Origin of the sequence: uncultured Maribacter sp. (assembly GCF_963975365.1) — a bacterium.
Taxonomy (GTDB): Bacteria; Bacteroidota; Bacteroidia; order Flavobacteriales; family Flavobacteriaceae; genus Maribacter.
In genome coordinates this window covers 1-57,671 of record NZ_CAXBGF010000016.1, presented here as the reverse complement: position 1 = coordinate 57,671, position 57,671 = coordinate 1, and the positions used below count along the sequence as shown (strand labels likewise).

Genomic DNA, 57,671 nt, shown 5'->3' with positions numbered 1-57,671 from the left:
TTTTTAAAAAAAAAAGAAAGCTCAGGAACCACCCTGAGCTTTCAACTAAATCAAAAACCAACTTTAAACCAAAAGCCAAAAATTAAACACATTCAATTTCTTTTTCAAAACTCTTTATTATTTAACAACCAGTTCTGCTTTTACCCTACTTTTAAATCTTATTATTTTACCTTTATTTAAATTATAGGCATGATTGATTCGTTTTTTGAAGAATTAAACAGTGAAATTAAAAAGGGCATATCTGAAAGAGGACATCCATTCAGATTTATAACTATGGCAACAGTAGGTAAAGAATCGATAGCCCGTCTACGCACCGTAGTACTACGTGAGATTTCTGAAGATTTGATTTTAACCCTCTATACAGATAGTCGTACCCAAAAAATTGAACATATTGCTGTAAACAATCAAGTTAGCTTTCTCATGTATCATCCTGAGAAATTATTGCAGTTAAAGATAGAAGGTACTGCTGAAATAGTTAAGGATAACAACAGGCTTTTTAATACATGGGATAACATTCAACCGAACAGTAGAAAAGACTACATAACCCAAACTAGTCCGGGAAGCGCTATTAGTAATCCAGATTATGTGGAATACATTGAAGATAAGAACTACTTTACAATGATTGATATTGTTCCTACAAAAATTGAATACTTAAAATTACAAAGACCTAAACATATTAGGGCTTTATTCAAAAAAGTCAATAAAGAATGGAAAGGGAAATTTCTAGTTCCTTAATCTACATAAAGATTTTCTTTTTCTTTTCCAGATTATAAGGGTATCAACTGGTGTGATGTTTTTTTTACGTTGGGTGTATTTTATTCTTGATTTAAATAGGTGTTTACCTATTCTCTATTTTTGAGTAATTACTGTAAAATTTAAATTCAAAGGATTTAATGCTTCGAACAACATAGGCACTAAGTCATCACCATATTCCAGATAAAACTCAGAGAAATTAAGTTGACGCTCTTGCAATGACTGGTTAGGGAAAATTTCGTTCTGCAGTTCGGTCATTCGAACTACTTGATCTCTTAATTTTCTCTTTTGTGCCTGAAGCAAACGTTTCTCCAAGGTATCCAATCCTTTTTTCTGTTTTACTTCTTGAGCCCTTACAGCACCTAAGAATGACTTATCCGTCTTTTCGGCCAGGGCATACATATCTTTAAATTGCTCTTCCAGCAATTTTTTCTGTGGAGAAAAATCGATATCTATATTTGAAATTTCCCTAATCTTTTTATTGATCAAGCTATTCTGCTTTAAGAAGATATCTGATTTAGAAATATTCATTCGCTCTAGCTTATCAGCTTGTTTTTCAGTAATAATCAAAGCAGAATTTCTTACCAGTAAAATTGGAAATGGGACGTTCATAGCTTCAAACGTAGCTTTTAACTCTAACCAATATGCTATTTCACCCCCACCACCTATATAGCAAAGATTTGGCAAAATAACTTCTTGGTACAACGGCCTTGCTATAACATTAGGAGAAAAACGTTCTGGAAATGTATTTATCTCATCAATCAATTCTTCCTTGGTAAACGAAATGGTGGTATCATTTACTATGTACTTTTTATTACTTTCTATTATACGTTCGCGAATACCATTTTTCAAATAGAAATAATTGATTTCACGTGGATTCACTTGTACTGGGTAATCAGATGAAATTCGCTCCAACTCTTCGATAGTTTCCGATACTTTTTTAAAGGCCGTTTGCTCAAAAATATCCTTCTTTATGTAAGGAACCAATAACTTTTTTAAGTTGGCATCATCGCCATCAACAATTACCAAGCCGTAGTCCTTAAAAATTTCATTGGCTAAATACCTAGTTGCATCCGTGAGGTTATCATGTTTTAAATAGGCATTTTCAAATAAATTTTTTAGTTGATTGGCGTTTTTACTATAACCAATAGTTTGTGCATATAAATCAAAAACTTCATCTAACCCCTTTGTTTCTATATGGCCTACAGCACCTGATGCATTTTTGTTCCACTGAAACTTTAATCCTTTGAAATTAAAATAATTGATTTCTTCGAAATCATGATCTTCCGTAGCCATCCAATAAATAGGCACAAAATCACTATCTGGATACGCTGTTTTCAATTGCTTGGTTAAATTAATGGTAGATATAATCTTGTATAGAAAATACAAGGGTCCAGTAAATAGATTTAATTGGTGCCCTGTAACAATGGTAAATGTATTTTTTTCTTTTAAAAGCTCAATATTGGCAGCTGTTCCTTTAGAAGTATCTGTGTTATTATACTGTTTAAGCATTGAATTATGCAGAACATCTCTCTGGGCTTGAGTAAAATGCTTTCCTTTTTCTTCTAGCTGTCCCTTAAAACCTTCAACATCGGGAAACCGATTATATAATGGCTTAAGCTTAGTTTCTGCGGCAATGTAATCGCAAATCAATTTCGAAAAATAGCCCGTTTTTGCTATGGGCAGACAGTCAATATCCATATAAAATTTAAATACTTGGCAAATATAAAACCCTTTCGTTTTACATTTCCTAAATATAAGTTAATTACCACTAGGATCAATAAGCCAATTAATCGGTGAATTACAATATAAATCACTTTCATTTTGCATTTATTTTAATAGATTTGGCTGACTTAGTATACAAATAACAATATGAAAGCAATTCTACATTATATATTTCTATTCGTTCCACTTTTAAGTTTAGCACAATTAAAATCTCCTTCAGAGTTTTTAGGCTATGAACTAGGAACACAATTCACCAGACATCATGAGGTTGTTGATTACTATCAATATTTAGCAGAAGCTGAACCACAACGCATGAATCTAATTGAATATGGAAAAACCAATGAACGCAGACCTTTATTATTGGCTACCATTTCAACTAAAGAAAATATGCAAAATCTTGAAAAAATTCGAGAAGAGCATATTAAGGGATTGAGTGGTGAAGGCACGCCAGATAAAGCTATTGTATGGCTCAGCTATAATGTACATGGCAATGAAAGTGTTAGCACCGAAGCTTCCATGCAAACCATTTACGATCTATTTACTAGCAAAAGTAGTTTCCTTGAAAACATTGTAGTGTTAATTGACCCGTGCATAAACCCAGATGGTCGAGATCGTTATGCAAACTGGTACAACCAATTTAAAAATTCCCCAAACCAAGTAGACCCAAATAGCAAGGAACATCATGAGGGTTGGTGGAGTGGTCGCAGCAACCACTATATGTTCGATTTAAATAGAGATTGGGCATGGTTGACCCAGGTTGAAAGCCAGCAACGCTTAAAACAATTCAATAAATGGATCCCTCACATACATGTAGATTTTCACGAACAAGGTGTCGACAACCCATATTATTTCGCTCCTGCAGCCGAACCATTTCATGAAGTTATCACTGATTTTCAAAGAGAATTTCAAGTTACAATTGGTAAAAATCATGCAAAGTATTTCGATGAAAATGGATGGTTCTATTTCACCAAAGAAGTGTTTGACCTATTATACCCAAGTTATGGGGACACCTACCCAACCTACAATGGCGGTATTGGTATGACCTATGAACAAGGAGGTAGCGGTCGCGCTGGGCTAGGTATTATTACCAGTATTGGAGATACCCTAACCTTAAAAGATAGAATTGCGCATCACCACACCACAGGATTGTCCACTATAGAAGTGGCCTCAAAAAATGTATCTAAATTGAATGATGAGTTCAAAAAATTCTATCAAAATAAGAATTACAAATACAAAAGCTATGTATTGAATGGAAATCCTGATAAACTAGAAGCACTAACTAATTTATTGAGCAAACACGAAATAAAGTATAAAATTGGAGACAATAGCATTGTTAAAGGCTATAATTATGCAACCGGAAAATCTGGAACCATAAAAAGTAATGATAAGAGTATTATAGTTTCTACGGATCAAGCGAAGAGCACATTAGTTAAAGTTTTGTTCGAACCAATGGCAAAGCTTAGCGACTCTGTTACTTATGATATTACGGCATGGTCATTACCTTACGCATATGGTCTCGATGCAATTGCGAGTGAGAGCAATGTTCCTGGCACTCTTTCAAATTCACTAAACATCACTTCTAAAATTGTAAAAGCTGATAGTTATGCATATTTAGCCGACTGGAACAGCATGAAAGATGCAAGGTTCTTGGCTGAACTGCTACGAAATAAAATTCGTGTTCGTTATGCCCACAAACCCTTTACTTTAGATGGTATTTCACATGAAAGAGGAACTCTTATTATTACTAAAAGTGATAACAAACAAGTAAAAAATTTCAATGATATATTAACAAAAGCCTCTGAAAATCATAATAAAAATATTACCCCAACCAACACCGGTTTTGTAGAAAGTGGTAAGGATTTTGGTTCTGGCTATGTTGATGTAATCCAGAATTTAAATATTGCCGTACTTTCTGGAGAACCAACATCGACCTTGCGTTTTGGTGAAATATGGAACTTTTTTGAGCAGCAATTAAATTACCCAATTTCTGTATTAGATGAGGATTATTTTAGTAAGATTGATTTAACTACATATGATATTCTTATTTTACCTGATGGATGGGGTTATAATAGCTTCTTATCTAATCATATCAAAGAAAAAATCAAGGATTGGGTAAAACTTGGAGGAAAACTTATTGTAATGGGAGGCGCCATTGATGCCCTTACCTCATCAGATAAAGATTTTGCTATTAAGGAAAAAGAAACCGAGAAAGATTCAACGAACACCATTTCGTCTTTTGAAATATCTGAACGAGAACAGATTAAATCTGCCATTACTGGCGCAATTTTCAAAGCTAATGTAGACAATACGAATCCGTTAGCTTATGGCTACGATGACACTTATTTCACATTAAAATTAGGAGATAGGGCATATAAATATTTAGAAAATGGAAGTGCTGTTTACCTTAGTGAAGGTGCCTACGAACCTGTATCTGGTTTTGCTGGCAGTGAAGCAAAAAAGAAAATTGCAGAAACATTAATTTTCGGAACTGAAGAAATGGGTAGAGGTCAAATAATATATATGGTTGACAATCCCCTTTTTAGAGGTTTTTGGGAAAATGGAAAGCTATTTTTTGCCAATGCACTTTTTATGGTTAAATAAAAATATCTATGAAAGAATACAAAGTTGAAACCCTTATTTATTATTCTAAAATAACTTTTGACAAATATCATATTGTTAATTCGTCGAACAAGGAAATTCAAGAAAAATTAAATGAATATGCAAAAGACGGCTGGCGTTTGGTCTCTACTGATGCCTCAAACTTTGGTGCGGCTATGTACATCTATTTATATTTTGAAAAATAGCCTTTAAGCATAGATTTTCATTGCCAATTAATTATAACTAAATGTCCCTGAAACACCTTAACCGGTTTCAGGGATATTTAATTTAAGAGAAGACATACACATTGGCCAACATATTAAAATCTTTTACGTTTATCTTGAGACAACTTTCTGTGAAAGCTGCAATAAACCAAACCCAATGGCTAACGACCAAGACCAAATTAATGAGCTAGTACAAAAACTTGAACTTCTTCTTAAGAAACAACAAGATTTTAATATCGAGGTTAATGAGATCCGTAGAGATATTCAAATACTAAGAAATACTCAAACAATAAAGTTTAACGAGGCACAAGAAAAATTAGTCATTGAACCTGTAAAGGAATACGTTAATGAGCCTATTGTTTTTAATGAAGCTGAATTAATCAAAACCCAGAAGGAGGCCATTGAAACCTCGGTTACGACTCAAGAACAACCTATTAATATTCCCGTTAAGAAAATTGCAACTCCAAAAGGAAAATCAAACCTTGAAAAATTTATAGGTGAAAACCTCATCAATAAAATTGGAATTTTAATTACTGTAATCGGTGTTGTCATTGGCGCAAAATATTCTATTGAAAATAATTTAATAAGCCCACTTACCCGAATAATTCTTGGTTATTTAATGGGGTTAGGTTTATTAGGTTTTGCCTTTAAATTAAAAGCAAAATATGAAAATTATAGTGCCGTTTTAGTAAGTGGAGCATTGGCTATTATATATTTTATAACATTCGCTGCTTATGACTTATATGGACTATTCCCTCAACTATTGGCATATGGTATTATGCTATTATGCACTGTTTTTGGAGTCGTAGCGTCTCTTAATTATAATAAACAGGTAATAGCGCATATTGGTTTAGTTGGCGCATATGGTGTACCATTTTTACTAAGTAATAATTCTGGAAACACCGCTGTATTATTTAGCTACATGGCGCTCATAAATATTGGGATATTAATCATCTCATTAAAAAAATATTGGAAAGCTCTTTATTACATCTCCTTTGCTTTTACTTGGTTAACATATGGTGCTTGGCATGCGTTCAATAGTATAGAAGAAAGTTTTTACATGGGCTTTACCTTTCTCACAGCCTTCTTTCTCATCTTTTATGCAACATTTTTAGCCTTTAAATTATTAAAAACTGAACATTTCAAGGTTGGTGATATCATCTTGATTTTATTGAATTCATTCATTTTTTATGGCTTTGGAATTGCTTGGTTGTACGATTATGAAAATGGTGAGTCATATTTAGGACTCTTTACCTTAGCAAATGCGTCAATACATTTTTCGGTAACCTTATTCATATTTAAGAAAAAATTAGCAGATCGAAAATTATTCTTTTTAACCTCTGGCTTTGTACTCACATTTATAACTATTGCCATACCAGTGCAATTAGACGGCAACTGGGTAACCCTAATTTGGGCATTTGAAGCTGCGTTACTTTTTTGGATAGGGCGAAGTAAAAAAGTTTCTTTCTACGAACATTTATCTTACATAATGGTAGCATTTGCCATTTTAAGCTTGATTATGGACTGGACATATACCTATCAAAAAATTGGTGTATATGATAGTTTAGCAACCTCTAAGCCATTTTTCAACAGCACCTTATTAACTTCCTTACTTTGCGTTTCCGCTTTTAGCTTTATGACTTGGATTCAAACGAAATTCAATCTTGAAAAGAAAACTATAGCGAATAGATTTATGGTGTTTGGATTGCCAGTTATATTGATTCTATCGCTCTATTTATCCTTTTATTTAGAAGTTGACTTTTACTGGAACAATGCCTTAGAAGCATCTGAAATAGAATTTTCAGAAACCGACAGTTATTATTTTTACCATAATTACAACTTAAGAGATTTAGGCACTGTGTGGAAACTCTTCTACACCATGCTATTTGTTAGCATACTTAGCATTCTCAATTCCTATAAAATTAAAAATAAAGCTTTAGGTATAGTTACAGTTTGTTTTGGCTTATTAATGGCTATTACATTTCTTGGTATAGGCCTTTATACCCTTAGTGAACTTAGAGAAAATTTTCTGTCGCAAGAGCTTTCTAAATATTTTGAAATAGGTAATTACAACATATATATACGATATATTGGTTTCACTTTTTTTGCATTATTATTATTCGCAATACGAATATTAGTTCGACAAGACTTTATGAAAATTAACTATAGAGTACCTTTCGAGATTGTAATGCACATTTCTATTATCTGGATCTTAAGTAGTGAACTATTAAATTGGATGGACTTATCTGGTTCGGAACAGTCATATAAACTAGGCTTAAGTATCTTATGGGGACTTTATGCTCTTTTACTAATTGCCATAGGCATCTGGAAAAAGAAAAAATACCTTCGTATTGGTGCGATAATTCTTTTCTCTTTCACTTTGATTAAGTTGTTTTTCTATGACATTTCATCATTGAATACTATCTCTAAAACTATTGTATTTGTCTCGCTCGGAGTTTTATTACTGATCATTTCTTTTCTTTACAATAAATACAAACACATCATAGCAGATGAATCAAAATAATAATCTATTCTTATTATTTATCATTCTAACCACGTCATATTGTTTGGGCCAGATGAAATCCTATTCAAAAAAAATAGAATTAAAAGGAATAGAGAACCAATGGCATACCATTCAATTACCCAACGAAGTTTTTCAAAACATGAATTCGAATTTAACCGATATTCGAGTTTATGGAGTAACAACTAAAGACACCATTGAGGCACCTTATATTCATAATGTTTCAAAAGCGGTTGATGCAAATTCATTTATTTCTTTTAATTTATTGAATAGCGTCAATAATGCCAAAGGATTTTTCTATACCTATGAATTACAAGAAAAGGAAATTATTAATGAGATTAAATTAAGTTTTAAAGACCCTAATTTTAATTGGCTTGTTACACTTGAAGGAAGTCAAAACCAACAGGAATGGTTTACACTATTAGATGATTACCGCATTCTTTCTATAATGAACGATCAAACAGATTATTCATTTACTACTTTGAAATTTTCGGATGCTAATTTTAAATATTTCAGATTATTGATTAAAAGTCCTGAAAAGCCAAAATTAGAATCTGTAAAAATCTTAAAGAAAGCAAAAAAGGCCCCTCAATACCACGATTACATCGTAAGCTCGTTCAATGTTTTCCAAGAAGAAAAAAACACAATAATAAATGTCGACTTAAAAAACAGGGCTCCACTAAATCTATTAGAGCTTTCTGTAGATGATAAAATTGATTATTACAGACCTATTACCATACAATACCTTGTAGACAGCGTTAAGACAGAGAAAGGATATCATTATAATTATCGAACAATGGCAACAAGAACTCTTTCTTCTATCGAGAAAAATAGTTTTCAATTACCAGGCACCATGGCGCAAAAACTTCGCATTATTGTTTCTAACAATGATAATCAGCCTTTAATATTTTCTAATATCAAACCTAAAGGATATATACATTGTCTAACTACCCGCTTTACAATGCCGGCAACATATTTTCTTGTTTACGGCAAAACAAATGATAAAGCTCCAAATTATGATATAACAAAAACTTCTATTTCTATTCCAGATAATATTTCAAGTCTTCAATTCGGAGATGCAATAGACATTCTTAAACCAAAAATCGAAACCAAAAAACCCCTTTTCGAAAATCAATGGTGGCTATGGTCAATTCTTGGTGTCATTATACTACTATTAGGTTTTTTCACCATCAGTATGATGAAAAAAGAGATTTAGAAAATTACACTTCTCATTTTTTGACACCAAAAAAAGCCTTTTGTTTTTAACTTGTAAGTTAATTAAACTGGCTCGCCATAAAGATCAAAATCTGCAGCTTCGGTAATTTTCACATTCACGAACTCGCCTTGTTTCACATAATGCTTTGCAGCATCTATTAATACTTCGTTATCAACATCTGGGGAATCAAATTCAGTTCTACCTATAAAATAGTTTCCTTCTTTTCGGTCTATAATACAACGAAAAGTTTCTCCTACTTTCTTTTGGTTGAGCTCCCAAGATATTTGAGATTGAATTTCCATAATAATATTGGCACGCTCTTGCTTAACATCTTCTGGCACATCATCTACCAATGAGTATGCATGTGTATTTTCTTCATGGCTATACGTAAAACATCCTAATCGTTCAAAACGCATGGCTACAACCCAATTCTTCAAGATCTCAAAGTCTTCTTTGGTCTCACCTGGGTAACCAACAATTAAAGTGGTTCTTATTGTCATTTCTGGAACCGCTGCCCTAAACTCTTGTAATAACTTCGTAGTCTTAGCCTCTGTAGTTCCACGACGCATACTTTTCAGAATACGGTCAGATATATGTTGTAATGGTATATCCAAATAGTTACAAACTTTTGGTTCCCTATTCATAACATCCAAAACATCCATAGGAAAACCTGCCGGAAAAGCATAATGTAAACGTATCCACTCAATTCCATCAATCTTCACCAATGCTTCCAAAAGCTGAGCAAGATTTCTTTTTTTATAAAGATCCAAGCCGTAGTATGTAAGATCTTGTGCTATAAGAATTAATTCTTTTACTCCTTTAGCGGCCAACTTTTCAGATTCGGTCACTAAATCTTCAATAGATTTACTTTTATGCTTACCACGCATTATAGGTATTGCACAAAATGAACAAGGTCTATCACAACCTTCGGCTATTTTAAGATACGCATAATTCTTTGGTGTAGTCGTTAAGCGTTCTCCTATCAATTCATGCTTATAATCAGCACCCAAGGCTTTTAACAAACCTGGCAATTCACTAGTGCCGAAGTACTCATCAACATTTGGTATTTCTTTTTGTAAATCTGGCTTGTAACGTTCACTAAGGCATCCGGTAACAAAAACCTTATCCACAACTCCATCTTCTTTCTTTTGAACATACTCCAAAATGGTATTAACACTCTCTTCTTTAGCGTTGGCAATGAAGCCACAGGTATTAATAACTACTATGTTTCCTTCCTCCTCATGCACAACTTCTTTGTTATTGGCCTTTAATTGACCCATGAGTACTTCAGAATCATAAACATTCTTCGAACAACCTAATGTTACTACGTTGATTTTGTTCTTCTTAAGGGTTTTTGTCCTCATAATTTAAATTGGGGTGCAAAAATACGATTTGGGTCTTTAAAAACGTTAGATATGGATAAATTTACTAGTATTCTTTAGTCGATTATTTAAAATAACCTTCCAAACCACAACTTGGCCATGAAATTTCCCTATTATTTCATCCTACTTATCGTGTTATCATTTTTTTTTGTCTGTTCTAGCGAATCTGATTCTGAAGCCGAAAAAAGTGAAACACTAGCTGTTATTGCTCCAGTACCTCTTGATACCTATTTTCCACCTATAACAAAAACAGACAAATGGGAAACCCTTTCAATAAAAACTCTTGGATGGAATAAAAACCTAGTCTACAATTTATATACTTATTTAGAAGATAACGATACCGATGCCTTCATAATCTTGAAAGATGGTAGAATTGTCATTGAAAAAGGCTCCACCTGGTACTATCATAATGCACCGTACACTTTGCTAGATGATGTAATTGCAAATGCTACCGATACAGATATTAATTCATATTTCTCAGAAAAATTAAAGACCTATTGGTATGCAAGTCTTATTTATAAAAGTTGGATATAATAATGTTTTATTTAGCTCAGCTAGAAGCATGGCTCTATTCGGAATTTTAAATTTAAACCAAGATATCTGGAATGGTACGCCTATTCTAACTGACACAACGTATTTTAATTCAATGACCAATTCTTCTCAAGATTTAAACCTTTCATACGGTTACTTGTATTGGTTGAATGGAAAAAGTAGTTATAGAGCACCAGGTTCTGAAGTTGAATTTTCAGGTAGCTTAATACCTAATGCACCTTCAAATCTCTATGCCGGCTTAGGAAAAAACGACCAAAAAATATATATGGTGCCAAGTTTAGATTTAGTTGTGGTTAGAATGGGTGGTGCGAGTAGTGAAATTCTATTAGGGCCATCTATTTTTGACAATGAACTGTAGGGACTGATAAATGAAATAATTAACTAATTTAAAGCGTTTTAACATACCATTCACACCCCTTTGGTTATAATTTACAATTAAAAAAATACAATATGAGATTATCGACCTTAATTTTGTTCATTTCTCTTTTAGCACTTTTCGGATGTTCTTCTGATGATTCAAATGAACCTACCCTAGTTGAAAAGGAAATGTATTTTCCACCTATAACAGGTTCTGAATGGGAAATCATATCAATTGAAGAATTAAAATGGAATGCAAGTGCAAAACCAGCCCTAATTTCATTTCTAGAACAAACTAAAACAGATGCGTTTATAATTCTTCAAAATGGAAGAATTGTAATTGAGGAATATTTTGGGGATTTTGACGAAGCCAAACCGCACTCCTGGAATTCAGCAGCTAAAACGCTAACTAGTATGACGGTTGGTATTGCCCAACAAGAAGGGTATATAGATATTAACATGCCTTCATCAACCTATATGGGTACAGGTTGGTCGTCTTTAACCAGCGCGCAAGAATTGAACATTACGGTTCGCAACCATCTTACAATGACTACAGGTTTAGATTATACTGTACCTGAAAATTTCAGTACCGAAAAGGAATACTTTCTATATAAAAATGAACCCGACACCTATTGGTATTATCATCAAGGAGCATATACTGTATTAGACCATATTATCGCTGGTGCAGTTAATCAAGATTTTACAGATTATTTCAATTCTAAAATCAGAAATAAAATTGGAATGAAAGGCTCATGGGTACAGCTGAATCAACTTAACCTATATTTCAGTCCCGCTAGAAGTATGGCTCGTTTTGGTTTATTAAATCTCAATAGAGGTGTATGGGATAAAACTCCCATATTAGATGATATTGCTTACTTTACAGATGCTACAACCACTTCACAAAATCTTAATCCTTCGTACGGATATTTATATTGGTTGAATGGAAAATCAGCTTATAAAGTCCCAGGTTCTGAGGAACTGTTTGAAGGCAAATTGATTCCTAATGCTCCAAATGATTTAATCTCAGGGTTGGGAGCCTTAGACCAGAAAATGTATATAGTACCTAGCAAAGGCCTCGTAATTGTGCGTATGGGAGATTCTGGTGGCGAGGATGAATTAGGCCCTACCACCTACGACAATGAACTTTGGAAACATATCAACAACATTATATTAGAATAACATGTATTCATAAAAACCTTTATTTTACAATTATCTTTATATAGCTCAAGCTAATAACAATGCTTATTTTTGTCTAAAAAATTGATGGATTTTAGAAAAATAGCCGAGAAAAGATATACCACAAAAAAATATGATGCTTCTAAGAAAATTTCGGAAGCTCACATCCAAGATTTGAAGCATATTTTAATGCTTAGCCCATCTTCTATTAACAGTCAACCATGGTTATTTACTTTTGTTTCTCATAAGGAAACAAAAGATGCTTTAGCTGAAGCATCTTTCTTTAACGCTCCTAAAATAACCAAAGCAAGTCATCTCGTAGTGTTTAGTGTTCAGGATAATCTTGAACAATTCGAACGCCATGTAGAAGAAAATTTAGCAGAAGGTTCTGTAAATTACTACAAGCAATTTCTGAAAGACCAACCATCTGAAAAAACCATTAATTGGCTAACTCAACAAGTTTATTTATCTCTAGGTTTTTTCTTAGCCGCCTGTGCTGCTATGGAAATAGATTCTACACCAATGGAAGGTATCGAGCCTGAAAAATATAAGGAAATTCTGAACATAAAAAATCACAAGGTACTATTTTCTGTTGCCATAGGTTATCGTGATCCTGAAGATGGCAATCAACCTAGTATAAACGGTAAATCTAGATTATCCATTGATAAGATAATAACTTCAATTGAATAGGATATCAATTATCTATTCTTCCCTCATTAATTCAAACAAGGTAATTTCTGGTCTAACATTAAACCGGACTTGAAGTAGGCATCCTAAAGCACTATTAATATAAAGTGTTCTACCGTCTTCCAAATCAATTTCTCCCGCATCATATTTTTTATTTCTAACAGGAAGCATTGGCGGAGGCAAAAATGGTGGCTTTACTTGCCCACCATGCGTATGCCCAGAAAGAATCCAACCCTTAAAATTATTCCAAACAGGTAGGTCACAAACATCCGGATTATGACATAGGGTAATATTTGCCTTTGAAGCATCATACCTCTTTGTCGCTTTTTCAGGATGAAAATTAATTCCCCAAAGGTCATCTATGCCTATGAAATTAATACCATTTAACTCTATGGCATCATTCCTTAACACAGTTATACCAGCTTTATCTAAACTTTTCGTTATACTGCTTGCCACAGATTCTTGAGCGTAATCGATACCATAATCATGATTACCAAGAATTCCAATAGTTCCTAAACTTCCTGTAACTGCATATTTAAGCACTTCCTGCAATTGTAAAATTTGCTCAGCATCATCATAATTTACATAGTCACCAGTATACACTACAAAATCTGGCTTTAGGGCTTGAGCTTCTTTAAACGAATCTATGATGTATTGATAATCGAAACTTTCACCAATATGTATATCGCTAATCTGCATTAAAATTTTACCTTCAAGATCTTTTGGTAAATTTTTTAATGGCATTTTAACATGAACAAACTCCATCCAAAAAGGCTCAATCTGCCAACTATACAATCCGGTTAAAATACTTAAACCAGCTCCCCACTTTAAAGTTTTCTTTATAAACTTTCTCCTTTTCATTAATTCTAAATTTTTTTATCCTTTAGACATTATTAGATAAGAAATTTCACTTTTCAGGAACTCCTATCCGAAATAAAACTGCCTTTTAAACCTACTAACTTATTTAAGATTAACATGATATTTCATATCCCAAAGGTTCCGATAAAACAAGATATTTGAAATATAATTGTCTTCATAATTACTAAGAAAGAAGAACTTATCTTCTCTAATTATTTTTAATAAGTTCACTTTTCCAATCTTTAATATCGTTAGCATTCAATCGAACAAACTCATCTTTATTTTCTTTATCAGCTAATTTCGATGATATTTCTGCCGCTTTAATAGCCTCCGAGTACTTCTCTAAATCGGATAAAATCAAAGACTTAACTCGATAAAAATAATAAGTATCACCCCCCAAATTTAAAGCCATATTAATATAACCAAGTGATTTAACCTTAAGAATTCCCTGCTCTTGACAATACCTTGCAATCTCGTAGTAAGTTTGCGCGGTAGGTGAGTTCAATAATTTTTCGTTAATCTGAGCTTGCATAAGTGACTCCGTATCAATTTGAATAGGAATAGATACTTTCGTATTACCCCACTTCCAAATCATAGTAATTTCGTTGTGATTTATTTCATCAAACGAAATCAAAAAATTTCCTTGAAACTCTAATGTTTTCAGTGGGATGACCTTTACCCTTAAAGCATCGTCTTGAGAATTATAATCCAATCGACCATCACCCCAATATGTAGTGTTATTGTGAAATACAATTTGCCATTCATCCTCTTCGGGAAAAGCATATAAAGCATAGCTACCTTTTGGTAGGGCTTGTCCATCAATTACAACATCACTAAGAAATGTTATTTTGGTAGATTCATTGGCGCCAACTCGCCAAATTCGGCCGTAAGGTACGAGTGCGGACTTTCCATTTACTTGATCACCAAATAATACACGCCCTTTCGCAGATGGTCTAGAATATTCTACCTTGATTTTTGAAAGTCCGAATTCTTGTTCTATTGTTGTAAAAGGGCTTGCCTTTGGATGATTGATCTGTGCCCAGCAAAAACTAGATGCAAAAAAACAAATAATGAAACCAACCTGCCTCAATTTTAAATTTTAAAGAAAGAATCTACAAACTCATATTTATTAAACACTTGTAAATCTTCGATACCCTCACCTACACCAATATACTTAACCGGTATTTTAAACTGATCGGAAATACCGATAACCACACCACCTTTTGCTGTGCCGTCTAGTTTAGTAATAGCCAAGGCGGTTACCTCAGTAGCCTTGGTAAATTGTTTCGCCTGTTCAAAAGCATTCTGACCTGTAGAACCATCTAGAACCAGTAATACTTCATGTGGTGTGTTTTCTACTACCTTTTGCATCACGCGCTTTACCTTTGTCAACTCATTCATTAAATTGACCTTATTATGTAATCGACCAGCTGTATCAATAATCACAACATCGGCATCTTGAGTTACGGCAGAACTTAAAGTATCAAAAGCCACTGAAGCAGGATCACTTCCCATTTGTTGCTTAACAATTGGCACATCTACCCTATCGGCCCAAACCTGCAGTTGGTCTATCGCTGCAGCTCTAAAAGTATCGGCAGCACCTAATACAACTTTTAAACCTTGTTTTTTATATTGATAAGCAAGCTTACCGATTGTTGTTGTCTTACCCACACCATTAACACCTACCACCATAATCACGTAGGGTTTCTTAATATTTGATATATTTAAACCTGTATTTTCACTTTGGTTCGTTTCGGATAATAAACCAGCAATCTCTTCACGTAAAATTCCGTTGAGCTCATCTGTACCTACATACTTATCTTTCGCAACCCTAGCTTCAATTCTAGTAATTATTTTCAAAGTAGTATCGACTCCAACATCAGAAGAAACTAAAACTTCTTCTAAATCATCAAGCACATCGTCATCTACTTTAGACTTGCCAGCAACCGCCTTTCCCAACTTTGAAAAAAAGTTAGTTTTAGTCTTTTCCAAACCTTTATCTAAGGTTTCCTTTTTCTCTGAAGAAAATATTTTTTTAAATAAGCTCATTGTTAAAACTATGGTTATTCAAATATAAAAATTAAAAAGCCCCTTTCGTAGGAAAGGGGCTTAATAACTACTGAAAGTTAATTTTCTTATTTCTTGGCAATCCAAGCATCTACCAATTCTGGTGGCATTACTTGTTCAACAAAAACGTAAGCACCTGATTTTTGTGACTTAACCATTTTTATTGCCTTTGTCAATCTTTTAGAACTTGTCTGTAAACTTGCTACGGTCTTCTTAGCCATGACTTATATTTTTTATGATTTTCTTAAATCGAAAATCTATTTAATTTCTTTATGAACGGTCATTCTCTTAAGAATAGGATTGAATTTTTTAATTTCCAATCTCTCAGGAGTGTTCTTTTTATTCTTCGTAGTGATATATCTTGAAGTACCTGGTTGACCAGATTCTTTATGCTCTGTGCATTCTAATATAACTTGTATTCTATTACCTTTCTTTGCCATCTTACGCTCTATTTTCCAGATTACTTAATAACTAATCCTTTTGCTTTTGCTTCTTTCAAAACAGCAGATATACCTTTCTTATTGATACTCTTTAAAGCTCTTGTTGATACTTTAAGAGTTATCCAACGGTCTTCTTCCGGAATGTAAAAACGTTTTTTTGAAAGATTTACATCAAATCTTCTTCTCGTCTTATTAATCGAAAACGAAACATTGTTTCCGAACATCGCTTTCTTTCCCGTAATCTCACAAACTTTTGACATCGTGCTGGTTTTTTCTTTTAAACAGGGTGCAAATTTATATCATTTTTATCGTTCAGACAACTATAAACATCACATTTTTAAAATTTCTTTTTGAAGCAGCTCAAATGCCTTATTCACAGCCTTTTCCACAATACGTTCTCGAGTGCTTCCCATTTGAAATTCTTGAACTAAATGCATCTTGGGACCATCAATCGCAATAAATATAGTTCCAACCTCTGCATTTGAATCTCCTTTTGTCGGGCCAGCATTACCGGTTGTCGCAATTGCAAAATCTGTTTTCATCAATTCTCTCACCCCTTTTGCCATAGCACTTGCAACCTCTGCACTAACCACAGAATGCTTATCGACAATTTCTTGCGGCACCTTAAGCACATTTACCTTACTTTCCGTTGCATAACTTACCACACTGCCTTTAAAGTACTTTGAAGCTCCTGGTATAGAAGTAATACTTTCAGCTATCTTACCACCCGTAAAGCTTTCGGCCGTTGATATTGTTAAATTTCTTTTTGAAAGCAATTTTCCAATAACTTCTTCAATTGTTTCATCATCCTCTAAACCAAACATGATATCACCAATAAGAGGATAAAGTTTTTCACATTCCGCATCGATTAATGCGACCAAATTAGAATAGTCTGATCCTTTTCCAGATAAACGCAATCTCACTTTACCTAAATTAGGCAAGTAAGCCAATTTTATAGAAGATGGAAGATTGTATTCCCAAGACTCTATTCGATTGGCAATTGAGCTTTCACCTAAACCGTAAGTGACTATAGTTCTATGTATAATATGTGGTCTCCTGTAAAAAGCAGCTAATTTAGGTATGACCGAGTCAACCATTAAATGCTTCATTTCAAAAGGCACACCTGGCATTGAAATGAATGTTACTCCCTCTTGATGCATCCACATTCCTGGTGCTGTACCATTCGCATTATGTAATACTTCTGCCTTACTAGGCACTAAGGCTTGTTTTCGATTGATATTTGATATGGGTGTATTTGAAATATATTTTGCGAACAACTCCTCAACATGTGCCAGTACTGCAGCATTCTCTACAAGCTCATCATTAAAAAACTCACAAAAGGTATGCTTAGTAATATCGTCTTTTGTTGGCCCAAGGCCACCAGTTACCAATACGACATCTACACGTTTTGAAGCATCGCTAAATGCATTTAAAATATGCTCCTTATCGTCTTGAATTGAGGTGATTTGATAAACGGAAATCCCTATTTTATTTAGCTCTTTGGCTATAAACACGGAGTTGGTATCCACTATTTGGCCTATGAGAATTTCATCACCAATAGTAATAATTTCTGCAAGCATTATAAATGAAAGTCTTTTTTTAATTCTGCAACAACCTGATTAATATCGGTTTTAAGTAATGGAAATTTCCTCTCCATTTCATCCATATTGCCTTCTACTTTTCCTAATGTTTCCAATTCTAAAGCAATGGCACGTGTTTGCTCCATACCCAACAGGTCAACATTAGGTTTTATTTTATGAGCTAACTGATAAACCTGACCATAGTCTTTGGCAGTTAGCGCCTTTTCCAATAAATCCAAATCTTCAGGAACTTCTTCCAAAAAAACAGATATAACAGAATTTATAAAATCCTGATCACCCTCTGCCATCTCATTAATCTTATCCAGGTTATAAATCATTATTTAATTTTTAAGGTAAAAAGCTCTATATTTTCCAAACTCCCCGAAAGATAGTCATTTGGACTTATTTTCCCAACACCGGCCGGAGTTCCTGTAAAAATTACATCTCCTTTTTTAAGCATAAAGAATGTTGAAACATATGCTATAATCTCATCAATTTTCCAAAGCATTAAACTGGTATTTCCATTCTGCACTACCTCATCATTCTTTACCAACTTAAAATTTAAGTCATTAAGGTCTTTAAATTGTGTTTTAGGGAGCCAGGCACCTATCACAGCAGCACCGTCAAAACCTTTTGCCTTTTCCCATGGCAGGCCTTTCTCTTTTAATTTCGCCTGTAAATCTCGAGCGGTAAAATCAATTCCTAATCCTATTTCATCATAATAGGAAGATGCAAACTCCTCGCTAATATGTTTACCTACTTTTTTAATTTTGACCAATACCTCTACTTCATAATGAATGTCATTAGAAAACTCGGGGATATAAAAATCTTGTTGTTTGGGTAAAACTGCAGAATCGGGTTTTATAAAAACAACAGGTTCTTCTGGTTTTTCATTACGAAGCTCCTCGATATGCGCAGTATAATTTCTGCCGATGCAAATAATTTTCATAAATACATTATCTATTCTTAGACATTTTTAAACTTATAACCGGTATTAAATTCTCTTTGTTTCCTGGCGCTTTTATCACAAAATCTGACCATTCTACCATACCATAAATCATCATTTTAAAGTTGTGATTCTTTTGATAAACAACTACAAAAGTAGGAAAGAAACGATTTTCTAAAACTTAATTTTTTTTAAATAGGATATTCATATTTATTCGTATATCAATTAAAAGTAAGAAACAGCCATTCTAAACCCGCTTAAAACCCGCATCAGACATACCAATATTCAAACTAGAAAGGTCTATAGAAACAAAAACCTCAATCTTTGAACTCTCTAAAATAATACTTTTCCTAATTACATAATGATTTAGTTTTTTGGTCTTTTATTTACATCGAAATTACAAAGCTTGAATTTAGAAGAAACTCTTTTGAACTTACTGTTTTGCTTAACGTGTATTGTTATTTTTTCTAAATATTTTTTATACAGCTCCTATATTCGAAAAATACAACGCCAATACCAGGGGATTTCAACAAAAGAAAAAGCACTCTTAATACTATATAAACTTATAGGATTAAGAACCTGTTAATCTCCTAAAGTATGCGAAACAACCACATCTTAAAGTTCAAAGATATCTTCTTGCAACAAGACTTTTTTATTCTCAGCGATTCTTTTTGTAGAAATTATAAGGTCTTTAAAACCTAAGTCTGAAACTTGGACATTACGTTCTAAATAAGGTTTTGGCGCATCTATATTAAAATAACCTTTCATTACTTGAGTTGCCATTAAGTATTTTCAATAAGCTAATATTAGTAAAAGGCATAGGCACTTTATTCTTTGAATCAAATAGATTGCCTTCAATCAATATTTCTTGAGTATGACCAACACCCATAAAAAATAAAATCAATAAAAGCGAAAGTATTTAACTAAGTTTATTATTGAGCTTGCTCAACTTTATTTGGGTCAGTATCTTCTTTGTATATAATGGAAAATCTGCATTTAGCATCCACCCAAAATAGCCAGGTTCGTTTTCTAACACCGCATGAACCTTTTTACCTTTATGCTTTCCGAATGAAAACACTTCTTCTCCATCTTCATCCATAGCAATGAAACCAGCAAAATCTACCGATTGTTTTCTTCTTGAAAATTCAGAAAGTTTTTTGATATTATTTTCCAAGTCCGGGTACCTATCTAACTGAGAAAGCAATACTTCATATGTCGCATTGGTATCTGCAGCAGCACTATGGGCATCTAATAAATCTTTATCACAATAGAACTTATAAGCAGCTTCTAAAGTTCGTTTTTCCATTTTATGAAAAATTGTCTGTACATCTACAGAAACCGTATTTTTCATATCAAAATCAATACCAGCACGTAATAATTCTTCCGCAAGTAATGGAATATCGAACCGGTCGGAATTAAATCCGCCTAAATCACTATCCTTTATAATCTTAAATATTTCTTTAGAAAGTTCTTTGAAGGTTGGCTCATTCGCCACCTTTTCATTGGTTATACCATGCACCGCAATAACCTCATCCGGTATTACCATTTCTGGATTTACTAACCATGTTTTACTCTCTTTGTTCCCATTAGGATACACTTTAAGTATTGCAATTTCAACAATTCTATCCTTTGCTACATTGACACCAGTTGTTTCTAAATCAAAGAAACAAATCGGTCTGGTAAGCTTTAATTCCATACGTGTTTAACTTTTGACAAAAATACCCTTTCGTTCTTTTAACCCTTTAGGATACCAGTGTTTAAATTTATTCTTAAAAATAATTATAAATATGCTGTGCTTTCTTGTTACGCTTTTAATCATACGAACAGAAATAAAGGCATTATAAATTTATAACAAGACAATCTTGCTTAGTTTATTCATTGATTTTGATTAAGTATTGTCAATATACGCAACAAGACCTGTTACACCTTAGAAGATTATATAGAATTAAAATTCACGATTAGGATCCCATGCTTCCAAGTAATCTGCGATTGCTTTAGCAAACATACTACCTAATGCTCCATTTACCACTCTATGGTCATAACTATGCGAAAGGTACATTTTACTACGGATACCAATAAAGTCTCCTTCAGGTGTTTCAATCACAGAGGGCATTTTTCTGATAGCCCCTAAAGCTAATATACCAACCTGTGGTTGATTAATAATCGGCGTTCCAAAAACACTCCCAAAAGTACCTACATTGGTAACAGTATACGTACCACCTTGCACTTCATCTGGTTTCAAAGTGTTATTTCTAGAACGGTTTGCCAAGTCATTTATAACCTTCGCCATGCCAACCAAATTTAACTGGTCAGCATTCTTAATTACAGGAACAATAAGATTACCGTCTGGTAATGCCGCCGCCATTCCTATATTAATATTTTTCTTTTTAATAACGGTATCTCCATCAACAGAGATATTCATCATTGGAAATTTCTTTAAAGCTTTAGCTACCGCCTCCATGAAAATTGGAGTGAAAGTTAATTTCTCACCTTCTCTTTTCAAGAAAGCATCTTTCATCCTATTGCGCCAATTTACAATATTGGTTACATCAACTTCAATAAAACTTTGAACATGCGCAGAAGTTGATACACTATCTGTCATATGCTTAGCAATCAACTTGCCCATTCTAGTCATAGAAATCACCTCATCACCACCGGAAACTTGTAGTTTAGGCTTATCAACTAATGGCCCATTAATTTTAACCGGTGCTGGCCCAGAAGTTATATCTGATGTAATTAAAGCTGGTTTAGACTGCTCTGCAGTTTTTACTTTTACATAATCAGAACTTGCTCCATTTTTCACATAGTTCAAAATATCATCTTTTGTAACCCTACCATCTTTACCTGTGCCCAATATAGTCTCGAGCACTTCAAAAGAAATACCTTCTTGTTTAGCAATATTCTTAACTAAAGGTGAATAGAATCGGTCAGAATCTCCTATGACAAAATTTGGGGAAGAAGTATCAGATTTAGCGTTTAACACAGCCTGTTCAGCTGCAGAAACCATTTCTACTTGCCCAGGCACTTCAACATCTTTTTTAGCAATTATTCCTGCGTCTTTAGCCACATCAACATCTCCATCTATTTCAATAATCGCGACGGTCTGACCTACTTTAACTACATCATCAACATTAAAGCATTTCTCTATCAAAACACCATCTACCTCACTTGGCACCTCACTATCAACTTTATCTGTAGCAATTTCAAAAATGGCTTCATCCATCTCAATAGTATCCCCTACCTCTTTCAACCATGACGTCAATGTTGCTTCTGCAACACTTTCTCCCATACGCGGTAGTTTTAATTCAAATTTTGACATATCGATAATTTATAGCTTGTTTTTGTGTATTTTTTTGCAAAAATAATAAAATTTATACCTTTTGGTTGATATTATTATGAAATTACATGAACTAATCTTGTCTTAGCGAACCTTCAAACGGAACTCTATTCACTATACTTCTGCCTAAGGTAACCTCATCAGCATATTCCAATTCATCACCTACTGCAATACCTCGTGCAATAGTAGACGTCTTTACCGCTAAACCTTCAATTTGTCTGAAAATATAAAAGTTTGTCGTATCGCCTTCCATTGTAGAACTCAACGCAAAAATTAATTCTTTTATTACCCCTTTTTCTATTTTTTCAACGAGCGATTTAATTTTTAAATTTTGTGGACCAATACCTTCCATAGGAGAAATTTTCCCCCCAAGAACATGATACTTCCCCCTAAACTGACCTGTGTTTTCTATTGCCATTACATCTCTAATATCTTCAACGACACAAACCAAAGTATCATCTCTTTTAGGATTTGCGCAAATTTCACACCTATTGGTATCTGAAATATTATGACAATTTTGACAAAACTGAATTTTACTTCTCAAACTAACCAATGATAATGAAAGATTTTCTGTACGCTGTTCTGGCTGCTTTAGCAAGTGTAACACTAAGCGTAATGCAGTTCGCTTACCAATTCCTGGCAATTGAGACACTTCGTATACTGCATTCTCTAATAATTTCGATGAAAAATCCATAGGCTTTAATGGGTATAAATTTACGATTAAAGTTGAAAAATATACCGTACAGCGTGCACAAAATTCTTAATGAATTATAGTCGCATTTTATGATACTCTCTTAGATAAGCTATACTTAGATAGCATATTACCCGCTAGTAATTTCTGTAGCATTCCCATAAATATATTTATTAGTTCTAATAACCAGCTTCAGAAACTATTAGAAGCAAAGCTAATTTAATGGCCTCTTCGCCATCCTCGTTCAACCACCATTCATTTAATGAATGCGCACCACCACCAATACCACCCCTACCTATAGTTATTGCCGGAATTCCCAAAGAAATAGGAATATTGCTATTGGTAGACCCTCTAGTAAGACTTGGTACAGAACCAAATAAGGTCGTAGCACTAATAGCTCTCTGCACTAAAGGAGTATCTAAAGATAATTCTCCCGAAGGCCTATACCCAATCTTAATTAGTTCTAGAGAAATCTTATCATCAATACCAGAGTTATTATACTCTTCTACAGCTGTTTGCATAGATGACTTAAAAATATTCTCAATCTCAATCAACCTATCTTTATCGACTGAACGCATATCTACTTCCATCCAAGATTCGAAAGGTATAGAGTTTACAGAAGTTCCTCCACCCATTCTTCCAATATTGAAGCTTGTTTTAGGACCTTCGTCTGTATATTTTTTAGCATTGACAGAAAACTCCTTTACAGCATAACCTAAAGCATGATGCGGATTTGCCAAACCAAATGCACCCCAAGAATGGCCGCCTAGCCCTGTGAACAAGGCTTTATACCTTACCGATCCCAAACCAGCGTTATTCACCCTCCCTATTGCTCCACCATCAATAGATATCCATGAATCTATTTTAGGTGCACCATTTCTAAATAGATGCTTAACCCCTCTTAAATCTCCTAATCCCTCTTCACCTACTGTTGCAACGAACCAAATATCTGCTTTCGTTTTTATATTTGAATTTTTCATTGCTTTAAAAATAGTCAATAGCATTGCTAATCCTCTTGTATCATCTCCTATTCCCGGTGCGAACAATGTATCACCTCTTTGTTGAACATTTACATTTGTGCCTTCTGGAAAAACGGTATCCAAATGAGCATCCAATGCTATTACTTTTCCACCTTCTATTCCTTTTTTCAATGCAACAACATTGCCAACTTCATCTATTAAAACATTGTCGGCACCTGCATCAACAAACATTTTCTCTAAGGCCTTAGCTCTTTCCCCTTCTAAAAACGGTGGAGCTGCAATTTCAGTTAATTCAATTAAATTTTTATTCGTTTCTTCTTCAATAGCATCTATATATTCAAAAGCACTCTTTATACTTTTATCTTTCAATAATTTCGTTAGTTCCTTATCAATTTTCTTGTCGATTTTTGAAGCATCTTGGCCATACAAATTATTGGATACACTAAAAACGAAAACCAACATTGTTAGAATCACTTTATCAAAAAATTTATTTAATCTACTCATTATTTAGTATTTTAGGATTTGTATAATGAAAAGGTATCAAAAAATAATTCTACTAGAAATATTCGAATACTTTATTAGCAATTAATTCGAGATTTATCTACTTAAGTCCAACCTTTTCATCTTATCATAATACCTCCTTTAACTTTTTGTAATTTGCGCTCAAAATTATAAACAATGAACGCCTCTCATTTACTATTTTTGATTTCTGGCTATTTCGTTTTGCTTTTAATTATTTCATATTTCACAGGCAAAAACGATTCTAATGAAGATTTTTTTAAAGCCGGAAAACAATCACCTTGGTATCTAGTTGCCTTTGGTATGGTTGGCGCATCATTATCTGGTGTAACATTTATTTCGGTACCTGGCTGGGTCGATGCTTCCCAATTTAGTTATATGCAAGTGGTGTTCGGTTACTTTCTTGGCTACATGGTTACCGCATTCGTACTTCTACCTATTTATTACAAACAAAACGTTACATCTATTTATGAATATCTTGATGATAGATTTGGTTTTGTCAGCTATAAAGTTGGTGCCATATCCTTTTTTATATCAAGAGTTTTAGGTGCTGCCTTTCGATTATTCTTAGTAGCTATTGTATTACAACAATTTGTTTTTGATGCTTGGAACGTCCCTTTTGAGATAACAGTAATTCTTTCCATTTTGCTTATTTGGGTCTATACTTTTAGAGGCGGAATAAAAACTATCGTTTGGACAGATACTTTACAAACATTATTCATGCTGGTATCTGTCGGACTTTCCATGTATTTTATATTGGATAAAATGGATTGGACCTTCGTTGAGTTTTTAAATTCACCAGAATTGGGCCAATACAATAAAACCATTTTTACAGATGATTTCTCTTCAAAAAATCATTTGGTAAAATCATTTTTAGGCGGAATGTTTATTACTATTTGCATGACTGGATTAGATCAAGATATGATGCAAAAAAACTTAACTTGTAAAAATTTAGGGGAAGCTCAAAAAAACATGGTCAGCTTTAGTATTGTGCTCGTCGTAGTCACTTTTATATTTATGTTGCTAGGTGCGCTTTTATTTATTTATGCGGACAAACATAATATAGCCATACCACTTATGGATGGTGCGCCAAAATCTGATTTACTTTTTCCTGAAATTGCCTTGAATAGTGGTTTAGGTATTACCGTTGCCATAACTTTCATGCTAGGTTTAATAGCAGCAGCTTACAGCAGTGCGGATAGTGCACTAACATCGCTAACCACATCATTTTGTGTAGATTTTCTCGATACGGAGAAAAAACCACAAAAAGAAGCAAAGAAAATAAGGAGAATTACGCATATTGGCATGAGTGTATTACTGATTATGGTAGTTATCTCCTTTAAATATATTTTAGATAGAAATGTAATTGATGGTTTACTTACCGTAGCTTCTTACACTTACGGACCGCTATTAGGTTTATTCTCTTTTGGTATTTTTACAAAGCACCAGGTAAAAGATAAATATGTTTGGATAGTTGCCTTAATTTGCGTTTTAATAATTCTTATTTTAGCTAAACTTCCGAATGAATATTTAGGCGGATATATATTTGGTTATGAGCTACTACCTTTAAACGGACTACTTACTTTCGTAGGACTTTGGCTTATTAGAAAACAACCAACAGAACCCAATATTAACGATATTGCTTAAGGGTTATAATTTAATATCGACCGGTAGACAAAAGCACCAAGGTACAGGCCACATCTACTTCTATACCGTTCTTTTCTAGCAAACTATAAAATATAGGATTTTCAGTACCCGGATTAAATATTACCCTACTTGGAGCTAAAGAAATTATCAGATTAAAATATTCTTCTTGTCTTTTTGGATTTAGATATAGCGTAATTGTATGAATATTATTAATTTTGTCGAAATTATTACTGATGTGGACTCCAGAAACCTCACCTTCCCCCAACCCGTAGGCTTGGGTTTCTATTCCTGAATCTACCAGTCTTCTTATAGCTAAATTGCTATAGCGAGTCGGGTTCATGGAAGCTCCAAAAACAAGGGTCTTTTTCATAATATTAAAAATGTTAAAATTTTACATATATATAACTAACTGCGCAATATTTAGTCTATTAATAAAGTTAGATATTATCTGAGTATTAATTTTTTTTTGTTGGTAACGCTATATGTTTATAGTTAATGGTTAGTGTTTAGTATAGCCTATCAGCATTATGAAGCCCGACTTCCAATTCATTTTGGAATGTTCGGGTTTCTTTTTTTTAAAAACTTGTAAAAAAATTCTATGCTAACCAAAATAAGTTACACCCAAGTAGTAACAATAGATAAAAAAAATCGTCTATTATTTTGTATAGGTATATTTAATAAAGAAGAATGGTTGGTTTTTTCTTGTTAGGTAAAACTATATAGAACCCATGGCAAAACCATGGGTTCTTTATTTACCATCGTATGATTACACTACCCCATGTAAAGCCACTACCAAATGCGGCTAAAACAACAAGATCACCATCCTTAACTTTTCCTTCTTCCCATGCTTCTGTAAGTGCAATAGGAATAGATGCAGCGGTAGTATTACCGTATTTCATGATGTTATTGTATACCTGATCATCGGTAAGTTGAAATTTCTTTTGAATAAACTGTGATATTCTAAGATTTGCTTGATGTGGCACCAATAAATCTATATCTGTAGATTTTAATTTGTTCCTCTCTAAACCTTCTATGATAACCTCACTAAAACGAACAACTGCATTCTTAAACACAAACTGACCATTCATATAAGGAAAGTAAGATTCATCATTAGGGTCATTATCCGCTATAATATCAGTAACCCATCTTTTACCCATACCTGGGGCAATCAATGAAAGTTCTTCGGCATGTTGCCCTTCTGAATGTAAATGGGTAGAAAGAATTCCTTTAGATTTATCCTCTTCCCTGCTTAAAATAGCAGCACCAGCACCGTCACCAAAAATAACGGATACACCTCTACCTCTAGTAGTCATATCCAATCCATGAGAATGAAGTTCAGAACCTATAACCAATACATTTTTGTACATACCGGTCTTAATATATTGGTCGGCAATAGAAATTGCATATACGAACCCAGAACATTGATTACGAACATCTAAAGCACCAACAGTTTTAATTCCTAAATCTCTTTGTACCAAAACACCTGGACCAGGAAAATAATAATCGGGACTTAACGTGGCGAAAATAATAAAATCGATATCATCCTTATCAATACCAGCTCTCTCGATAGCTATTTTTGCGGCTTTTACACCCATTGTCGTTGTGGTATCACCATCACCAGGCACAACATGCCTTCTCTCCTTAATACCGGTACGTTCTTGAATCCAGGCATCGTTGGTATCCATCACTTTTGACAAATCATCATTTGTCACTACGTTATCAGGAACATAATGACCTAAGCCTATTATTTTTGAATTATACATAGTAATATTTTTAACCTGAAGGATTTCAGGCAGAATTAGTGTTGCAATATAAACAAGAATTAATAATCAAGCCTAAAAATGTAACAAACACTAGCATTTAGAATGCTAGCAATAACTTTTAATCTAGATACTTATTAAAACTATTCACCTTAATATTTGCTTTTAAATCATGAAGTAAATTATACAACCCAAAAAAAGTACGATTCATATAAAGAAAATGCTTTGAACCTCTATTACCATTCATCTTTCTAATTTGTTTGTCAGACGCAAAACGTTCTCCTAAATCTGCTATTTTACCCCAAAAAATCTCATCGCCGAAATCAAATTCCTCATTATGAAATGGAGATGTAAACAAACTCAGTAACTGATAAAAGAGTGATTTAAAAAATACTATTTCATCTTCCTTATCGGTGGTCATCAAAATTTCTAATTCATACAATTTATCAGTAAAAATCTTATCATTCGAAATATTCTTAGGCTTTGCTAATTCAAAATAAGGTATATAAAACGAATTAGGAACCTCTTTAATACAGCCAAAATCAATAGCTATTAATTCATTCTCTCCATTCACCAAAAAATTACCTGGATGAGGATCAGCATGCACTTTTCGTAAACCATGAATCTGAAACATATAAAAATCCCATAGTGCTTGGCCTAACTTATCTCCAGTTTCCTGTGAAAAATTTGTTTTAGTGAATTCACTTAGATGTTTACCGGTCATCCAGTCCATTGTAATAATTCGTTCACTAGAAAGCTCTGTATAATATTTGGGGAATTTTATATTAGATATACCTTTGCAAGCCTTTGTTATTTCTATACTTTGAGCAACTTCCAACAAATAATCTGTTTCCTCTACTAACTTATTTTCAACTTCCTTAAAATATTTGCCAGAGTCTTTACCCTGCAGATTAAACATGCGAATAGCAATAGGTTTTACAATAGCTAAATCACTACTAATACTTTGGGCAACACCTGGATATTGAATTTTAACCGCTAATGTTTTTCCATTTTTAGTTGCCTTATGTACTTGCCCAATACTAGCCGCATTTATAGAATCTTTTTCGAAAGTATCAAAAACTTCTTCTGGATATTTATCTAGGTATTTTTTGAAAGTTTTGCGTACCAATGGAGCAGATAATGGAGGAACAGAAAACTGGGATAAAGAAAATTTTTCCACATAAGCATTAGGCAATAAATTCTTCTCCATACTCAACATCTGCGCTACTTTTAAAGCACTACCCTTTAGAGATTTTAATCCGTCATAAATGTCGGTGGCATTATCCTCGTTTAGTTCGTCTTTCGTAGTATCGGGATTAATAATTTTCTTACCTAAATATTTAGCATAATTACCGCCAATCTTAGCTCCCGTTTTAACAAGTTTACTGGCACGTTCAATCTTTCCTGTTGGTATTCTATCTAGTGTTTTCAAATAGTAGTTTTGTTAGATTAGGCAAAAGATTCCTTGTATAGAAATTTACCGAAATCGAGAATGTTATCTAAAGGAGTATTATCGAATACATCAAATATAGTATTGACAGATTTTTCTATAGCCACATCTGTCTTTTCAAAACCAGCGGAATCATCTGACTTCCAAAAATTCAATAAGAACATAAATTGCAGCCAAGCACCTTCTGAGAAAAATTGAGGATTATGCTTGGTTAATTTTTTATTTTCATTACCAGCTACTATTAGACCTTTTGCAAACTCTTTTATATTCCTTCGAAGGCCTTTTAGTTGCTCCATATTTTTAAGCGTATTATTAGATTGCTCCAAAGCGAACAAAACGTAACTTCTGTTTAAGGTAAGTACTTCAAAAAAAGTGTAGAAGAATGTCAACATTTTATCGCGATTAGAAAAATCCTGATACTCTTCATTCTTCATCATAACATTAGAAGAATTATCAAAAAAGGTAGTCCAAATACCTTTTTGCAATGTGCTTATTGAGCCAAAATGTATATAAAAATCAGACTCCTGTATACTGTTTACCTTACAAAACTTATAAACTGACTTTGGCACTTCTTCATGCTCTAAAACATAGTCCATAAACATTGTAACGATAGATTCTTTCGATATTTTTTTTGCTTTTGCAGACATATTCAATAGTTTTTTATAAAAGGTACAATGCAATTTTCATAGTTAGCAGTTTTTATGAAACATTAGCTTTTGTTTAGCAAAAACGTGCTATTAAAAAATAGCACGTTTCAAACAACCTAACCAATAAATAATCAACATGCGGTTATGTGTAAAATTCTTTTTCATAGCACTTTTTCATAACCACAATACAAATATACATTATGTTTAACTTTTTATCGTAAAATATAAACAAAATATTTGTTAAACTTTACATAACTTATAACTGTCAGTTTGTCACAATCTTCAATTGTGGTATTTTTTTTGACTTCAAACTACCAAACTATTTTATAGCAATAGTCACTAGAATGGTGACATAAATAATATAACATATGGCAACAGGTAAAATTAATGTGTCTGTAGACAACATTTTTCCACTTATTAAAAAGTTCTTATACAGTGATCATGAAATTTTTCTTAGAGAATTAATTTCCAATGCTACCGATGCAACATTAAAAATGAAGCATTTAACAACTATTGGCGAAGCCAAAGTTGATTACGGCAACCCTATTATTGAAGTAAAAGCGGATAAAAATGGCAAAAAACTTCATATTATAGACCAAGGTTTAGGCATGACCGAAGAAGAGGTTAAGAAGTATATTAATGAAGTTGCTTTTTCAGGAGCAGAAGAGTTCCTGAACAAATATGAAGATTCTGCCAAAGATTCAGGTATAATTGGCCATTTTGGTTTAGGATTCTATTCTGCTTTTATGGTTGCCCATAAAGTAGAAATTATAACCAAAAGTTATAAAGACGAACCAGCGGTGTATTGGTCTTGTGATGGCTCTCCTGAGTTTGTAATGGAAGAAGCTCAAAAAGAGACTCGTGGTACAGAAATCATACTTCACATAGCAGATGATTCTACCGAGTTCCTAGAAGACGGTAAAATAAAAAGCTTGTTAAGCAAGTATAATAAGTTTATGCCTATTCCGATAAAATTCGGAATGAGAACGGAAACCTTACCAAAACCAGAAGGCGCCAAAAAAGAGGACCCTGCACCAACAGTAGAGGTTGATAATATTATCAACAACCCTAACCCAGCGTGGACAAAACTACCTGCAGATTTAAAACCAGAAGATTATAAAAGTTTTTACAGAGAGCTATATCCAATGCAGTTCGAGGAGCCTTTGTTCAATATTCACTTGAATGTAGACTATCCTTTCAATCTTACAGGTATACTTTACTTTCCAAAACTTTCTAATGACTTAAACCAACAAAAAGATAGAATTCAACTTTATCAGAATCAGGTTTTTGTAACAGATAATGTTGAAGGAATAGTTCCTGAATTTTTGACTATGTTACGTGGCGTTATCGATTCTCCTGACATTCCGTTAAATGTATCTCGTTCTTACTTACAGGCAGATGGTGCCGTGAAGAAGATTTCTTCTTACATCACCAGAAAAGTAGCAGATAAATTAAACTCTTTATTTAAAAACAACAGAGAAGAATTTGAAGCAAAATGGAACAATATTAAAATCGTTATTGAGTATGGGATGCTTTCTGAAGACAAGTTTTTTGAAAAAGCAGATAAGTTTGCACTTTACCCAACAGTAGATGGTTCTTATTTCACTTTTGAAGAATTACAAGAAAAAATTAAAGCAACACAAACAGATAAAGACGGCAAAACAGTTATTCTTTATGCTTCTGATAAAGAAGCTCAACATAGTTATATAGAAACTGCTAAGGCTAAAGGATATGAAGTATTGTTATTAGACTCTCCTATTATTGGTCACCTGATACAAAAATTAGAAAGTTCTAAAGAAAATATTTCTTTTGCTCGTGTAGATGCTGACCATATAGACAAACTGATTCAGAAAGAGGAGACTCAAATTTCTAAATTGTCTGATGAGGAAAAGGAAACTTTAAAAACCGAATTGGAAAAAGTAATTGGTGAAAAAAGCAGCTATACGGTTCAATTAGAAGCTATGGACAGTAATGCATCACCCTTCACAATTACAGAACCTGAGTTTATGCGCAGAATGAAAGAAATGCAGCAAACCGGTGGCGGTGGCGGCATGTTCGGTATGGGTGCCATGCCAGAAATGTATAACCTAATCGTTAATACAAACAATGAACTGGTCGGTGAAATATTGCATACAAAAACTGCCAAGAAAAAAGAGCGTTTGATCAATCAATCACTTGACTTGGCTAAGCTATCTAAAGGTTTACTAAAAGGTAAAGATTTAACAGAGTTTATTAAACGTAGTTATGAGATGGTAAAATAATCTCATTCATTCATAAGTTTAAAAAAGCCACTACAAAATATGTAGTGGCTTTTTTATTTATAAATCCATAAGACTACCAATAGATAGGCTCAGTACCTAAATACTTTTCAGCAATTGGCCGATAATAATCCAGCACCTCATCTAAATCATATATTTTCTGACTTTTAGTGTACAAATCATATTTATTAAAATCTTTTATTAATTTTAAATAATCAGCATCTTTATCATTTAAAAGTTCTTTATAGCTACCACCTGAATGCCAAGGATAAAAAGAGTGATATCTAATCATTACCATAGCCTCTTCTGGTAACGTATTTGTTTTATGATTGTTTAAAACCTGATACAAATATTCATCATGGCCCCAAGCTAAATCTACTTTATCTATACCACATCCCTTTTCATAAATGCCTGTTGGTGTTTTATATTTTTCATTCTGCATGTCTTTATTAAGACTATTGAATTCAGGAAATACACATGTGTCTGGTAATGCACAGCCTACAATAAACACATCACCAACCATACCCCATTGTTCTGCTTGGCTCGTACCATCTTCATCAGATCCTTTTAAGAACATTACTTTACCCAGATCATGAATCAAACCAGTTAATTGCATCCAATCTGGTCTGCCATCTGCACGTATGGCTTCAGCACTTTGTATTAAATGCTGAATGTTAGGTAAATTAATATCTGGATCACTTACATCTATAAGACTGTTCAAATGACGCATGGCTTCCCACAGGTCCATGGGTTTATCAAAGGTTAGATATTTTTTATGCATATGCTGCACATAATCTAAAGTTTGATTTTTCCTCATCTTACGATAATGTTCCTTTACCGCAACCGATACATCTGGTGCATTATAGTCCCTGAAAACTTTTTCCTTCATGAGTAAGAGATTAATTGTTAGTTAAAATTACACATTCCCTAAAATAATATACAAAACAACTGTAAACAAAACCAAGAACAAGCTAAATGGTTTAACATATTTCCAAGGTTTCAAATCTAATATTCCAGAGTCCTTCATCTCAAACCTTTCTTCTTTAGAGAAAAAATAAGAAGCGAAGTGCATGACTATTATATTCAGAATAAATTCTAATCCCCAAATGTGAACAAAATGAAGATTTACTTTAAATCCGAAATTAACTATGACATAAAAAAGCAATCCAAATAACAATCCTATTTTGGCTCCGGTAGCGGTAACCCTAGGAAATAAAAATCCTGCTATTATTACGCTAGCAATAGGAATAAAGAATATTCCGTTCAATTCTTGTAAGAGTTGATATAACCCTTTTGGGGCATTGGCTACGAATGGTGCAATTGAAATCGCGAATACAGCAAGAAGGGCTGATGTCAGTTTTCCTATTCTCACTAATTTAAGTTCGCTACTATTTTTATTTACGTATCGTTTAAATATGCCCAAACTAAAAACTGTTGCCGCACTATTTAAAGCACTATTAAATGTACTTAAAATAGCACCCATCATTACTGCAACAAAGAAACCTGTTAACCATAATGGCATAACTTTCTTTACCAATAGGGGGTAAATACTATCTTGATTATCATAGTGAGTTTCTCCAAAGTAATAAAATGCAATTAAGCCTGGTAAAACAATAATAAGTGGCACTAAAATCTTTAAAAGTCCTGTAAAGAGTAATCCCTTTTGTGCTTCTTTTAAATTAACCGCACCCAAAACTCGTTGTATAATTGATTGATGCATGGTCCAAAAATAAATCTGATTGACCATCAATCCTGTAAAAAGTACCTCGAATGGTAATATTGCAGTTCGGGCACCATTACCAATACTAGTTTCATTACTAATTACGTTAAACTTTTCTGGACTCTTATTAAACACCAATTCAAATCCACTAAACACATTACCATCACCTATACTCAGCAATGCCAAAATTGGAACTAGTAAACCCGCAACCAGAAGTCCGAATCCATTTATAGTATCGGTATAAGCAACCATTTTTAATCCTCCAAATATGGCATATATCGCTCCTAAAACACCAACAATTAATATGGTAATAATTATTCCTTGTTCTTGACTGACTTCCAATAAGCTTGATATTTCAAAAATTGCCTCGATATTTAGGGCTCCCGTATAAAGAACTATTGGCAATAGTGTTGCTACAAACGATATAATTAATAATAATGCTATAAGGGTTCGGGTTAAACCATCGAAACGTTTTTCTAAATACTCAGGTATTGTAGTCAATCCCATTTTCAAGTACCTAGGCGCAAAGTATAAAGCACCTATTACTAACGCTAATGCAGAGGTTACTTCCCAAGCAATAATTATAGCTCCGTTTTTATAGGCAGAACCATTCATACCCACTAAATGTTCTGTCGATATATTGGTTAACAATAGAGATCCTGCTATAACGATACCCGTTAACGACCTACCTCCTAAAAAATAACCGTCTTGAGTGTTAAGTTTATCTTTACGAAGTTTCCAAGTTGCATAAAAAGCAACAAATCCTGTAAAAAGTAAAAATGTTAAAAATGCCATGAACGTAAATATAGAAAAATGATGAACACAGACTCCTAAATATTAATGCTAAAACAGTATAGTTTTTATTTTAAGAAATGTAACCCGTTCCTTTTTGAAACTAAAAAGATAGATTAACCATATTACCATAAATATTAGTGCTTTTTTTATCTTCACCATATGAAGGTAATTTCAACTAATATAGGAGATCCAGTAACATTTGAATGGAAAGGTAAAAAAGAGCAAACGGGCATTTTCAAATATCCCACTTCAAAAGGTTTATTCTTAAGACAAAACGATGTTAAAGATGACACCATTATTGACCGCGTACACCATGGTGGCACAAATAAAGCATGTTATCTATTCTCATCAGATTATTATTCTTATTGGAGAAAATTATATCCTGATTTGAGCTGGGATTGGGGTATGTTCGGAGAAAATTTGACGATTGAAGGCCTTAATGAGTTCGAAGTTCGTGTGGGCGATATTTATAAAATCGGAGAAGCTTTAGTACAGGTTTCTCAACCTCGAGAACCATGTTATAAACTTGGGATACGCTTCGGAACTCAAAAAATTCTCAAAGAATTCATCGCTCATAATCATCCTGGCACTTATGTTAAAATACTTAAGGAAGGTTCTGTAAAAAAAGGAGATGATGTCGATTTAATTGAAAGATCTTCAAATTCTCTTACGGTTCAACATTTTTATGAACTGATGTTTTTAAAAGAAAAACCACAAGAACTTCTGTCCCTATTTATGACTAATGAATCTGTACCTCAATATAAAAAAGACAGATTCAAGAAATACCTATCTTAAATTTATAACAACGCATTTTAATGAAAAAAGTACTAATTGTATTCACGCTAATTTTTGGGCTAAAAACTGAAGCTCAAATAAATAACAGTATAGAAATAACCACGAACCCTACCATGCACAATGTTGGTTTTATTACCTTATTAGCTCATTATTATGAAGACGGCTTAAAGTTGAATCCATTAAATGCCACTTTTCAAGGAGATTACAGATACAATGATACCATACCCAATTTTCTTTCTACCGATTATAAAAAAGAACTGAAAAACTATTACACTAGTTATTTAGAGAAATTAAAGAAATTTGAAAAGGCTCAACTTTCAGAAAATGAGCGAATGTCTTTTGCCATTTTAACATGGGAATGTAAAATAAACCTAGAAAGCTTATCATTTGAAAACTTTACGCCAATCGACCAAATGTGGTCTATGAACTTAATGATTGGCCAATTAGCTGGCGGAAGTAGTGCACAACCTTTTAAAACTGTAGAAGATTACAATAATTGGCTAAAACGCTTAGATGATTATGTGGTATGGTTAAAATCAGCTAAGTCACAAATGGAAGCGGGCATTAAGGTGAAAAATGTACTGCCAAAATCTTTAATTAAAAAGATATTACCTCAGCTGGCAAGTGTTGCCGATGCAAAATTGGAATCGAATTTATTTTACTCGCCTATTCAGAATTTCCCAAGTGGATTTACTGAGACCGAACGGGCAAGGTTAACTTCAGATTACACCATGCTTATTACCAATAAAATTGTACCAGCCTACAAAGAACTTCTTGATTTTATGGCTAATGAATATATGAATGAGGGTCGTGAAACTAGTGGAATACAAGGCATACCAAATGGTGATTCCTATTATGCCCATCAAATAAAACTATACACCACAACAACATTAACCGCATCAGAAATTCATGAAATAGGCTTAAAAGAAGTTGCTAGAATTAGTTCTGAAATGGAAAAAATTAAGAAGGAAGTCGGTTTCATAGGCAATCTGAAAGATTTTTTTAAGGAGGTTCGTACTAAAAAAGAATTGATGCCATTTACCGACCCCCAACAAGTCATCGACAACTTCAATGACATACATAAAAAAATGACACCAAAAATAAATGCTTTATTCAGTAAGCAACCTAAAACTCCTTTTGAAGTTAGACGTACAGAAGCTTTTAGAGAAGCATCGGCAAGTGCCGAATATAATCCTGGCTCATTAGATGGTACTAGACCTGGTATTTTTTATGTTCCTATACCAAATGTATCATCATACAATATCTATTCTGATGAAGATTTATTTTTACATGAAGCTATACCTGGTCATCATTTTCAAATTTCATTGACCCAGGAGAACGAAGATTTACCTCAATTTAGAAAAACGTTATGGTATAGTGCTTATGGCGAAGGTTGGGCTTTATACACCGAGTCTTTAGGTAAAGAACTAGGTCTGTATCAAGACCCATATCAATACTTTGGTATGCTAGGTGCAGAAATGCATAGAGCAGTTCGTTTGGTTGTAGATACTGGCTTACATTCTAAAGGCTGGTCTAGGGAAGAAGCTATTCAATATTCATTGGATAATGAGGCTGAATCAGAAGCTGCTATTACCGCAGAAATTGAACGCTATATGGCAAACCCTGGTCAAGCATTATCATATAAAATAGGACAATTAAAAATTATGGAGCTTCGGTCTAAAGCAGAAGCTAGGTTTGGCAATGATTTCGACATAAAACTATTTCATGAAAAAATTCTTGAAGCTGGTTGTGTACCACTAGCTATTTTAGAAGATAAAATGATGAGTTGGATTAACCCAAATACAAAATTTTAATTATGATAAATCCATGGCACTTATATGCAATGAGTGCGCTATATATTTTTGCAGGCATTATGCATTTTATAAAGCCAAAAATGTATTTAAGAATTATGCCTAGGTATCTTCCTTTTCACAGACCATTAGTATTATTAAGTGGATTTGCTGAAATAATGCTGGGTATTGGCCTGTTTTTTAGGTCTACAAAAGTAATTTCCCTTTACGGAATCATTGCTATGCTTGCGGTTTTCTTGCTAGTTCATTTTTATATGTTGACCAGCAAGAAGGCTGGCGCAGGTTTTCCTAGATGGATACTTTTATTAAGGTTACCCTTGCAGTTTGCTCTAATGTACTGGGCTTTTTATTACCTAAAAATTTAAACAAATAAAAAGGGGACGCTCCCGTCCCCTTTTAATGAAATCAACTTAAATCAACTTAATTAACAACAAAATTTTCAGTGTACGTTTTGCCTTCAGACTTAACTGTTACTGTATATGTACCAGGGAAAGCATCTGCGAAATTGAACGCTTTTTCAACAATCATTTCGTCTGTTACTTCTTGTGCAAATACTGTTCTACTTTCAGCATCAAATATTTTTATGGACAACTTTGCTTTATCTAAATTTAAGTAGTTCAAAAAAATCATTTTGTTAGTCTTTCTAAAGAAAGGCTTTACATCTTCTGCTTTTTCAACGATGTTTACTGTATTGTTTTTTAAAACAATTGTATATGAATAGTTTTTAAAGTTATCGTCAGCTGAAAGATAATAGATACCATCTGTCAAATCTTTAAGATTTAATTTTTTGCTAAATAGACCTTCAGACATATTTTCAGAATAAATGACATTTAAGTCTGCATCCATTAACTTTACCTGTACACCTTTAGAAGAAGCATCCATAGTTAAAACCACACTTTTGGCTTTACCTACTGATAATAAGTTCAATTTAGGCTCTCTTGCCATGCCTGCTACTGTAGCGAACATAAAGGCAACTACTGTTGTGAATTTTACTAGATTTTTCATAATAAATTATTTTAAGGGTTAATGATAATTTATACTGCAAACATACAGTCGATATCTAGCTCTCACTACATCAAATTGTTCCAATACCTGTGCTATTTTAACCTCTTTACCTAATCTTAACACTACACATGTTAAAATTACACACATATAAGTTAATTTTGCAGAGACCTACTTAAAATGGGTTATTTAATTTTATACTAGTAAACATAAAATAGCATGGTTAAACAGAAACCTACTTTCGAAGCTATAGAGCCAGATTTCGGGCATTCATTTACATACCAAAAATTTGATGAGCATAAATTGAATAAAAACAACCTATGGCACTACCACCCAGAATTAGAACTGGTATATGTAAATGGTGGCTCAGGTAAGCGACAAATTGGAAGTCATGTTTCTTATTATACTAATGGAGACCTAATACTTATAGGTAGTAATCTACCACATTGCGGTTTTACAGATGCCCTTACCGGCAATACAAGTGAAACAGTTGTGCAGATGAAGCTAGATTTCTTAGGACCAGATTTCTTTAAACTGCCAGAAATGAAGAAAATTGAAAGCTTATTTAATAGTGCCAGTGGCGGAATTGCCTTTTCTGGTAAGACAAAACGAAAAATAGGTGATAAAATGGAAGTTTTGGAATATCAGACCGATTTTCAAAGACTACTCTCTATACTTAATATATTGAATGAATTAGGAAATTCAGAAGATATGCGATTATTGAATGCGGAAGGTTTTTCATTCACTACCGATGTTAAGGATAATGACCGTATTAATATCGTATTCAATCATGTTAAGAATAATTTTAAAGAAGAATTGACTCTTGAAGAAATATCTTCTATGGTAAGTATGACCATACCATCGTTCTGTAGATACTTCAAAAAAATAACGAATAAGACATTTATACAATTCGTTAATGAATATCGTTTGGTTCACGCTTCTAAATTATTAGCAGAAAAACCAATGAGTATTACTGAGGTTTGTTTTGAATGCGGATTTAATAACTTTTCACACTTCAACAAATCGTTTAAAGCATTTACTGGGCAAAATCCGTCGGAATACAGAAATGAACTTAAAACGGTTCTGGTGTAATTTCATTTCTTACATAAATTTAATTTAGCTATAAACTTGGCAGTTTATAAATAAGCGAATCAATTTAAGCACCGGCATTATTAAAAAACACTTAAAGTTAAACGCTCAATTCTGTTAACTAACAGTTGCTTAGTATCTTTACAATGGTATGATAAAAGAAATTACAGAAAGAGAGCTAGACCGTATCATTGAAATGGCTTGGGAGGATCGCACACCTTTTGAAGCAATTACTTTTCAATTCGGCATTACCGAACAGGAAACTATTGAGGTGATGCGCCGTGAGATGAAACCTAGTAGTTTTCGAATGTGGCGCAAACGAGTTCAAGGCCGTGCTACTAAACACGCCAAATTAAGAACCGATGATATGGACCGTTTTAAGTGCTCAAGACAACGGGGCATCAGTGGAAATAAAATTTCAAAAAGATAAGCTGTATCTGTGACCTATTTAAACGTTTCATTCAAAACTGCAGCAAGACGTATGCCTCCTTTTTGTAATTGGTCTGCAACAGTATTCCACCAGTCATAACTATATCTATATCCTAATTTTTGGCCAGGTTCTACAGAACTATATACCTTTTCAGCCAATTGGTGCGACTCTTCTACCCAATCTAATAAACTTCCATCTTGTAAATACTTTACTTGCTGTTTAGACACTTCTGGATATTCAATAGCTAGCTCAGTAAAACTCATACCATTGTCATTAATCATATTTGAATCCCATACCCTATGTAAGTTAGTACCGTCACCAAACCATTGTAATTGTATATCATTACCTCCCTTGTCCTCTGCCCTACCCACATGCATTGGTTGATGTAAGTCACCGATAAGGTGAACTAAAAATTTTAAGTAGAAAGCTTTATCCTCTCTAGTACTGGTTTCATCTTTAATGATTTCTATACAGGTATTTATACCTTGCACTAAATCTCCATACTCATTTGGCTCAATTTCTGCATAGGTTTTATCGAAAGGTATATTTACATAATGCCAAGCACCAAATTTACTATATGCACGATCTGCCTTTATATCATCACCAAAATTGGCTACAGCTGCCAAACTTTTACCATCTAACAAATCAGCAATAGCTCGCTTAGCTTTTTTACTTAAATGTTGTTGCGCAACTTCGCCAACTACCCGATGCCCTGTTTTAGACCAAACCATGTCATTTGCAAAAGTGAGGTTTGTTACAAGAAACAATAAAACCAATATATTCTTCATCGCTAAAAATTTGTCCAAAAATAGGATTTCATACTTTAAGGTATTGTTAAAACTTCGGTAAGGTTAAATTTATATTAGAACTTGCAAGGATGAAGAAAAAGAGAAGCAAATCAATAAAACAAAAACTTTCTATTCTAAAAGTCATTGGCTTTGGAATATTGGGACTATTTATTCTTTTATTACTTTTCATAGCAAGTATCAATTTTGGACTTTGGGGAAAAATCCCATCTAAAAAGGAACTTTCTAATTTTCAATATCAAATGGCATCAGAAGTTTTTACTGCTGATAGTGTTGTTATTGGCAAGTATTACCTATATGACCGACAGCCTGTTGCTTTCGAAGAATTTCCCGAGCATTTGAAACAGGCTTTGATATCTATTGAAGACGAACGTTTTTATGACCACGCAGGTATAGATTTTAAAAGTTTGATTCGTGTGGGCTTAAAAACGATTCTCATGAATGATGAATCCGCTGGTGGAGGTAGCACATTGACTCAGCAGCTTGCTAAAAATCTTTATCCTAGAATAGAACGGAACAAAACAAATATAGTAGTCGATAAGATCAAGGAAATGATTATCGCTAAAAGACTCGAGAAAATTTACAATAAAAATGAAATTTTAACCAATTACCTAAACACGGTATCTTTTGGTGATAATACTTTTGGTATTGAAAGTGCAGCGTTAAAATTCTATAACACTCGTACTAAAGATATTACAACAGCACAGGCTGCCACACTTATAGGTATGTTAAAGGCAACTTATGGTTACAACCCAAGATTGTTTCCAGAAAGAAGTATTAGCAGACGTAATTTAGTTTTACGTGCCATGTATGGCAACAACTATATTTCAGAGGAGCAAGTATATCTGTTTACCCAAGAAGAACTTAACCTTGACTATCGAGAATTTGATTACAATGCAGGTATAGCTCCTTATTTCAGAGAAGAGGTACGTAAAGAAATGTTACGATGGATAGCCGACCAAAATAATACTGGTTCCGATCTCAATCTTTATACTTCTGGTTTAAAAATCTATACTTCTCTAAATTATAAAATGCAGAAATTGGCCGAAGAGGTAATGGCTGAACATATGACCAAATTGCAAAATGATTTTGAAAAGAGTTATGGCAAAAATGCTCCATGGATCAAGGATAAAAAGTTGATGCAGAAAATCGCAAAGAGAACATCCTCTTATAAAAAACTACAAAATGCGAACTTAACCCATGAACAAATCATAGATAGTCTTTATAAGGATAATAGAAAAATAAACTTTATTGATTGGCAAGGTGACAATGAGATAATGGCCAGTACAATGGATAGTATTCAACATTATACCAAATTTTTGAACACAGGATCATTGACCGTTGACCCAAGTAATGGGGATATTTTGGTTTGGATCGGGGGTATAAATTTTAAACAGTACAAATACGACCATATTTCGCAAAGTAAACGTCAAGTTGGTTCTACTTTTAAACCTATCGTATATACTGCGGCCTTAGACCGAGGTATTGAGCCTTGTACATATTTCTCTGCAGAAGAGGTTGAATATGATAATTTAAAGGGATGGTCTCCCGGTAATTCAGGAAATAAAGATGAAACCTACCTAAATTATTCAATGGAAGAAGGTTTGAGCAATTCAGTTAATACCATTGCCGTGAAAGTTTTGGAGAAGGCTGGTATAAACCATGTATTGAAGATGGCCAAAGAAATGGGCATTGATGAAAAACTGCCCAATGAGGCATCTATTGCTTTAGGAACAGGCGCAATAAAAATTCTAGACTTGGCGCAGGCTTATACTAGTTATGCAAATAATGGTAAGCACATAAAACCAAATTTAATTAAGCGTATTACGAATAACAAAGATTCAATATTAGTAGAATTTAAATCAGATTTAAGTTCAAATACTGCCTTTTCGAAAGAAACTGGGCAAATTATGATAGAAATGATGAAGTCAGTTGTTAATTCGGGTACAGCATCTAGATTACGAAGTACGTACGGACTCATAAATGATATAGCCGGTAAAACGGGCACTACCCAAAACAATAAAGATGCTTGGTTTGTGGCACTTACTCCTAGCCTAGTGCATTTAACTTGGGTGGGGCTAGACCAACATGAAATCGGTTTTAGCAACACCAGTATTGGTCAAGGTGCTAATGCAGCCTTACCAATTTTTGGACTTTGGATGAAAAAACTAAATCAGAATAAAGATTTTGACAAGTACACAACTAGAAGTTTTCCAAAACCTTCAGCTACCATCTTGGATGCTTTGAATTGCGACCCAATAAAACGCGATGGATTCTTTAAGCGATTATTCAAAAACCCAAATAAAAAAAAGACTAAAAAGTTTAATGGATAATATTAAATTTTCAAAACAGAAAAATAAATACGATTTATTTTAAATTATTTCGATATATTCATGATATTATTTTAATATCATGAATTATGAAAGTAGAAAAAACTCACAGTCCACAGAATGGCTACGTAATGCTTTTTGTTGCTTTAGCTTTATTAATTGGCGGAATTGCACTTTTAAGAATTTACGTTGGCGTCTTTATGATTATTGCAGCATTAATTATGTGTGCAGGCTTTGTTTTAGTTAATCCAAATAGCTCACGAGTTTTACTTTTATTTGGAAAATATGTGGGCACTATTAAAGAGAATGGACTTTTTTGGGTGAATCCTTTATATACCAAAAAGAGAATTTCGTTAAGGGCAAGTAATTTCGATAGCGAACGATTAAAGGTCAATGACAAATTAGGTAATCCTATCATGATTAGCACCATTTTAGTTTGGCGAGTGACCAATACCTATAAAGCAGCTTTTGATGTTGATGATTATCAAAATTTTGTAAGAGTACAAACAGATGCTGCAGTTCGAAAATTAGCAAGTATGTATCCTTATGACAATTTTGCCGATGAGGGTCTCGATGAAGATATAACCTTAAGATCAAGTGTTAACGAGGTAAGCGAAGCACTAGAACAAGAAGTTCAAGAACGCCTATCTATGGCCGGCATAGAAGTTTTAGAAGCCCGAATAGGCTATTTAGCTTATGCGCAAGAAATAGCAAATGCTATGTTGAAAAGACAACAAGCCACTGCTATAGTTGCCGCAAGGCACAAGATAGTTGAAGGCGCTGTAAGCATGGTAGAAATGGCCCTAGAAGAGCTGAGTAAAAAAGATTTGGTTGCTTTAGACGATGAACGAAAATCTGCTATGGTCAGCAATCTTATGGTTGTACTTTGTTCCGATAAGGATGTTTCCCCTATAGTAAATACAGGCACTTTAAATCATTAACAATTATTGAATTCTCAGAATCCTGAAATAATAGAAAACATTATCAGCTTATTAATTTTATGAGTAAAAAAAAAGCATTTGCATTACGCATAAACGAATCTATGTTAAAAGCCATTGAGAAATGGGCCGCAGATGAATTTCGTAGCACCAATGGGCAGATTGAGTGGATGCTTATGAAGAGCTTGAAAGAAGCTAAAAGGGAGCCTAAAGAAAATAAAGCAGAATAAGTTTAGCATTTATTTAACTAAACAAAAACTTAAATTTGGCCCACCAACAAATTACCACCAAAATGGCCAAATACATTAGCACACTCGTGCTTCTACTTTTTTGTTTTATTTGTAGCGCCCAATCAAGCAACAAATCATTTGTTGTAAAGCAAATTAATGCTGACATTGTACCTGATGGTATTCTTGATGAACCCAGTTGGGAAATTGCAGATAGCGCAAATGAATTTTGGCAGTATTTCCCCTTAGATTCCGTTCAATCTAAAAAGCAGACCGACATTAAAATGTTATATGATGATGACAATCTATATGTTGGTATCAAAGTCTATACTGCTGGTAGCGATTATGCCATAGAATCATTAAAAAGAGATTTCAGAGCAGGTAATAGTGACAACATTACGTTACTTTTTGACACTTTCAATGATGGCAACAATGCCTTTCTTTTCGGTATTAATCCTTATGGGGTAAGACGCGAAGGTTTAGTCTCAGGAGGCGGATTAAATTTAAATGGATTTACAATTTCATGGGACGTTAAATGGAGGGGAGATTCAAAAATATATGATGGTTACTACACAGCCGAAATGGTGATTCCATTAACTGCATTCAAGTTTAAAGAAGGTGAAACAAAATGGAGGTTCAATAGCTATCGATTCGACACCCAATCTAACGAGAATAGCACTTGGATGCATATTCCACAAAATCAAAATATTTATGGCCTAACCTTTATGGGCGATATGGTTTTTGAAAAGCCTTTAGGCAAATACAGGACCCCCCTGGCCTTTATTCCTTATATCAATATGATAACACAAAAGGACTTTGAATTAAATGACCCTAACTCTAATATAAAGGTTGGTGGCGACGCTAAAGTAGCAATAGGCAATAGTATGAATTTGGATATAACGGTTAATCCAGATTTTTCTCAAGTAGAAGTCGACAACCAAGTAACAAACCTAACACGATTTGAAGTTTCACTTCCCGAGAAAAGACAGTTCTTCATTGATAACAGCGACCTTTTTGGCAGTTTCGGTGGTGGTAGAGATGCCAACCCGTTTTTTTCAAGAAGAATAGGTATTGCCAAAGATACCGCAGATAATTCTATAGAAAATAAAATTACTGGCGGCGTACGGTTAAGCGGTAAATTAACCAAAGGGCTTAGGTTAGGTTTTTTAAACCTACAAACAGGTGAGGATTTGGATGAACAAATTGCCTCTAACAATAATACCATGTTAGCATTACAACAATCTGTGTTCGGACGTTCAAATATCGGTATGTTCTTTATTAATAGACAAACCTTTAAGGATTATGATTTTCAAGATTCAGATGATCGTTACAATAGGGTTGCAGGTGTTGACTATAATCTAATTTCCAATAATAATACTTGGAACGGTAAATTCTACCTTCATAAATCTTTTGCTCACAACTCTGGAAGTCGGGATCTTTCATCAGGTACTTTTCTTCAATACAATTCAAGAAATTGGAACTTCTTCGAGGATATTGTTTATATAGGGGAAGATTTTAGATCAGATCTTGGTTTTATACGTAGAACCGATATTTTTAAAACAGCTACTATGTTCGAGCGTATTTTTTGGCCAGAAGATAGTGCCTTGCAAACCCATAGTTTTAAATTATTTCCTATTCTAACATTTAGTCCAGATAATAATTTTTTAAATACTGATTATGAAGTAATGGGTTCTTGGGAATCAAAATTCACAGACCTATCAGAAATTAATGTTGTATATAATAATACCTACACCTATCTTTTCGAAGAATTTGATCCGACCGATAAAGATGATGCCATACCATTACCTGGCGAAATAGGATACCATTATAATAGTATTTCATTAGAATATAAGTCAGATAGTAGAAAAAGATTCGCTTATGCTATTCAACCCACAATGGGTACTTTTTTTAACGGAGATCGTTATTCTATTCAAGGTGAAATGTTTTTACGGTTTCAACCAAAAGTATTTCTATCCTTGGCAATGAACTATGATAAAATTTCATTGCCTGACCCATATGCAAGCGCAGACATTTGGCTGATTAGCCCTAAAATAGACGTGACATTTAGTAAATCTGTTTTTTGGTCAACATTGGTTCAATACAGCAATCAACGCGATAATCTTGGATTAAATTCTAGACTACAATGGCGTTTTGCCCCATTATCTGATTTGTTCATTGTATATAATGATAACTATTTCGTGAATGCATTCGAACCAAAATATAGGTCCTTGAATCTTAAATTCACATATTGGTTGAATATATAATTATATAACTAACTTAATGATTATGATAATTTTAAAGAGAACTATATTATGAAAAAATGGATCCTTAGTTTTATATTCTCATTTTTCTCATTTATAATTTTTTGTCAAAAGGAGGTTAAATCTTTTACCGTTAAATTTATTGAAGAAAGTATTATTGCAGATGGTGCTTTAGACGAACCTATTTGGGAATTTGCAGATAGTGCGAATGAATTATGGGAATATTTCCCTTTAGATTCTATTCAAGCCAGAGAACAATCAGAAATTAAGATGCTTTATGACGACAAAAACCTTTACATCGCTATTAAGGCAAGTTCTGTAGGCAAAAACTATTCACTCCAATCTTTAAAACGAGATTTCAGGGGAAGCGGAAGCGATAGTTTTTCATTGGTATTTGACACTTTTAATGATGGTACAAATGCATTTTTATTTGGTATAAATCCTTACGGAGTTCGTAGAGAGGCACTAATTTCAAACGGTGGTGGAAATCGAAGCGATTTTAATCTTTCTTGGGATGTAAAATGGAAAGGTGACGCCAAGATGTACGATGGTTATTTTATAGCAGAAATGATTATCCCTTTTACCTCTCTTAAGTTTGAGGAAGGCTCTACAAAATGGAGATTTAATAGTTACAGGGTAGATACACAGTCTAATGAACGTAGTACTTGGACAAGGATTCCTCAAAACCAATTAATTTATAATTTGGCTTTTATGGGAGACATGGTTTTTGAAAAACCTTTAGGCAAATCAAGAACACCATTGGCCATTATACCTTACATCAACACACTTTCACAAAAAGATTTTACGAATAACGAAAGTATAAACGATTTTAATTTTGGCGGGGATGTAAAGGTATCTGTAGGAAACAGTCTTAATCTGGACATTACGGTAAATCCAGATTTTTCACAGGTCGAAGCAGATGACCAAGTAACTAACTTAACCCGGTTTGAAGTTTCGCTACCCGAAAAAAGGCAATTTTTTATTGATAATAATGACCTTTTTGCAGGCTTTGGTGATCAACGAGATGCCAACCCCTTCTTTTCTAGGCGTATTGGTATTGCCCAAGATACAGCTGGTAACACTATTGAAAATAAGATTATCGGAGGTGTAAGGCTGAGCGGTAAACTCACAAAAGATTTACGAATTGGCCTACTGAATATTCAAACAGCTGAAGACCGAGCAAATGAAATTGCATCTAACAATAATACCATGATTGCCATGCAACAAAAGGTATTTTCTAGATCCAATATTGGTATGTTTTTCATTAACAAACAATCCTTTAAAGAATATGACTTTGTTACTCGTGAAGATGAATATAATAGAGTTTTAGGCCTTGACTATAATTTAGCCTCAAAACAAAACAGGTGGAACGGTAAGTTCTTTGCCCACAAATCATTTAGTCCTGATGATAATGAAGGTAATATGGCAGGTGGTATGAGTATGCGCTATAATGCCAGAAACTATAACTTTTATAGTAAAACGGTTTATGTGAATGAAGATTTTTCATCTGATTTAGGCTTTGTACGTAGAACCGATATTTTTAAGAATATTTTTAGTGCACAACGTGTCTTTTGGCCTAAAAACGGTCCTATTCAAAATCATGCTTTTGAAATTTTCCCCATATTTATCTGGAGCCCAAAGAATAATTTCCAGAATACAGATTATGAATTTAGAAGTGCATGGTCCTTAAATTTTAATAACCAATCTCAGGTTGAAATAGGAATGTCTAATATCTACACCTACTTATTCGATTCCTTTGATCCTACGGATACGGATGGTGCCACACCCATTCCAGGAAATGAAGGCTATCATTACAATAATATTAGGGCAAATTATCAATCAGACATGCGTAAAATTTTCTCCTACAGGGCAGAAACAACCTTAGGTCGTTTTTTTAATGGTGATCGAGTTTCATTAGAAACTAATATGACCCTACGAATTCAACCCAAGGCCTTCATATCTATATTGCTGAATTATGACCAAATAACTTTACCAGACCCATACCCTAGCGCAGATATATGGCTTATAAGCCCTAAAATAGACCTAACTTTTAGCAAATCTATTTTTTGGTCCACATTGATTCAATACAGTAACCAACGCGATAATCTTGGTTTCAACTCTAGACTACAATGGCGTTTTGCGCCTTTATCTGATTTGTTTATAGTATATAATGATAATTATTTCGTGAATTCATTTGAACCAAAATATAGATCCATAAATCTTAAATTCACGTATTGGTTAAATATTTAAAATGAAATATAAAATTCTATGTTCCGATTTAGATGGAACATTACTTTCCACAAAGAGCGATGTTTCAAAATACGCCATTGAACAGATTAACAAGATTAAGAATGACACAAGAATTATTTTGGTTTCGGCCAGAATGCCAAGTGGCATGCGTTATATTCAAGAAAGTTTAGGCATCACCAATCAAACTATCATATGCTATAATGGTGCTCTTGTTTTATCCGGTCAACAAGAATTAACATCCGTAGTTATTCCTATTAATTTATTAAAAGAAATTTATGATCTATGTAGTAATTTGGAAGCTGACTTAGGGCTTTATTACTCTAATGAATGGTATGTACCCCAAACTTCTATTAGAGTTGAAAAAGAAACTAAATACACCAAATCTACTCCCACATTTCAATCAACCGAGACTACATTGTCGAATTGGAAACAAAGAAGAATTGGTGCGCATAAAATCATGTTAATGTGTACTAAAGACAGTGCAGATATTTTAATGCCACTGCTTAATGAAAAATTCAGAAATCAGCTAAATCTTTATCGTTCTAATGACACATTAATCGAAATTTCTCCAAAATCTGTTTCAAAACTCTCAGCAATAAAATTAGTAATGGACAACAATGATTCTTTAGAAGATATTATTGCCTTTGGTGATAACTATAATGATATTGAAATGCTTGAAAATGTTGGTTTCGGTGTTGCTGTTGCCAATGCTAGAGATGAAGTTAAAACTATTTCTAATTACATCACCTTAAAAAACACTGAAGACGGAGTGGCTCATTTCATTGAAGAACACTTGGTTAATTAACTATATTTGAAAATAGCAACCCACCAATATATGCACAACCTACTAGCTCAACCATTAATTAGCAATGATACCGTAGTCTTTGGATTGCTTGCTCTTTGTTTAGGTTTTATTTTTTACACGTCTAGCTTAAAAACCGGTTTTTGGAGCAAGTTCTACTCTATAGTTCCAGCAGTGCTTATGTGCTATTTATTACCTGCTATTCTTACCAGCACAGGTATAATTTCAGATGAAATTTCCAACCTATATTTTATGGCAAGTAGATACTTATTACCAGCTGCTTTGGTATTAATGACATTGAGTATAGATATAAAAGCGATATCCAATTTAGGTTCTAAAGCCATTATAATGTTCTTAACAGGTAGTGCAGGTATTATTATTGGCGGTCCTATCGCTATACTCATTGTTTCCATATTTTCACCAGATACTGTTGGCGGAAATGATTTTGACGCTATATGGAGAGGCCTTTCTACCATCGCTGGTAGTTGGATCGGTGGCGGAGCTAACCAAGCCGCAATGCTCGAAATATTTCAATACAATCCTGAAAAGTATGGTGGTATGGTATTGATAGATATTGTCGTAGCCAATGTTTGGATGGCAATAATTTTATTAGGTGTAGGTAAAACAAAACAAATTGACAAATGGTTAAAGACCGATACTTCCGCAATTGAAACCTTAAGAATAAAAGTAACCGAGTTTACTGAAAAAATAACACGCGTACCTACTTTAAACGATTATATGATAATGATTTCCTTAGCATTTAGCGCCGTTGGTATCTCTCATTTCTTTGGAGATGAAATAAGTACGTTTTTAACTAGTAATTTTGATGCTGTTAGCAACCAAAAAAGTTTTCTGTCTTTCTTAGGCTCTAGCTTCTTTTGGATGGTAGTTATTGCAACTGGTTTAGGTATTGCACTCTCTTTCACCAAGGCCAAAAATTATGAAGGTGCAGGTGCTAGTAAAATTGGCGGAATGTTCATTTATATCTTGGTTGCAACCATAGGAATGAAAATGGATTTAGGAAAGGTTCTTGAAAATCCTGGCCTAATTGCAGTTGGTTTTATTTGGATAACCATACATGCCGCACTCATGATTTTGGTAGCGAAATTGATTAAAGCACCCTATTTCTTTCTTGCAGTAGGAAGCCAAGCTAATGTTGGTGGTGCAGCTTCCGCTCCTGTAGTAGCGGCTGAATTTCACCCTTCACTAACTTCGGTTGGTGTGCTATTAGCCGTTTTAGGTTATGTTGTTGGTACTGGTGGAGCATTGCTTTGTGCATATTTAATGGAAATTGCCTCAAAATTGTAATAACCACTTTTTTAATAACAAATTAATAGTAGCCAATCATTTCTATTAAAATTTATAGATATTTGCGGCCTAAATCATACGAATGAAAAGATTAATAATTGTTTTAGTTTCTATCCTAGTATTAAGTTCTTGTGGCGATAACGCAGAAGAAACGTTAATTGTAACCGGTAAAATTAAAGGGCTAAAAAAAGGGGTGCTTTATTTACAGCATGTACCTGATTCTATTCTAGTTACTGTAGACTCTTTAGCAATAAACGGTGATGGTAATTTTACTTTTAAGAGCAAATTAGAAAGTCCTGAAGTGTATTATCTATACTTGAAAAAGAAAGATAACAATGACATAAATGACCGAATCACTTTTTTTGCTGAACCTGGTACAATTACCATAAATACAGATTGGAATACCTTTGATACTACTGCAAAAATCTCTGGTTCTAAAAGTCATGAAAAATTAGAGGAGTATAGTATGACAATGTCTGGTATCAATAAGAGAAATATCGAAATAATGATGAAGGCTGCACAACCTGAAAATCAATTATCTCAAGTTAGTATCGATTCTTTAGAAAATATCAGTAATAGAAATTTACAAAGAGGTTATGCATTTGCTATCAATTTTGCACTTAACAATAAAAATTCATTCATAGCACCTTATATTGCTCTAAAAGAAATACCAGATGCCAATGTTAAATATTTAGATTCTATCTATAGTGTTCTTTCTCCAGAAGTAGCGAACTCAAAATATGGCGAGGAGTTAGCCTTACTTTTGAAAAAAAAATAATAGTATTCACCAAATGGTTTGAAACAAAAAAGCATCCTATAAATAGGATGCTTTTTTGTTTATTAAATATAGATTTTTAACTTAAGCTAACTTGTTTAGTTTTTCTACTAATTTATTGGCTTTTGTTTCCAAATCATTTCTTACTTCATTGAAATGAGCCTTCTTATTTTCAATTTTACTTTCGTTAACCTTAACGATAAGTTCATCAAAATTTGCAATAGCCTCATCTATAATAGCTGAACCTTCTTTAGAATTATTCTTTCCGTTTGCAGAATCTACTATATAAACGCCTTCGATAATGTCACCAAGAACATTATTAATATCTTTCTTTAAATTTTTTATACTTGCCATTACTAATTATTTTTTTTGCAAAAATACAATATTTGAGTTGCTGAAGAGTAAATTATATGCTAAATAGTCACTTCTAGAAGTTTAGCTCCTTTAGATTGAAGCGAAATATTTTTGGTAATAGCAGGCAACAATGCTGTTTCACCCTTTTTAATAGTTACTTCACCTTCAAAAGTTTTTATTACCACTTCGCCACCAACACACATAAATATGGTAAATGAATCACGTTTTGTAGTATCTAGCTCAAGGTTTTCCGTAAGCTGAATGAAATTTGTTTTAAAATAAGGGCAGTCAACCATTTCGCTGACTTTATTTAATTCTTGGTTATATGGGACCTTAAAATCATCTTTCTTTTTATAATCTACCGCATCAAGTGCTAGCTCTGTGTGCAATTCACGTAGATTACCATCTTTGTCTTTACGATTAAAATCAAAAACTCGGTAAGTAACATCTGAAGTCTGTTGAATCTCTGCCAGCATCACTCCTGCGCCAATTGCGTGAATTTTTCCAGTATTTATAAAGAATGTATCTCCCTCTTTAACTTGTTCATAGTTAAGAAGATCCAATAGTGTATCATTATCAATACTTTCAGCATATTCTTCTTTAGTGACATCTTTGTTGAACCCTACAATCAATTCTGCTTTTGGATCAGCATCCATTATATACCACATTTCTGTTTTTCCAAAAGATTCATGACGTTCTTTTGCCAATTCATCATTAGGATGCAATTGTATGGACAAATCCTGCTTAGCATCAATAAACTTAATTAATATCGGAAATTCTTTCCCAAACCTTTCCACAACACTTTTACCTAATAACTCTTCGCCATAAGATTCTATTACATCTTGTAGCGATTTACCTTCTAAATTGCCATTTGCAATTACAGAAATATCTCCTTTAACTGTAGAAAGTTCCCAACTCTCGCCAGTAATATCGCTCTCTATTGGTTTACCTAGCACTTCTTTAAGTTTTGTGCCACCCCAGAGTCTTTCTTTAAGAATTGGTCTGAATTTAAGCGGATATAAGGTCATAATTAAAATTTTTAAACAATAACGATAAATAAGGAATTTTCTTACATTATTGAGTAACTAAATTATCCAGAAAATGTTACGAAATTTCTAGGTGTCTCATATAAAACTATTTCCAATTCATTTGAAGAAGAAATATGAGGTCTCAACCTATTCCAGATAATCACAGCTATATTTTCGGCTGTCGGATTTAAATTTTCAAACTCTTTTATTTCCATATTAAGATTTTTGTGATCAAGGTAATCTTCTATCTCTTGTTTGATTAGATCTTTTAACACCTTCATATCCATAACAAAACCTGTTTCCGGATCAATCTCACCTGTAACACTTACTATTAATTCATAGTTGTGCCCATGAAAATTCGGATTATTGCATTTACCAAAAATATCGGTATTTTTTGCATCATCCCATTCTTTTCTAAATAATCTATGAGCCGCATTAAAGTGTGCTTTCCTACTAACCTTAACCTTCATTGTTCTCTACTTTATTAAATAAATGTCGGAAGAATTTTTCAAAAATAATTTTGAACCATACCGTGTATTCTTCAGGATTATCGGCAATGTCTTTCTTGACCAATTCTGGTGACATCCATTTCCATGCCTCTACTTCTTCGGGGTTAATCTTTGGCTCGGCATTGAAATTCCCTATCATCACATGATCATATTCATGTTCGGTTAAACCGTTATCGAACGGAGCTTTGTATATAAAAGAAAAAAGTTCTTTCAATTCCGCCTCAAAACCCATTTCTTCTTGAAGTCTTCGCTTTCCGGCATCTAAATTAGATTCCCCTACCCTTTGGTGACTACAACATGTGTTTGTCCATAACAAAGGTGAATGATATTTTGATGCTGCACGTTGCTGTAACATTATTTCACCACCGTCATTTACAATAAAAACTGAAAATGCCCTATGTAGTAAAGCTTTTTCGTGTGCTTCCATTTTAGGCATGGTGCCAATCTGTTCGTTTTCTTGATTTACAAGAATTACCTCTTCTTCCTTCATTAGGTAAAAATAAGGCGTTTAACCTATTCTACGAAAAGTAGAATATATAATAATACATAAATAGACTAATCTAGAAGAATCGTGGAGATCTCAAATTGTTTTTAGTAGTAATAAAGTCATATCTAAAAATTACCTCAAAAGAACCATCATTAAAGGCTGCATTACCTAATTCTGTAGTTTCTTTGTCGTAAGCAATCCCAATTAAGAACTTATTTGAAATATTAAACCCAGCCATAGCACTAATTGCCGCACCCCATCTATATCCTGCTCCAATAACAAATTTATCATTTAACATAAAATTTGCCGATAAATCTAATTGTAAAGGCGCCCCTTTTACCACCTTAGTAAGTATTGTTGGCTTAAATTTCACAAATTCATCCAAATCCCAAACGTACCCTGTTATAAGATATATATTCATCTGCTCTTTTGCAGTTGATAAATTGGTTTCTTGAAAATGTGATGTCTCCAAGAAACGCGGTACAGATAATCCTAAATAAAACTTATTGGTATGATAATACACTCCAGCTCCAATATTAGGGGAAAGCCTATTATCAATATCTTGTTGTAAGGTTGGGTCTGTACTATATTGATTTAATTCTGAAAAACGTATATCTAACAAATTAGCACTGGCCTTTAGACCAAAACTTATTTTACCTTCTGTCGATGTCATAATTGTATATGAAAAATCTACATCAAAATTAGTTTCTGAGGTCGGTCCTATTTTATCATTTACAATCGCCAATCCTAGCCCTACTCCTCTATATCCAATAGGTGAATGAATATTAAAAGTTTGTGTCGTTGGCGCACCATCTAAACCTATCCATTGAGAACGATGTAGCGCTGCAATACTAATATGCCCTCTCGAACCGGCATAACCAGGATTCACACTTACCGTATTATACATATACTGAGTATATTGTGCATCTTGTTGGCCATAAGAAAACATACCAAAACTGAAAGTCATGATAGCAACAAACTGCTTTAAAATGCTCGTTTTAGGTATGCTTATATTTGCTTTTAACATTCTTCTTATCTATTAATATATATGTAACCAGAAAGTGTTTTTGTTTCGCCGTTCGGTAATTCATAATCTAGAATATAGAAATATGTGCCTACTGGCAGTTTACTATCAACATCTACGGTCACCCTACCTTCAGATGTGCCATTAAAAACATTCCCTTCTGTATTATATGCTCTAGTATTATAAACAGATACACCCCATCTATTATAGATTTTCAATGTATTGTTAGGATAGTTTTGTAAGCCAGAGATTCTTAACTCATCATGAATACCATCACCGTTAGGTGTAATAACGTTAAAAACTTCAATTTCTTCTTCTAATTGACCTAAATCTGAATCTAAGTAGTTTGGAATACCATCATCATCTGAGTCATCATCAAGATAATTACCGTTAAGATTTATATCTTCATCAATAGTTTCTATACCATCGTCATCATCATCTGTATCTCTATAATCAGATTTTTCATCATCATCTGTATTTGGTAATTGAGCATATGGATTATCAATTTCATCGTTTACATCTATATCTACAGAAATAGAACCTTCAAATCCGTCATCAAGACCGTCATTATCCTTATCAGATGCTATTCTTACCACATCTGCAATACCATCTTGATTATAATCATGACCTTCTATTTCGTCAAGAATATTATCATTATCACTGTCTTCATCTAAATAATCAGGAAGATTGTCGGAATCGGTATCTACTGGGAATATTCCCATTAACCCATTTGTTTCATAAGCATCATCTAAACCATTAGAATTTGCATCAAGGCCTGAAGGTGTTATATATTCCGCTGTAGCTTGAGCTTCAACATTATCTGGTATACCATCACCGTCACTATCAATATCTAAGTAGTCTGGAAAACCATCACCGTCAGAATCTGTAAGATCGGTTGACGGATCATTGTCTCCATCTAAATTCAAATCCTCAAAACTATCTACTATACCGTCATCATCGCTATCTAAATCCGCACCAGACGGGCTAATTATTATAGTTACAAGTGATGAACTACAATTACTTAAATCATCACAAACGGTATATTCAAATGTATCATTTCCTATATAGCCGTTATTTGGAAAATAAGTGACAATATCATCTGATGGGTCGCTTGGTGTACCACTATCATCTACTGTTGCCGAACCATTAGCTGGTTGCGTTATACTAAACGTGCCAACGGTAGGAAGGTCATTATCGTTTAAATGCCAATTATCTATGACCCTAATCTCATTTTCATCAACAACTAAAGAATCATCATTTGTATCTACAATTGGTAACACATCAATAGTTACCGTTGCAGTGCTGCAATCACCGAAACTATTACAAACCGTATAATCAAAACTATCTGTGCCATTAAAATCTAAATCAGGAGTATATGTAATAATATCATCTAATGGATTATTTGGTGTACCGCCATCATCTATTGTTACCGTTCCGTTAATAGGATCTGTAATTGTTAATGCTCCTATATTAGGTAAATCTGTATCATTGGCATAAACATCAATAATAACAGAAACTTCTTCATCTGTAGTTACTAAATCATCTTCTAAATTAGCCGCCTCACTTAAACACACTATCGTAAAATTTGGCAAACTAAATGTATTACCAGCTTTGGTAACAAATGCTGTATATTTTACAACGGCGTCTGTTGCAATTACCATAGGTCTTAATTGATCTCCACTTACTGGAGGATTCCAGCTAACTGTAGCACTACTTGGAACATTAGAAGTAACATCCATAGTCACTTCATTATTTGGATTATTACAATCGGTTACTATAAAATAGCCCGTTGCATTGGACCCACATAAAGTACCATCATATTTGGCAAAATAAATACCTGGTTGGGTTACCTCATAAAAGGAATCTGTGCCAAGTACAGTTGTATTGTCTGATGCTTCATACCAACGAAAATTATTTTGGTCACTATCAGTTGGTGCCTGCAACAAAAATTGGGCATTGGACACCAAAACACCCAGTACTGTAGTAACAATACTGAGAAATATGGTTTTATATATATGCTTTTTTTTCAAATCGATTTGGAATCTATACCTCAATTAGCTAATTATTGTGCTACAAAAACTACGTTAATCAATGTGTTATAATCAGTTGGTGTGGCAATAACATCATAGGTCATTTCTCCAACAGCATCAACACTTACATTAGCAAATACAGTAGGGTCATAATAAGTTACATAATAGTATAACTCATTATTAGCATATGTCGGTATTGTTGCTGGTGCTCCCGTACTGACAACAGCCGGAGTACCATATTGAATATCAATAGTATTTCCATCAGCAATGGTTAAATCAGTTCCTGTTAAACTCAATGTCTGGTCATCGGTATCTGTGTCAACATATCCACTCAAATCAACAGAGTTACCATCGGCAATAGCCAATGTGTTACCGGTTAAACTCAATGTCTGGTCATCGGTATCGGTGTCAACGTATGCACTCAAGTCTACTGAGTTACCATCGGCAATAGCTAATGTGTTACCGGTCAAACTTAATGTCTGGTCATCGGTATCTGTATCGATTCCGCTAATATCAATTGTGTTTCCAT

Annotated in this window: 54 protein-coding genes and 1 pseudogene; 24 read left to right on the top strand and 31 right to left on the bottom strand. The window is 33.6% G+C overall.

Annotated elements, in window-relative coordinates; all coding sequences use genetic code 11:
• Positions 1–189 precede the first annotated feature (189 nt).
• On the top strand, positions 190–735 hold the full coding sequence (locus AACZ49_RS15835) for a pyridoxamine 5'-phosphate oxidase family protein (RefSeq protein ID WP_339656919.1): 546 nt from the start codon (positions 190–192) through the stop codon (positions 733–735).
• A gap of 114 nt (positions 736–849) precedes the next feature.
• On the opposite strand, the gene bshC is transcribed toward AACZ49_RS15835, so the two are convergent.
• Entirely contained in the window at positions 850–2,454 is a 1,605-nt protein-coding gene (gene bshC, locus AACZ49_RS15830) for a bacillithiol biosynthesis cysteine-adding enzyme BshC (protein ID WP_339656917.1), read from the bottom strand.
• Positions 2,455–2,625: 171 nt separating this feature from the next.
• Here bshC and AACZ49_RS15825 point away from each other — a divergent pair, with 171 nt between their 5' ends.
• From AACZ49_RS15825 to AACZ49_RS15810, 4 genes are all read left to right on the top strand, one after another.
• Entirely contained in the window at positions 2,626–5,079 is a 2,454-nt protein-coding gene (locus AACZ49_RS15825) for a M14 metallopeptidase family protein (protein ID WP_339656915.1), read from the top strand.
• Between the two features lie 8 nt (positions 5,080–5,087).
• Entirely contained in the window at positions 5,088–5,282 is a 195-nt protein-coding gene (locus tag AACZ49_RS15820) for a DUF4177 domain-containing protein (RefSeq protein WP_339656913.1), read from the top strand.
• Between the two features lie 175 nt (positions 5,283–5,457).
• Positions 5,458–7,824, top strand: coding sequence for a DUF2339 domain-containing protein (locus tag AACZ49_RS15815; RefSeq protein WP_339656912.1), 2,367 nt, complete (start codon positions 5,458–5,460; stop codon positions 7,822–7,824).
• A gap of 52 nt (positions 7,825–7,876) precedes the next feature.
• Entirely contained in the window at positions 7,877–9,037 is a 1,161-nt protein-coding gene (locus tag AACZ49_RS15810; RefSeq protein ID WP_339656910.1) for a DUF3999 family protein, read from the top strand.
• 62 nt (positions 9,038–9,099) lie between these two features.
• On the opposite strand, the gene rimO is transcribed toward AACZ49_RS15810, so the two are convergent.
• Positions 9,100–10,401 carry a 30S ribosomal protein S12 methylthiotransferase RimO gene (rimO, locus tag AACZ49_RS15805; RefSeq protein WP_339656908.1) on the bottom strand — a complete coding sequence of 434 codons (1,302 nt, stop codon included), beginning with the start codon at positions 10,399–10,401 and terminating at the stop codon, positions 9,100–9,102.
• 117 nt (positions 10,402–10,518) lie between these two features.
• Between rimO and AACZ49_RS15800 the strand changes: the two genes are divergently transcribed.
• From AACZ49_RS15800 to AACZ49_RS15785, 4 genes are all read left to right on the top strand, one after another.
• Positions 10,519–10,953 (top strand): hypothetical protein, encoded by a 435-nt coding sequence (locus tag AACZ49_RS15800; RefSeq protein ID WP_339656907.1) that lies wholly within the window; start codon positions 10,519–10,521, stop codon positions 10,951–10,953.
• Positions 10,922–11,329 carry a hypothetical protein gene (locus AACZ49_RS15795; protein ID WP_339656905.1) on the top strand — a complete coding sequence of 136 codons (408 nt, stop codon included), beginning with the start codon at positions 10,922–10,924 and terminating at the stop codon, positions 11,327–11,329. Before AACZ49_RS15800 ends, AACZ49_RS15795 begins: the two co-directional genes overlap by 32 nt.
• 92 nt (positions 11,330–11,421) lie before the next feature.
• Positions 11,422–12,507, top strand: a complete 1,086-nt coding sequence (locus AACZ49_RS15790) for a serine hydrolase domain-containing protein (RefSeq protein WP_339656903.1) — start codon at positions 11,422–11,424, stop codon at positions 12,505–12,507.
• A gap of 84 nt (positions 12,508–12,591) precedes the next feature.
• The gene (locus tag AACZ49_RS15785) at positions 12,592–13,194 is read left to right on the top strand and encodes a nitroreductase family protein (RefSeq protein WP_339656901.1); all 603 of its coding nucleotides are present in this window, start codon (positions 12,592–12,594) and stop codon (positions 13,192–13,194) included.
• A 12-nt stretch (positions 13,195–13,206) separates the two neighbouring features.
• On the opposite strand, the gene AACZ49_RS15780 is transcribed toward AACZ49_RS15785, so the two are convergent.
• From AACZ49_RS15780 to AACZ49_RS15715, 14 genes are all read right to left on the bottom strand, one after another.
• Positions 13,207–14,052: a metallophosphoesterase gene (locus tag AACZ49_RS15780; protein ID WP_339656899.1), complete on the bottom strand. Its 846-nt coding sequence runs from the start codon at positions 14,050–14,052 to the stop codon at positions 13,207–13,209.
• Between the two features lie 205 nt (positions 14,053–14,257).
• Positions 14,258–15,139: a DUF2911 domain-containing protein gene (locus AACZ49_RS15775; RefSeq protein ID WP_339656897.1), complete on the bottom strand. Its 882-nt coding sequence runs from the start codon at positions 15,137–15,139 to the stop codon at positions 14,258–14,260.
• Positions 15,140–15,141: 2 nt separating this feature from the next.
• On the bottom strand, positions 15,142–16,098 hold the full coding sequence (gene ftsY, locus AACZ49_RS15770; RefSeq protein WP_339656895.1) for a signal recognition particle-docking protein FtsY: 957 nt from the start codon (positions 16,096–16,098) through the stop codon (positions 15,142–15,144).
• Between the two features lie 86 nt (positions 16,099–16,184).
• Positions 16,185–16,337: a DUF4295 domain-containing protein gene (locus AACZ49_RS15765; protein ID WP_339656893.1), complete on the bottom strand. Its 153-nt coding sequence runs from the start codon at positions 16,335–16,337 to the stop codon at positions 16,185–16,187.
• A 36-nt stretch (positions 16,338–16,373) separates the two neighbouring features.
• A complete protein-coding gene (gene rpmG, locus AACZ49_RS15760) occupies positions 16,374–16,556 on the bottom strand; it encodes a 50S ribosomal protein L33 (RefSeq protein ID WP_058105695.1) in 183 nt (60 codons plus the stop codon).
• 20 nt (positions 16,557–16,576) lie between these two features.
• Positions 16,577–16,816, bottom strand: a complete 240-nt coding sequence (gene rpmB / locus AACZ49_RS15755; RefSeq protein WP_079512565.1) for a 50S ribosomal protein L28 — start codon at positions 16,814–16,816, stop codon at positions 16,577–16,579.
• A gap of 69 nt (positions 16,817–16,885) precedes the next feature.
• Complete coding sequence (locus tag AACZ49_RS15750) at positions 16,886–18,136, bottom strand: competence/damage-inducible protein A (RefSeq protein WP_339656890.1); 1,251 nt, start codon at positions 18,134–18,136, stop codon at positions 16,886–16,888.
• Positions 18,136–18,474, bottom strand: a complete 339-nt coding sequence (locus AACZ49_RS15745) for an Hpt domain-containing protein (protein ID WP_339656888.1) — start codon at positions 18,472–18,474, stop codon at positions 18,136–18,138. The genes AACZ49_RS15750 and AACZ49_RS15745 overlap by 1 nt, the downstream gene beginning before the upstream one ends.
• Entirely contained in the window at positions 18,474–19,085 is a 612-nt protein-coding gene (locus AACZ49_RS15740) for a fumarylacetoacetate hydrolase family protein (RefSeq protein ID WP_339656886.1), read from the bottom strand. Before AACZ49_RS15740 ends, AACZ49_RS15745 begins: the two co-directional genes overlap by 1 nt.
• A gap of 612 nt (positions 19,086–19,697) precedes the next feature.
• A complete protein-coding gene (locus AACZ49_RS15735; protein WP_339656884.1) occupies positions 19,698–19,865 on the bottom strand; it encodes a hypothetical protein in 168 nt (55 codons plus the stop codon).
• Positions 19,866–20,001: 136 nt separating this feature from the next.
• Positions 20,002–20,778 (bottom strand): 3'-5' exonuclease, encoded by a 777-nt coding sequence (locus tag AACZ49_RS15730; RefSeq protein WP_339656882.1) that lies wholly within the window; start codon positions 20,776–20,778, stop codon positions 20,002–20,004.
• A gap of 249 nt (positions 20,779–21,027) precedes the next feature.
• A complete protein-coding gene (locus AACZ49_RS15725) occupies positions 21,028–22,401 on the bottom strand; it encodes a dihydrolipoamide acetyltransferase family protein (RefSeq protein ID WP_339656880.1) in 1,374 nt (457 codons plus the stop codon).
• Positions 22,402–22,492: 91 nt separating this feature from the next.
• The gene (gene recR, locus AACZ49_RS15720) at positions 22,493–23,113 is read right to left on the bottom strand and encodes a recombination mediator RecR (RefSeq protein ID WP_339656878.1); all 621 of its coding nucleotides are present in this window, start codon (positions 23,111–23,113) and stop codon (positions 22,493–22,495) included.
• A gap of 176 nt (positions 23,114–23,289) precedes the next feature.
• Positions 23,290–24,594, bottom strand: a complete 1,305-nt coding sequence (locus AACZ49_RS15715; RefSeq protein ID WP_339656876.1) for a M20/M25/M40 family metallo-hydrolase — start codon at positions 24,592–24,594, stop codon at positions 23,290–23,292.
• Positions 24,595–24,768: 174 nt separating this feature from the next.
• On the opposite strand from AACZ49_RS15715, the gene AACZ49_RS15710 reads away from it, so the two are divergent.
• Positions 24,769–26,256 (top strand): sodium:solute symporter, encoded by a 1,488-nt coding sequence (locus AACZ49_RS15710; protein ID WP_339656874.1) that lies wholly within the window; start codon positions 24,769–24,771, stop codon positions 26,254–26,256.
• A gap of 10 nt (positions 26,257–26,266) precedes the next feature.
• Here AACZ49_RS15710 and AACZ49_RS15705 read toward each other — a convergent pair whose 3' ends face one another.
• The 4 genes from AACZ49_RS15705 to AACZ49_RS15690 all read right to left on the bottom strand — a co-directional run bounded on the left by AACZ49_RS15705 (position 26,267) and on the right by AACZ49_RS15690 (position 30,113).
• Positions 26,267–26,626, bottom strand: coding sequence for a CoA-binding protein (locus AACZ49_RS15705; RefSeq protein WP_339656872.1), 360 nt, complete (start codon positions 26,624–26,626; stop codon positions 26,267–26,269).
• A gap of 382 nt (positions 26,627–27,008) precedes the next feature.
• On the bottom strand, positions 27,009–28,019 hold the full coding sequence (locus tag AACZ49_RS15700; RefSeq protein WP_339656870.1) for a beta-ketoacyl-ACP synthase III: 1,011 nt from the start codon (positions 28,017–28,019) through the stop codon (positions 27,009–27,011).
• Between the two features lie 118 nt (positions 28,020–28,137).
• A complete protein-coding gene (locus tag AACZ49_RS15695; RefSeq protein WP_339656868.1) occupies positions 28,138–29,448 on the bottom strand; it encodes an AarF/UbiB family protein in 1,311 nt (436 codons plus the stop codon).
• A gap of 17 nt (positions 29,449–29,465) precedes the next feature.
• On the bottom strand, positions 29,466–30,113 hold the full coding sequence (locus AACZ49_RS15690) for a TetR family transcriptional regulator C-terminal domain-containing protein (protein WP_339656866.1): 648 nt from the start codon (positions 30,111–30,113) through the stop codon (positions 29,466–29,468).
• A gap of 368 nt (positions 30,114–30,481) precedes the next feature.
• Between AACZ49_RS15690 and htpG the strand changes: the two genes are divergently transcribed.
• Positions 30,482–32,374 carry a molecular chaperone HtpG gene (htpG, locus tag AACZ49_RS15685; RefSeq protein WP_339656864.1) on the top strand — a complete coding sequence of 631 codons (1,893 nt, stop codon included), beginning with the start codon at positions 30,482–30,484 and terminating at the stop codon, positions 32,372–32,374.
• A gap of 73 nt (positions 32,375–32,447) precedes the next feature.
• Here htpG and AACZ49_RS15680 read toward each other — a convergent pair whose 3' ends face one another.
• Together AACZ49_RS15680 and AACZ49_RS15675 are read right to left on the bottom strand one after the other, a co-directional pair.
• The gene (locus AACZ49_RS15680; RefSeq protein WP_339656862.1) at positions 32,448–33,260 is read right to left on the bottom strand and encodes an inositol oxygenase family protein; all 813 of its coding nucleotides are present in this window, start codon (positions 33,258–33,260) and stop codon (positions 32,448–32,450) included.
• Positions 33,261–33,287: 27 nt separating this feature from the next.
• Positions 33,288–34,886 (bottom strand): solute:sodium symporter family transporter, encoded by a 1,599-nt coding sequence (locus tag AACZ49_RS15675; protein ID WP_339656860.1) that lies wholly within the window; start codon positions 34,884–34,886, stop codon positions 33,288–33,290.
• Positions 34,887–35,045: 159 nt separating this feature from the next.
• On the opposite strand from AACZ49_RS15675, the gene AACZ49_RS15670 reads away from it, so the two are divergent.
• The 3 genes from AACZ49_RS15670 to AACZ49_RS15660 are packed head-to-tail and all read left to right on the top strand — an operon-like array spanning position 35,046 to position 37,857.
• Positions 35,046–35,681 carry an MOSC domain-containing protein gene (locus AACZ49_RS15670; RefSeq protein WP_339656858.1) on the top strand — a complete coding sequence of 212 codons (636 nt, stop codon included), beginning with the start codon at positions 35,046–35,048 and terminating at the stop codon, positions 35,679–35,681.
• Positions 35,682–35,701: 20 nt separating this feature from the next.
• A complete protein-coding gene (locus tag AACZ49_RS15665) occupies positions 35,702–37,495 on the top strand; it encodes a DUF885 domain-containing protein (RefSeq protein ID WP_339656856.1) in 1,794 nt (597 codons plus the stop codon).
• 2 nt (positions 37,496–37,497) lie between these two features.
• Positions 37,498–37,857: a MauE/DoxX family redox-associated membrane protein gene (locus AACZ49_RS15660; RefSeq protein ID WP_339656854.1), complete on the top strand. Its 360-nt coding sequence runs from the start codon at positions 37,498–37,500 to the stop codon at positions 37,855–37,857.
• Between the two features lie 55 nt (positions 37,858–37,912).
• On the opposite strand, the gene AACZ49_RS15655 is transcribed toward AACZ49_RS15660, so the two are convergent.
• Entirely contained in the window at positions 37,913–38,497 is a 585-nt protein-coding gene (locus AACZ49_RS15655) for a T9SS type A sorting domain-containing protein (protein ID WP_091626274.1), read from the bottom strand.
• A gap of 216 nt (positions 38,498–38,713) precedes the next feature.
• Here AACZ49_RS15655 and AACZ49_RS15650 point away from each other — a divergent pair, with 216 nt between their 5' ends.
• Positions 38,714–39,586: an AraC family transcriptional regulator gene (locus AACZ49_RS15650; protein ID WP_091626277.1), complete on the top strand. Its 873-nt coding sequence runs from the start codon at positions 38,714–38,716 to the stop codon at positions 39,584–39,586.
• A gap of 148 nt (positions 39,587–39,734) precedes the next feature.
• On the top strand, positions 39,735–40,013 hold the full coding sequence (locus AACZ49_RS15645) for a TIGR03643 family protein (protein ID WP_339656849.1): 279 nt from the start codon (positions 39,735–39,737) through the stop codon (positions 40,011–40,013).
• Positions 40,014–40,027: 14 nt separating this feature from the next.
• Here the strand turns inward: AACZ49_RS15645 and AACZ49_RS15640 are convergent, their stop codons facing one another.
• Positions 40,028–40,801 carry a S1/P1 nuclease gene (locus AACZ49_RS15640; protein WP_339656847.1) on the bottom strand — a complete coding sequence of 258 codons (774 nt, stop codon included), beginning with the start codon at positions 40,799–40,801 and terminating at the stop codon, positions 40,028–40,030.
• An 89-nt stretch (positions 40,802–40,890) separates the two neighbouring features.
• Here AACZ49_RS15640 and AACZ49_RS15635 point away from each other — a divergent pair, with 89 nt between their 5' ends.
• The 8 genes from AACZ49_RS15635 to AACZ49_RS15600 all read left to right on the top strand — a co-directional run bounded on the left by AACZ49_RS15635 (position 40,891) and on the right by AACZ49_RS15600 (position 51,713).
• Entirely contained in the window at positions 40,891–43,152 is a 2,262-nt protein-coding gene (locus tag AACZ49_RS15635; RefSeq protein ID WP_339656845.1) for a transglycosylase domain-containing protein, read from the top strand.
• A gap of 86 nt (positions 43,153–43,238) precedes the next feature.
• Complete coding sequence (locus tag AACZ49_RS15630; protein WP_339656843.1) at positions 43,239–44,090, top strand: SPFH domain-containing protein; 852 nt, start codon at positions 43,239–43,241, stop codon at positions 44,088–44,090.
• A 59-nt stretch (positions 44,091–44,149) separates the two neighbouring features.
• Positions 44,150–44,317 carry an Arc family DNA binding domain-containing protein gene (locus tag AACZ49_RS15625; RefSeq protein WP_339656841.1) on the top strand — a complete coding sequence of 56 codons (168 nt, stop codon included), beginning with the start codon at positions 44,150–44,152 and terminating at the stop codon, positions 44,315–44,317.
• 62 nt (positions 44,318–44,379) lie between these two features.
• Positions 44,380–46,578 carry a DUF5916 domain-containing protein gene (locus AACZ49_RS15620; protein WP_339656839.1) on the top strand — a complete coding sequence of 733 codons (2,199 nt, stop codon included), beginning with the start codon at positions 44,380–44,382 and terminating at the stop codon, positions 46,576–46,578.
• Between the two features lie 48 nt (positions 46,579–46,626).
• The gene (locus AACZ49_RS15615; RefSeq protein WP_339656837.1) at positions 46,627–48,825 is read left to right on the top strand and encodes a DUF5916 domain-containing protein; all 2,199 of its coding nucleotides are present in this window, start codon (positions 46,627–46,629) and stop codon (positions 48,823–48,825) included.
• Between the two features lies 1 nt (position 48,826).
• Complete coding sequence (locus AACZ49_RS15610; RefSeq protein ID WP_339656836.1) at positions 48,827–49,630, top strand: Cof-type HAD-IIB family hydrolase; 804 nt, start codon at positions 48,827–48,829, stop codon at positions 49,628–49,630.
• 30 nt (positions 49,631–49,660) lie between these two features.
• A complete protein-coding gene (locus tag AACZ49_RS15605) occupies positions 49,661–50,935 on the top strand; it encodes a DUF819 family protein (protein ID WP_339656835.1) in 1,275 nt (424 codons plus the stop codon).
• A gap of 82 nt (positions 50,936–51,017) precedes the next feature.
• Positions 51,018–51,713 carry a DUF4369 domain-containing protein gene (locus tag AACZ49_RS15600; protein ID WP_339656834.1) on the top strand — a complete coding sequence of 232 codons (696 nt, stop codon included), beginning with the start codon at positions 51,018–51,020 and terminating at the stop codon, positions 51,711–51,713.
• 81 nt (positions 51,714–51,794) lie between these two features.
• Here the strand turns inward: AACZ49_RS15600 and AACZ49_RS15595 are convergent, their stop codons facing one another.
• From AACZ49_RS15595 to AACZ49_RS15565, 7 genes and pseudogenes are all read right to left on the bottom strand, one after another.
• Positions 51,795–52,064 carry a hypothetical protein gene (locus AACZ49_RS15595; protein WP_339656833.1) on the bottom strand — a complete coding sequence of 90 codons (270 nt, stop codon included), beginning with the start codon at positions 52,062–52,064 and terminating at the stop codon, positions 51,795–51,797.
• Between the two features lie 59 nt (positions 52,065–52,123).
• Positions 52,124–53,092 (bottom strand): type I phosphomannose isomerase catalytic subunit, encoded by a 969-nt coding sequence (locus tag AACZ49_RS15590; protein WP_339656832.1) that lies wholly within the window; start codon positions 53,090–53,092, stop codon positions 52,124–52,126.
• A gap of 62 nt (positions 53,093–53,154) precedes the next feature.
• Positions 53,155–53,562, bottom strand: a complete 408-nt coding sequence (locus AACZ49_RS15585) for a 6-carboxytetrahydropterin synthase (RefSeq protein ID WP_339656830.1) — start codon at positions 53,560–53,562, stop codon at positions 53,155–53,157.
• Positions 53,552–54,091: an isopentenyl-diphosphate Delta-isomerase gene (gene idi / locus AACZ49_RS15580; RefSeq protein WP_339656828.1), complete on the bottom strand. Its 540-nt coding sequence runs from the start codon at positions 54,089–54,091 to the stop codon at positions 53,552–53,554. Before idi ends, AACZ49_RS15585 begins: the two co-directional genes overlap by 11 nt.
• A 70-nt stretch (positions 54,092–54,161) precedes the next feature.
• Positions 54,162–55,055 carry a type IX secretion system membrane protein PorP/SprF gene (locus tag AACZ49_RS15575; protein WP_339656999.1) on the bottom strand — a complete coding sequence of 298 codons (894 nt, stop codon included), beginning with the start codon at positions 55,053–55,055 and terminating at the stop codon, positions 54,162–54,164.
• Positions 55,056–55,120: 65 nt separating this feature from the next.
• The gene (locus AACZ49_RS15570) at positions 55,121–57,142 is read right to left on the bottom strand and encodes a gliding motility-associated C-terminal domain-containing protein (RefSeq protein ID WP_339656826.1); all 2,022 of its coding nucleotides are present in this window, start codon (positions 57,140–57,142) and stop codon (positions 55,121–55,123) included.
• 32 nt (positions 57,143–57,174) lie between these two features.
• Positions 57,175–57,671, bottom strand: a pseudogene (locus AACZ49_RS15565) (hypothetical protein); the annotation flags it as partial.

Bases quoted from the DNA above. Each gene is read 5' to 3' on its own strand.
- AACZ49_RS15825 (WP_339656915.1), top strand. From the start codon at position 2,626: ATGAAAGCAATTCTACATTATATATTTCTATTCGTTCCACTTTTAAGT.
- AACZ49_RS15645 (WP_339656849.1), top strand. From the start codon at position 39,735: ATGATAAAAGAAATTACAGAAAGAGAGCTAGACCGTATCATTGAAATG.
- AACZ49_RS15670 (WP_339656858.1), top strand. From the start codon at position 35,046: ATGAAGGTAATTTCAACTAATATAGGAGATCCAGTAACATTTGAATGG.
- AACZ49_RS15690 (WP_339656866.1), bottom strand. From the start codon at position 30,113: ATGTCTGCAAAAGCAAAAAAAATATCGAAAGAATCTATCGTTACAATG.
- rimO (WP_339656908.1), bottom strand. From the start codon at position 10,401: ATGAGGACAAAAACCCTTAAGAAGAACAAAATCAACGTAGTAACATTA.
- AACZ49_RS15820 (WP_339656913.1), top strand. From the start codon at position 5,088: ATGAAAGAATACAAAGTTGAAACCCTTATTTATTATTCTAAAATAACT.
- AACZ49_RS15650 (WP_091626277.1), top strand. From the start codon at position 38,714: ATGGTTAAACAGAAACCTACTTTCGAAGCTATAGAGCCAGATTTCGGG.
- AACZ49_RS15665 (WP_339656856.1), top strand. From the start codon at position 35,702: ATGAAAAAAGTACTAATTGTATTCACGCTAATTTTTGGGCTAAAAACT.
- htpG (WP_339656864.1), top strand. From the start codon at position 30,482: ATGGCAACAGGTAAAATTAATGTGTCTGTAGACAACATTTTTCCACTT.
- AACZ49_RS15605 (WP_339656835.1), top strand. From the start codon at position 49,661: ATGCACAACCTACTAGCTCAACCATTAATTAGCAATGATACCGTAGTC.
- AACZ49_RS15765 (WP_339656893.1), bottom strand. From the start codon at position 16,337: ATGGCTAAGAAGACCGTAGCAAGTTTACAGACAAGTTCTAAAAGATTG.
- AACZ49_RS15600 (WP_339656834.1), top strand. From the start codon at position 51,018: ATGAAAAGATTAATAATTGTTTTAGTTTCTATCCTAGTATTAAGTTCT.
- AACZ49_RS15725 (WP_339656880.1), bottom strand. From the start codon at position 22,401: ATGTCAAAATTTGAATTAAAACTACCGCGTATGGGAGAAAGTGTTGCA.
- AACZ49_RS15800 (WP_339656907.1), top strand. From the start codon at position 10,519: ATGAAATTTCCCTATTATTTCATCCTACTTATCGTGTTATCATTTTTT.
- AACZ49_RS15660 (WP_339656854.1), top strand. From the start codon at position 37,498: ATGATAAATCCATGGCACTTATATGCAATGAGTGCGCTATATATTTTT.
- AACZ49_RS15835 (WP_339656919.1), top strand. From the start codon at position 190: ATGATTGATTCGTTTTTTGAAGAATTAAACAGTGAAATTAAAAAGGGC.
- AACZ49_RS15750 (WP_339656890.1), bottom strand. From the start codon at position 18,136: ATGCTTGCAGAAATTATTACTATTGGTGATGAAATTCTCATAGGCCAA.
- AACZ49_RS15790 (WP_339656903.1), top strand. From the start codon at position 11,422: ATGAGATTATCGACCTTAATTTTGTTCATTTCTCTTTTAGCACTTTTC.
- AACZ49_RS15795 (WP_339656905.1), top strand. From the start codon at position 10,922: ATGCAAGTCTTATTTATAAAAGTTGGATATAATAATGTTTTATTTAGC.
- AACZ49_RS15595 (WP_339656833.1), bottom strand. From the start codon at position 52,064: ATGGCAAGTATAAAAAATTTAAAGAAAGATATTAATAATGTTCTTGGT.
- AACZ49_RS15635 (WP_339656845.1), top strand. From the start codon at position 40,891: ATGAAGAAAAAGAGAAGCAAATCAATAAAACAAAAACTTTCTATTCTA.
- AACZ49_RS15655 (WP_091626274.1), bottom strand. From the start codon at position 38,497: ATGAAAAATCTAGTAAAATTCACAACAGTAGTTGCCTTTATGTTCGCT.
- rpmG (WP_058105695.1), bottom strand. From the start codon at position 16,556: ATGGCAAAGAAAGGTAATAGAATACAAGTTATATTAGAATGCACAGAG.
- bshC (WP_339656917.1), bottom strand. From the start codon at position 2,454: ATGGATATTGACTGTCTGCCCATAGCAAAAACGGGCTATTTTTCGAAA.
- AACZ49_RS15615 (WP_339656837.1), top strand. From the start codon at position 46,627: ATGAAAAAATGGATCCTTAGTTTTATATTCTCATTTTTCTCATTTATA.
- AACZ49_RS15680 (WP_339656862.1), bottom strand. From the start codon at position 33,260: ATGAAGGAAAAAGTTTTCAGGGACTATAATGCACCAGATGTATCGGTT.
- rpmB (WP_079512565.1), bottom strand. From the start codon at position 16,816: ATGTCAAAAGTTTGTGAGATTACGGGAAAGAAAGCGATGTTCGGAAAC.
- AACZ49_RS15740 (WP_339656886.1), bottom strand. From the start codon at position 19,085: ATGAAAATTATTTGCATCGGCAGAAATTATACTGCGCATATCGAGGAG.
- idi (WP_339656828.1), bottom strand. From the start codon at position 54,091: ATGAAGGAAGAAGAGGTAATTCTTGTAAATCAAGAAAACGAACAGATT.
- AACZ49_RS15705 (WP_339656872.1), bottom strand. From the start codon at position 26,626: ATGAAAAAGACCCTTGTTTTTGGAGCTTCCATGAACCCGACTCGCTAT.
- AACZ49_RS15780 (WP_339656899.1), bottom strand. From the start codon at position 14,052: ATGAAAAGGAGAAAGTTTATAAAGAAAACTTTAAAGTGGGGAGCTGGT.
- AACZ49_RS15590 (WP_339656832.1), bottom strand. From the start codon at position 53,092: ATGACCTTATATCCGCTTAAATTCAGACCAATTCTTAAAGAAAGACTC.
- AACZ49_RS15735 (WP_339656884.1), bottom strand. From the start codon at position 19,865: ATGGCAACTCAAGTAATGAAAGGTTATTTTAATATAGATGCGCCAAAA.
- AACZ49_RS15785 (WP_339656901.1), top strand. From the start codon at position 12,592: ATGGATTTTAGAAAAATAGCCGAGAAAAGATATACCACAAAAAAATAT.
- AACZ49_RS15810 (WP_339656910.1), top strand. From the start codon at position 7,877: ATGAAATCCTATTCAAAAAAAATAGAATTAAAAGGAATAGAGAACCAA.
- AACZ49_RS15585 (WP_339656830.1), bottom strand. From the start codon at position 53,562: ATGAAGGTTAAGGTTAGTAGGAAAGCACACTTTAATGCGGCTCATAGA.
- AACZ49_RS15640 (WP_339656847.1), bottom strand. From the start codon at position 40,801: ATGAAGAATATATTGGTTTTATTGTTTCTTGTAACAAACCTCACTTTT.
- AACZ49_RS15715 (WP_339656876.1), bottom strand. From the start codon at position 24,594: ATGAGTAGATTAAATAAATTTTTTGATAAAGTGATTCTAACAATGTTG.
- AACZ49_RS15620 (WP_339656839.1), top strand. From the start codon at position 44,380: ATGGCCAAATACATTAGCACACTCGTGCTTCTACTTTTTTGTTTTATT.
- AACZ49_RS15575 (WP_339656999.1), bottom strand. From the start codon at position 55,055: ATGACTTTCAGTTTTGGTATGTTTTCTTATGGCCAACAAGATGCACAA.
- ftsY (WP_339656895.1), bottom strand. From the start codon at position 16,098: ATGAGCTTATTTAAAAAAATATTTTCTTCAGAGAAAAAGGAAACCTTA.
- AACZ49_RS15700 (WP_339656870.1), bottom strand. From the start codon at position 28,019: ATGTATAATTCAAAAATAATAGGCTTAGGTCATTATGTTCCTGATAAC.
- AACZ49_RS15675 (WP_339656860.1), bottom strand. From the start codon at position 34,886: ATGGCATTTTTAACATTTTTACTTTTTACAGGATTTGTTGCTTTTTAT.
- AACZ49_RS15730 (WP_339656882.1), bottom strand. From the start codon at position 20,778: ATGGAATTAAAGCTTACCAGACCGATTTGTTTCTTTGATTTAGAAACA.
- AACZ49_RS15610 (WP_339656836.1), top strand. From the start codon at position 48,827: ATGAAATATAAAATTCTATGTTCCGATTTAGATGGAACATTACTTTCC.
- AACZ49_RS15625 (WP_339656841.1), top strand. From the start codon at position 44,150: ATGAGTAAAAAAAAAGCATTTGCATTACGCATAAACGAATCTATGTTA.
- AACZ49_RS15710 (WP_339656874.1), top strand. From the start codon at position 24,769: ATGAACGCCTCTCATTTACTATTTTTGATTTCTGGCTATTTCGTTTTG.
- AACZ49_RS15815 (WP_339656912.1), top strand. From the start codon at position 5,458: ATGGCTAACGACCAAGACCAAATTAATGAGCTAGTACAAAAACTTGAA.
- AACZ49_RS15745 (WP_339656888.1), bottom strand. From the start codon at position 18,474: ATGATTTATAACCTGGATAAGATTAATGAGATGGCAGAGGGTGATCAG.
- AACZ49_RS15630 (WP_339656843.1), top strand. From the start codon at position 43,239: ATGAAAGTAGAAAAAACTCACAGTCCACAGAATGGCTACGTAATGCTT.
- recR (WP_339656878.1), bottom strand. From the start codon at position 23,113: ATGGATTTTTCATCGAAATTATTAGAGAATGCAGTATACGAAGTGTCT.